This is a genomic window from Paramagnetospirillum sp. (genome assembly GCF_058402745.1).
Genome location: NZ_JBZVFI010000014.1, coordinates 56227 through 113897, shown reverse-complemented (window position 1 = coordinate 113897; position 57671 = coordinate 56227). Strand labels below are relative to the sequence as shown.

39 protein-coding genes, 2 tRNA genes and 2 pseudogenes (2 of these 43 only partly in view) are annotated in these 57671 nt (G+C 68.4%); 16 read left to right on the top strand and 27 right to left on the bottom strand.

Annotation, left to right across the window (positions count from 1 at the left end):
• The 7 genes from ACV4UZ_RS11790 to ACV4UZ_RS11760 all read right to left on the bottom strand — a co-directional run.
• Window positions 1-783: the 5' portion of an exonuclease domain-containing protein gene (locus tag ACV4UZ_RS11790; RefSeq protein ID WP_491601014.1), read on the bottom strand. It extends 78 nt beyond the left edge of the window; only the first 783 of its 861 coding nucleotides appear in the window; its start codon is at window positions 781-783; its stop codon lies beyond the left edge, outside the window.
• A 596-nt stretch (window positions 784-1379) separates the two neighbouring features.
• A tRNA-Glu gene (locus tag ACV4UZ_RS11785) sits at window positions 1380-1455 on the bottom strand.
• A 71-nt stretch (window positions 1456-1526) separates the two neighbouring features.
• Window positions 1527-3302, bottom strand: coding sequence for a single-stranded-DNA-specific exonuclease RecJ (gene recJ, locus ACV4UZ_RS11780; protein ID WP_491601013.1), 1776 nt, complete (start codon window positions 3300-3302; stop codon window positions 1527-1529).
• Window positions 3299-4291, bottom strand: a complete 993-nt coding sequence (gene glpX, locus ACV4UZ_RS11775) for a class II fructose-bisphosphatase (RefSeq protein WP_491601012.1) — start codon at window positions 4289-4291, stop codon at window positions 3299-3301. The genes recJ and glpX overlap by 4 nt, the downstream gene beginning before the upstream one ends.
• Window positions 4292-4304: 13 nt before the next feature.
• Window positions 4305-5594, bottom strand: coding sequence for a homoserine dehydrogenase (locus tag ACV4UZ_RS11770; RefSeq protein ID WP_491601011.1), 1290 nt, complete (start codon window positions 5592-5594; stop codon window positions 4305-4307).
• On the bottom strand, window positions 5591-6826 hold the full coding sequence (locus tag ACV4UZ_RS11765; protein WP_491601010.1) for an LL-diaminopimelate aminotransferase: 1236 nt from the start codon (window positions 6824-6826) through the stop codon (window positions 5591-5593). The genes ACV4UZ_RS11770 and ACV4UZ_RS11765 overlap by 4 nt, the downstream gene beginning before the upstream one ends.
• A gap of 128 nt (window positions 6827-6954) precedes the next feature.
• On the bottom strand, window positions 6955-8091 hold the full coding sequence (locus tag ACV4UZ_RS11760) for an OmpA family protein (protein ID WP_491601009.1): 1137 nt from the start codon (window positions 8089-8091) through the stop codon (window positions 6955-6957).
• Window positions 8092-8306: 215 nt separating this feature from the next.
• Between ACV4UZ_RS11760 and ACV4UZ_RS11755 the strand changes: the two genes are divergently transcribed.
• From ACV4UZ_RS11755 to ACV4UZ_RS11730, 6 genes are all read left to right on the top strand, one after another.
• Window positions 8307-10103, top strand: coding sequence for a PHA/PHB synthase family protein (locus tag ACV4UZ_RS11755; protein WP_491601008.1), 1797 nt, complete (start codon window positions 8307-8309; stop codon window positions 10101-10103).
• A gap of 193 nt (window positions 10104-10296) precedes the next feature.
• Window positions 10297-11613: an NAD(P)/FAD-dependent oxidoreductase gene (locus ACV4UZ_RS11750; RefSeq protein ID WP_491601007.1), complete on the top strand. Its 1317-nt coding sequence runs from the start codon at window positions 10297-10299 to the stop codon at window positions 11611-11613.
• Window positions 11610-12395, top strand: a complete 786-nt coding sequence (locus ACV4UZ_RS11745) for a DUF1365 domain-containing protein (RefSeq protein ID WP_491601006.1) — start codon at window positions 11610-11612, stop codon at window positions 12393-12395. Before ACV4UZ_RS11750 ends, ACV4UZ_RS11745 begins: the two co-directional genes overlap by 4 nt.
• Complete coding sequence (locus ACV4UZ_RS11740; protein ID WP_491601005.1) at window positions 12392-13612, top strand: class I SAM-dependent methyltransferase; 1221 nt, start codon at window positions 12392-12394, stop codon at window positions 13610-13612. The genes ACV4UZ_RS11745 and ACV4UZ_RS11740 overlap by 4 nt, the downstream gene beginning before the upstream one ends.
• Window positions 13609-14931 carry an MFS transporter gene (locus tag ACV4UZ_RS11735; RefSeq protein WP_491601004.1) on the top strand — a complete coding sequence of 441 codons (1323 nt, stop codon included), beginning with the start codon at window positions 13609-13611 and terminating at the stop codon, window positions 14929-14931. The genes ACV4UZ_RS11740 and ACV4UZ_RS11735 overlap by 4 nt, the downstream gene beginning before the upstream one ends.
• 47 nt (window positions 14932-14978) lie before the next feature.
• The gene (locus tag ACV4UZ_RS11730) at window positions 14979-15464 is read left to right on the top strand and encodes a DUF3833 domain-containing protein (RefSeq protein WP_491601003.1); all 486 of its coding nucleotides are present in this window, start codon (window positions 14979-14981) and stop codon (window positions 15462-15464) included.
• On the opposite strand, the gene ACV4UZ_RS11725 is transcribed toward ACV4UZ_RS11730, so the two are convergent.
• The 7 genes from ACV4UZ_RS11725 to ACV4UZ_RS11695 form a co-directional block, all read right to left on the bottom strand.
• Entirely contained in the window at window positions 15436-15855 is a 420-nt protein-coding gene (locus tag ACV4UZ_RS11725) for a nuclear transport factor 2 family protein (RefSeq protein WP_491601002.1), read from the bottom strand. The genes ACV4UZ_RS11730 and ACV4UZ_RS11725 overlap by 29 nt on opposite strands.
• On the bottom strand, window positions 15852-16583 hold the full coding sequence (locus tag ACV4UZ_RS11720) for an SDR family NAD(P)-dependent oxidoreductase (RefSeq protein WP_491601001.1): 732 nt from the start codon (window positions 16581-16583) through the stop codon (window positions 15852-15854). The genes ACV4UZ_RS11725 and ACV4UZ_RS11720 overlap by 4 nt, the downstream gene beginning before the upstream one ends.
• Window positions 16580-17194: a DUF6134 family protein gene (locus ACV4UZ_RS11715; RefSeq protein ID WP_491601000.1), complete on the bottom strand. Its 615-nt coding sequence runs from the start codon at window positions 17192-17194 to the stop codon at window positions 16580-16582. Before ACV4UZ_RS11715 ends, ACV4UZ_RS11720 begins: the two co-directional genes overlap by 4 nt.
• A gap of 40 nt (window positions 17195-17234) precedes the next feature.
• Window positions 17235-17885: a ChrR family anti-sigma-E factor gene (locus ACV4UZ_RS11710; protein WP_491600999.1), complete on the bottom strand. Its 651-nt coding sequence runs from the start codon at window positions 17883-17885 to the stop codon at window positions 17235-17237.
• Window positions 17882-18466 carry a sigma-70 family RNA polymerase sigma factor gene (locus tag ACV4UZ_RS11705; protein WP_491600998.1) on the bottom strand — a complete coding sequence of 195 codons (585 nt, stop codon included), beginning with the start codon at window positions 18464-18466 and terminating at the stop codon, window positions 17882-17884. The genes ACV4UZ_RS11710 and ACV4UZ_RS11705 overlap by 4 nt, the downstream gene beginning before the upstream one ends.
• Before the next feature lie 108 nt (window positions 18467-18574).
• A complete protein-coding gene (locus ACV4UZ_RS11700) occupies window positions 18575-18724 on the bottom strand; it encodes a hypothetical protein (protein WP_491600997.1) in 150 nt (49 codons plus the stop codon).
• Between the two features lie 178 nt (window positions 18725-18902).
• Window positions 18903-18976, bottom strand: a tRNA-Gln gene (locus tag ACV4UZ_RS11695).
• A gap of 224 nt (window positions 18977-19200) precedes the next feature.
• Between ACV4UZ_RS11695 and ACV4UZ_RS11690 the strand changes: the two genes are divergently transcribed.
• Both ACV4UZ_RS11690 and ACV4UZ_RS11685 read left to right on the top strand, forming a co-directional pair.
• Entirely contained in the window at window positions 19201-20202 is a 1002-nt protein-coding gene (locus ACV4UZ_RS11690; protein WP_491600996.1) for a Ppx/GppA phosphatase family protein, read from the top strand.
• Window positions 20202-20939 carry an RlmE family RNA methyltransferase gene (locus ACV4UZ_RS11685; protein ID WP_491600995.1) on the top strand — a complete coding sequence of 246 codons (738 nt, stop codon included), beginning with the start codon at window positions 20202-20204 and terminating at the stop codon, window positions 20937-20939. The genes ACV4UZ_RS11690 and ACV4UZ_RS11685 overlap by 1 nt, the downstream gene beginning before the upstream one ends.
• Window positions 20940-20946: 7 nt before the next feature.
• On the opposite strand, the gene ACV4UZ_RS11680 is transcribed toward ACV4UZ_RS11685, so the two are convergent.
• Window positions 20947-21396, bottom strand: a complete 450-nt coding sequence (locus tag ACV4UZ_RS11680; protein ID WP_491600994.1) for a host attachment protein — start codon at window positions 21394-21396, stop codon at window positions 20947-20949.
• Between the two features lie 192 nt (window positions 21397-21588).
• On the opposite strand from ACV4UZ_RS11680, the gene guaB reads away from it, so the two are divergent.
• Together guaB and ACV4UZ_RS11670 are read left to right on the top strand one after the other, a co-directional pair.
• The gene (gene guaB, locus ACV4UZ_RS11675) at window positions 21589-23049 is read left to right on the top strand and encodes an IMP dehydrogenase (RefSeq protein ID WP_491600993.1); all 1461 of its coding nucleotides are present in this window, start codon (window positions 21589-21591) and stop codon (window positions 23047-23049) included.
• A gap of 191 nt (window positions 23050-23240) precedes the next feature.
• Window positions 23241-24572 (top strand): RsmB/NOP family class I SAM-dependent RNA methyltransferase, encoded by a 1332-nt coding sequence (locus tag ACV4UZ_RS11670; protein ID WP_491600992.1) that lies wholly within the window; start codon window positions 23241-23243, stop codon window positions 24570-24572.
• Here ACV4UZ_RS11670 and ACV4UZ_RS11665 read toward each other — a convergent pair.
• On the bottom strand, window positions 24565-25881 hold the full coding sequence (locus ACV4UZ_RS11665) for a tetratricopeptide repeat protein (protein WP_491600991.1): 1317 nt from the start codon (window positions 25879-25881) through the stop codon (window positions 24565-24567). The genes ACV4UZ_RS11670 and ACV4UZ_RS11665 overlap by 8 nt on opposite strands.
• A 132-nt stretch (window positions 25882-26013) precedes the next feature.
• Window positions 26014-26187 (bottom strand): hypothetical protein, encoded by a 174-nt coding sequence (locus ACV4UZ_RS11660; protein WP_491600990.1) that lies wholly within the window; start codon window positions 26185-26187, stop codon window positions 26014-26016.
• A 385-nt stretch (window positions 26188-26572) separates the two neighbouring features.
• Here ACV4UZ_RS11660 and ACV4UZ_RS11655 point away from each other — a divergent pair, with 385 nt between their 5' ends.
• The 6 genes and pseudogenes from ACV4UZ_RS11655 to ACV4UZ_RS11630 all read left to right on the top strand — a co-directional run.
• The gene (locus ACV4UZ_RS11655; RefSeq protein ID WP_491600989.1) at window positions 26573-27655 is read left to right on the top strand and encodes an NAD-dependent epimerase/dehydratase family protein; all 1083 of its coding nucleotides are present in this window, start codon (window positions 26573-26575) and stop codon (window positions 27653-27655) included.
• On the top strand, window positions 27652-28869 hold the full coding sequence (locus ACV4UZ_RS11650; protein ID WP_491600988.1) for a glycosyltransferase: 1218 nt from the start codon (window positions 27652-27654) through the stop codon (window positions 28867-28869). The genes ACV4UZ_RS11655 and ACV4UZ_RS11650 overlap by 4 nt, the downstream gene beginning before the upstream one ends.
• A gap of 15 nt (window positions 28870-28884) precedes the next feature.
• On the top strand, window positions 28885-30231 hold the full coding sequence (locus ACV4UZ_RS11645; protein ID WP_491600987.1) for a B12-binding domain-containing radical SAM protein: 1347 nt from the start codon (window positions 28885-28887) through the stop codon (window positions 30229-30231).
• A gap of 226 nt (window positions 30232-30457) precedes the next feature.
• Window positions 30458-45370, top strand: coding sequence for a beta strand repeat-containing protein (locus ACV4UZ_RS11640; RefSeq protein WP_491600986.1), 14913 nt, complete (start codon window positions 30458-30460; stop codon window positions 45368-45370).
• 194 nt (window positions 45371-45564) lie between these two features.
• Complete coding sequence (locus ACV4UZ_RS11635) at window positions 45565-47586, top strand: O-linked N-acetylglucosamine transferase, SPINDLY family protein (RefSeq protein ID WP_491600985.1); 2022 nt, start codon at window positions 45565-45567, stop codon at window positions 47584-47586.
• Window positions 47586-49352, top strand: a pseudogene (locus ACV4UZ_RS11630) (O-linked N-acetylglucosamine transferase, SPINDLY family protein); the annotation flags it as partial. The gene ACV4UZ_RS11635 and the pseudogene ACV4UZ_RS11630, both read left to right, overlap by 1 nt.
• A gap of 576 nt (window positions 49353-49928) precedes the next feature.
• Here ACV4UZ_RS11630 and ACV4UZ_RS11625 read toward each other — a convergent pair.
• The 10 genes and pseudogenes from ACV4UZ_RS11625 to uvrB all read right to left on the bottom strand — a co-directional run.
• Window positions 49929-50147, bottom strand: a complete 219-nt coding sequence (locus tag ACV4UZ_RS11625) for a hypothetical protein (protein WP_491600984.1) — start codon at window positions 50145-50147, stop codon at window positions 49929-49931.
• Window positions 50148-50258: 111 nt separating this feature from the next.
• Entirely contained in the window at window positions 50259-50735 is a 477-nt protein-coding gene (locus ACV4UZ_RS11620; protein WP_491600983.1) for a molybdenum cofactor biosynthesis protein MoaE, read from the bottom strand.
• Window position 50736: 1 nt separating this feature from the next.
• Window positions 50737-50988 carry a molybdopterin converting factor subunit 1 gene (gene moaD, locus ACV4UZ_RS11615; RefSeq protein WP_491600982.1) on the bottom strand — a complete coding sequence of 84 codons (252 nt, stop codon included), beginning with the start codon at window positions 50986-50988 and terminating at the stop codon, window positions 50737-50739.
• Window positions 50985-52252 (bottom strand): annotated as a pseudogene (locus tag ACV4UZ_RS11610) (molybdopterin molybdotransferase MoeA). Before ACV4UZ_RS11610 ends, moaD begins: the two are co-directional and overlap by 4 nt.
• On the bottom strand, window positions 52249-52743 hold the full coding sequence (gene mobB, locus ACV4UZ_RS11605; protein ID WP_491600981.1) for a molybdopterin-guanine dinucleotide biosynthesis protein B: 495 nt from the start codon (window positions 52741-52743) through the stop codon (window positions 52249-52251). The pseudogene ACV4UZ_RS11610 and the gene mobB overlap by 4 nt, the downstream one beginning before the upstream one ends.
• Window positions 52740-53300, bottom strand: coding sequence for a CDP-diacylglycerol--glycerol-3-phosphate 3-phosphatidyltransferase (gene pgsA / locus ACV4UZ_RS11600; protein WP_491600980.1), 561 nt, complete (start codon window positions 53298-53300; stop codon window positions 52740-52742). The genes mobB and pgsA overlap by 4 nt, the downstream gene beginning before the upstream one ends.
• A gap of 12 nt (window positions 53301-53312) precedes the next feature.
• On the bottom strand, window positions 53313-55187 hold the full coding sequence (uvrC, locus tag ACV4UZ_RS11595; RefSeq protein ID WP_491600979.1) for an excinuclease ABC subunit UvrC: 1875 nt from the start codon (window positions 55185-55187) through the stop codon (window positions 53313-53315).
• A 416-nt stretch (window positions 55188-55603) separates the two neighbouring features.
• Window positions 55604-56383 (bottom strand): SDR family oxidoreductase, encoded by a 780-nt coding sequence (locus ACV4UZ_RS11590; RefSeq protein WP_491600978.1) that lies wholly within the window; start codon window positions 56381-56383, stop codon window positions 55604-55606.
• On the bottom strand, window positions 56383-57297 hold the full coding sequence (locus tag ACV4UZ_RS11585) for a serine/threonine-protein kinase (protein WP_491600977.1): 915 nt from the start codon (window positions 57295-57297) through the stop codon (window positions 56383-56385). Before ACV4UZ_RS11585 ends, ACV4UZ_RS11590 begins: the two co-directional genes overlap by 1 nt.
• Window positions 57298-57413: 116 nt before the next feature.
• A protein-coding gene (uvrB, locus tag ACV4UZ_RS11580; RefSeq protein WP_491600976.1) for an excinuclease ABC subunit UvrB crosses the window boundary here: on the bottom strand, window positions 57414-57671 show its end. It continues 1854 nt past the right edge of the window; 258 of the gene's 2112 nt are visible here — the last part of the coding sequence; its start codon lies off the right edge, out of view; it ends in the stop codon at window positions 57414-57416.

Below are 57671 nucleotides of genomic sequence, written 5' to 3'. Positions count from 1 at the left end.
GGCCTTGCGGTGTTTGGAGCTCATTTTGTGCCCGGCCAGCCGCGCCACATCCAAGTCACCGACCACCAGCAGGGTTGTCTTCTTTGTCACTCCCGGGGCCACCTCGCAACCAGCGGCTGCCGCAAGATCGGCTGCGTCTCGGCGTGGAATTTCCAGGGCGCCGGTGAACACCACGACTTCGCCAAAAAGCGGGCCGTCCGGATTGCCATCCCGCCGGACTCTACCCCCATCCTCGCTGACCTGATTGATCGGTTGGCGGACGCGCTGCAGCCACGCCTCAAGATCGAGGCCCGTTTCCCGCATTGCAGCGAGAAGCACTTGGCCAGAAGCCTTGGCGTCCTCGAGTGCATGGTGGTGGTGGAACCGGTAGCCGATGCGGTCGCAGACGTCCGCCAACCCATAACCGCTCTTCGCGCATTCCGACCAGGCCCGGCGGGCGACCATTGCGGAATCCAGCCAGGTGCATGCCGGCACTTCGAGCCCTTGCCGACGGGCCGCCTGATGGATAGCGCCGCGATCAAAATGTGTGTGAGTTACCACCACGCTCCCGGTCAAGAGATCGGTAACTTTCCCCGAAATCTGTCGATAGGTCGGTGCGTCGGCCACCATGGCTTCGTCAATGCCATGGATGCTCACGTTGAGCCCGGCGAAATAATCCTCTGGATTGATCAAGGTATACCATTCGGAGGCCAGCTCACCGGCCTCGAAGGTCGCGAAGCCCATGGCGCAGATCGACGCCATGTCCGCATTCGCGGTTTCCACGTCCACGGCAACGAATTTCATTCCAGCCCCCTACCTCTCAACCATAGGATTATATCGAGCTTGGATCTGGTTGGTAAACCGGGCAATCATTTCTCCGGGAATTAGTATTGCCCTGCCGGGCTGTCGTCGCAGATCGAATCCGAACGGTGCAAGAAGACGCAATGAGACATAATGCGAACATACTCCGCCGCGAAGCCATCACCGTAGTCCATCAATTCTTCACGATAGGAGTATTGGTGGCCCTGCAGGTTACAGTCCACCGCCTCCCAAACCCGCCCATCCACTTCCGGCCCAAATTGGTTCTTCCGCGTGACCGCACCATGTTGCCAACTGCTTCGGGTCCAACAACTCCCCTGTCCAGAGTCCATCCATCCCCCATCAACTTACCAAAACAACACGCCGTAACATTCTCCTTGCATGGCTATGGATACAACGACTTGCGGACCTGCTGATACGGACAGGCGTGTCAACAGGTTTGGAGAATAAACCGCTACAGAGAGAGTGTTGTGCCAGTTTCCGGCAGGGGCGTGTCAGCAGGCAGACATGCGGATTCCGCGCAGAACCTTGGGATACCCAAAGCCACGTCGGTCCTGTAGAGCCAGTTTTCTTTTAGAGAATGGCGTCCCCTACGGGATTCGAACCCGTGTCGCCGCCGTGAAAGGGCGGTGTCCTAGGCCTCTAGACGAAGGGGACGTCGAGGCGCGAGGGCGACTTGATAGCCGCCCCGGCGGGGAAAATCAAGGCCGCATTCGGTCTTTTTCGCATCAGCGTGCGATTGCGGCGTCATCGACGATCAGTTGGACCGACGAATTGCCCTGCCAGGTGTCGACGCGCAGTGTTCCGGCCAGGTGGAAAGCGGCGCCCGCCGAGGACAACAGGGCGTGGCCCATCTCCGAATCGGCGGCGCGGAAGGCGATGGCTTTCAGGCGCTTGCCGCCGGCGCCGCTCAGCATCAGCCGCACATGGCCCGAGCCCACCACGTCGGCCCTGGCGATGCGGGCGCCCGAGATGGCGAAGCGCGGTTCCGGATTGCCCGAGCCGAAGGGGCCGACACCGGCGAGAGTTTCCACCAGCTCGGTGCCCGCCGCGCCGGCGTCGAGCGCGCCGTCCAGTTCCAGCAGCGGCACCAGATCGCCTTCCAGTTGGGCCTGCAGGCGTTCCGCCAGGAAATCGGACAGGGCGTCCAGCTTGTCGCGGGCCACGGTGAAGCCGGCGGCCATGGCGTGGCCGCCGCCGGCCCGCAGGAGCCCCGCCTGGCGCGCCGCGATGATGGCCGAGCCCAGGTCGAGGCCCGCCACCGATCGGCCCGAGCCCTTGCCCTGGTCGCCTTCCAGCGCCACCACGCAGGCGACGCGGCCATAGCGTTCCTTGAGGCGGCCGGCGACGATGCCGATGACGCCGGGGTGCCAGTTCTCGCCCGCCGCCACCAGCAGGGGGCGGCCGTCGTCTGGGCGGCCTTCCACCTGCTCGATGGCCTCGTACAGCACGGCGGCCTCGATCTCCTGGCGGTCCTTGTTGTAGCCGTCCAGCCGGCGGGCGATCTCGGCGGCCTCGGCCGGGTCGTCGGTGGACATCAGCCGGGTGCCCAGCTCGGCCTCGCCCACCCTTCCGCCGGCATTGACGCGCGGCCCCAGGACGTAGCCCAGGGTGTAGGAATCGGGACGCTCCTTGACGCCTGCCACGTCGGCCAGGGCGGCGAGGCCCACATTGCCCCGCCTGGACATCACCTTCAGTCCCTGGACCACCAAAGCGCGGTTGACCCCCACCAGGGGCACCACGTCGCAGACCGTGCCCAGCGCCACCAGATCGAGATGGCGCATCAGGTCGGGGGCGGGACGCCCGGCGTACCAGCCGGCCAGCTTCAGGCCGCGGTTGAGCCCCACCGCCAGCAGGAAGGCGACGCCGACGGCGGCCATGTGGCCGTGGGGGCTGGTCTCGTCCAGGCGGTTGGGATTGATCACCGCCAGGGCGGCGGGCAGCGCCGCCTCGCCCACGTGGTGGTCGACGACGATCATGTCGAGGCCGGCCCGCGTGGCGGCCTCCAGGGCGTCGAAGGCGGTGGTGCCGCAATCCACGGTGACCACCACGCCGACGCCCTCCTCCCGGAGGCGGAGCAGCGCCGGGGCATTGGGGCCGTAGCCCTCCTTGATGCGGTCGGGGATGTAGACCCGCGCCCGCCCCCCCATGTCGGCCAGCGCATTCCGGAGCAGCGCCGAGGAGGTGGCGCCGTCCACGTCGTAATCGCCGAAGATGCCGATGGTCTCGCCGGCGGTCACCGCCCGGACCAGCCGCTCCACCGCCGGCTCCATGCCTTTCAGGTGGCCGGGATCGGGCAGGAGGTCGCGAAGCGTCGGATTGAGGAAGCGCTCGGCTTCGTCCAGCCCCACGCCGCGTGACGCCAGGACGCGTCCCACCAGATCCGGCAGGCCGAGACGCTGGGAGAGCGCCAGGGCGAGCCGCTCGTCGCCCGGCCGCGCCAGCCAGCGCCGCCCGGACAGCGAGCGCTCCACCCCCAGGAAGGCGGACTGAGCGTGGCTCATGCCGGCAGGTGGCTCCGGCTGAGGTCGTGCTGGACGCTCAGGTAGCGGATGGTGCCGGTGGCCGAGCGCATGACCAGGGAATGGCTTTCCGCCCGGTTGCCGGGAGCCAGGCGGGCGCCCTTCAGCACATGGCCGTCGGTGATGCCGGTGGCGGCGAACATCACCTCGCCCCGTACCATGTCGTCGATGTTCCACTTGCGCCTGGTGTCGGCGATGCCGACCCGGCGGGCGGCGGCGTGGTCGGCTTCCGAGCGGCACAGCAGGCGGGTCTGCATCTGGGCGCCCAGGCATTTCAGCCCGGCGGCGGCCAGAACGCCCTGGGCGGCGCCGCCCGAGCCCATGTAGACGTCGACGCCGGACCCGGGCAGGCCGGCGGCCAGCGCGCCGGACACGTCGCCGTCGTCGAACAGGGTCACCCGCACGCCGGCGGCGTAGAGCCGCTCGATCAGCTCGGCGTGGCGGGGGCGGTCCAGCACGCTGACGGTCAGCTCCGAGATGGTCAGGCCCTTGGCCTCGGCCAGCCGCGACAGGTTCTCCTCCGGCGTGGAATCCAGGTCCAGCAGGCCGGCGGGCAGGCCGGCGCCGACCACGATCTTCTCCATGTAGGAGTGCTGCGGCACCTTGAGGAAGCTGCCCTCCTCGGTCATGGCCACCACCGACAGCGCGTTGTGGGCGCCGCGCGCGCAGATGGAGCGGCCCTCCAGCGCGGTCAGCACGATGTCGACCTTGGGCCCCTTGCCGTTGCCCACCTTCTCGCCGGTGTGCAGCGGCTGGTTGGGGTCCTCGCCCTCGCCGTTGACGATGACGCCCTCCATGGCCAGGCCGTTCAGGGCATGCTGCATGGCCGAGCAGGCCGCCTGGTCGGCGGCGCGCTCGTCGCCGCGCCCGGTCTGGCGGGCGGCGGCCAGCGCGCTGGCCTCGGTGACGCGGACCACCTCCAGGGCCAGATTACGGTCGAGAACGGGCAGGGTGGCGGAATAAATGGACATGGCCCGACGCCTTCTAGAGGGACTCGATGCGGATCAGTTGCAGGTCGGTGACCGAGGCCAGCGCCCGGATGCGCCCGACGGCGCGCAGCATGGAATCCTCGTCGGTCTCGTGCACGGTCATCACCACGGGAACCACCTCGGAGGGTGCGCGGCCGCGCTGGATGATCTGTTCCATGGAAACCTTCTCCGCCTTCAGCGCGGTGGCCACGTCGGCGAACACGCCGGGCTCGTCCCTGACCATCAGGCGGATGTAATAGGCGCTGCGATGCGCTCCGGCGGGGGCGGCGGGCAGCGGCTTCAGGGCATCGACCGCAAGGCCGAAGGCGGGCATGACGCGACCGCAGGCCAGGTCCATCAGGTCGGCGACCACGGCCGACGCGGTGGGGCGCGCTCCGGCGCCGCGTCCTTCCAGCACGGTGCGGCCGACGAAATCGCCCTCGGTGACGATGGCGTTGAAGGGGCCGCTCACATGGGCCAGCGGGAAGGCGAGCGGCACCATGGCGGGATAGACGCGGGTCTCGACGCCCTGGTCCGAGAGCGAGGCGACACCCAGCAGCTTGATGCGGTAGCCCAGTTCGTCGGCGTAGCGGATGTCCAGCGCGCTGACGTTGCGGATGCCCTCGCACGACACGGCGTCGATGTTCACCGGCATGGCGAAGGCGAGGCTGGCCAGGATCGCCAGCTTGTGGGCGGTGTCGGTGCCGTCGATGTCGAAGCTGGGGTCGGCCTCGGCATAGCCCAGCGCCTGGGCCTCGGCCAGCACATCGGCGAAGTCGCGCCCCGAATCGCGCATGGTGGTGAGGATGTAGTTGCAGGTGCCGTTGAGGATGCCCATCACCTTGGTGACACGATTGCCGGCCAGTCCCTCGCGCAAGCTCTTGATGACCGGAATGCCGCCGCCGACGCTGGCCTCGAAGCCGATATTGCCGCCCTTGGCCTCGGCCAGGCGGGCCAGTTCGATTCCGTTGTGGGCGATCATGGCCTTGTTGGCGGTGACCACGCTGAGGCCCCGCTCCAGCGCCGTCTTGACCACCTCGAGCGCGATGCCCTTGGCGCCGCCGATCAGTTCCACCAGCACGTCGTAATCGCAATCCTTGGCCATCTGGCGGGCGTCGGTGAAGAACGGCACGCCGTCCAGGGGCAGCCCGGCGGGCTTCTCCAGGGCGGCGGCGCCCACCAGGGCCAGCGGGCGCCCGGCGCGGGCGGCCAGCACTTCGGCCTGGTCGTGCAGCAGCTGCACGGTGCCGCCGCCGACGGTGCCCAATCCGGCGATGGCGATCTTGAGGGGGGTGGATTTGCTCATTGTTCCGTTCCTGCTGCACGCTGTTTTTCGGATTCCTCCAGCACCTGTCCGGTGTTGCCGAGGAAGGTCTTGATGTTGCGCACCGCCTGGCGGGTGCGCTGGACGTTTTCCACCAGTCCGATGCGGACGTGGGAATCGCCGTATTCGCCGAAGCCGATGCCGGGCGCCACCGCCACCTGGGCTTCGCGCATCAGGAGCTTGGAGAATTCCAGCGATCCCAGATGGGCGAAGGGCTTGGGGATGGGCGCCCAGGCGAACATGGTGGCGGGTGGGCTGGGAATGTCCCAGCCGGCGGCGGCGAGCCCCTCGATCAGGGCGTCGCGGCGGCCCTTGTAGAGGGCGCGGATATCGTCGACGCAGTCCTGGGGACCGTTCAGCGCGGCGGTGGCCGCCACCTGGATGGGGGTGAAGGCGCCATAATCGAGGTAGCTCTTGATGCGCCCCAGGGCGGCGATCAGCGTCTTGTTGCCGGCGGCGAAGCCGATGCGCCAGCCCGGCATGTTGTAGGTCTTGCTCATGGAGGTGAACTCGACCGCGATCTCCTTGGCGCCGGGAATCTGCAGGATGGAGGGCGGCGGGGCCACGTCGAAATAGATCTCGGAATAGGCCAGGTCCGACAGGATCCAGATGCCGTGATGGCGGCAGAACTCCACCACCTGTCCGTAGAAGTCGAGATCGGCCAAGAGCGCGGTGGGGTTCGAGGGATAGTTCAGCACCAGGGCGATGGGCTTGGGCACCGAATGGCGCACGGCGCGGTCCAGCGCCTTCAGGAACTCGGCGTCGGGCGCCACCGGCACGAAGCGGCAGGAGCCGCCGGCGATGATGAAGCCGTAGGGATGGATGGGATAGCTGGGATTGGGCACCAGCACGATGTCGCCGGGGCTGGTGATGGCATTGGCCAGGTTGGCCAGCCCCTCCTTGGAGCCCAGCGTCACGATGCACTCGGCCTCGGGGTCGATGTCCACGGCGAAGCGGCGCTGGTAATAGGCCGACAGCGCCTTCCGGAGGCCCGGAATGCCTCGGCTCATGGAATAGCGGTGGGCGCGGGGATTGCGGGCGGCCTCCACCAGCTTGTCGACGATGTGGGCGGGCGTCGGCTGGTCGGGGTTGCCCATGCCGAAATCGATGATGTCCTCGCCGGCGGCCCGGGCGCGGGCCTTCATGGCGTTCACCTCGGCGAACACATAGGGCGGAAGGCGCTTGATCCGATGGAAGTCGTGCTGGCTGCTCATGGGCCGAACCTAATCTGCTGCGAGGCCCCCCTCGAAAGGGACCCTAATGCGGCAGCGGTTAAGAATCGATGGCTATTTGAACGGACCCAGGCATGTAAGCCCGGAATCCGTTCAATTCAGCCGGGCCATCAGTATTCGATGGAAACCTTGGCGCCGCTGTCGTCGAAGGCCGAGGGGGCCATGGGATCGGCGGCCACCATGATCTTGCGGGCGGGCACGCCCAGGCCGGTCAGCGACTTGGCCACCGCCTTGGCGCGGCCCAGCGCCACGGAGGCGTCGTCCTGGCCGACGAAGGACACGCCGCCCGGCGAGGAGTAGCCGACGATGCGGACCACGCCCCCGGTCTGCTTCTGGAGCGCCGCCACCTCGCGCAGCTGGGCACCGTCGGCGGCGGTGAGAGAGCCGCTGGGGCCGAACTGCAGCGAAGCCACCTCGAACTGGGCGGCGGGCCCCTTGGGGGCCACCATGCCCTTGGCGCCGCGCAGGCCCTTGGGGGGCGTCAGGTTGACGGCCCGCTCGCCCGAATCGGCGGCGAAGGACGGCGAACGGGTCATGCCCACCGGCGGCTGGGCCGGAACGGCGTAGGTATGGACCGGCTGGTTGTACGACGCCTGGGTGCGGGCGGCCGGAATGCCGGTGAAGGGGTCGCCCTTGTTGGTGGCCACGGCGGATTCGGCCAGACGCTTCTGGAAATGCTCGGCCAGCAGGCCGCGGCGGGTGGGAACGGCATCGGGAATCTCGGCGCGGGCCGGCGGGCCGGCGGGGGCGGTGCGGGGCGGGGCGCTGGGGCCTTCGTCGCGGGCGGCCTGCATGCGCCGGTCCAGCGACGGCTGGTAGGACCCCTTGCCCGACGCGTCCTGGCCGGGAGCGGAGGCCTGGGGCGCCGGAGCGGGGGCCTCGGCCACCTGGGTCTGGGCGGGCGGGGTCTTCTTGGCCAGCTGCTTGGTGGGCGCGGGCTCGCGCCGCACCGATTCGGCGTATTTGGCGTTGCCCTTGTCGCCGGCAAGGCCCTTGCCCGACGACGAGGACTTGGTCCCGGCCTCGTTGACGTTGGGGAACGAGCCTTCGGGGCGGCGGGGCGCGGCCACCACGGGGGCATCATCGCCTTCGAACACGCCGGCGACGCCCTTGTACCACTCGACGGGATTAAGGGCGTCGGGAACGTACGAGCAGCCGGCGATCAGAGCGGCGATGGCGACGCTTCGGCCAACGGCCAAGGTGCGGCGCTCATGACGACGGCGCCAAGCCTCGATGCAATCGAACATGGACGAATCAGTGCCCCCGGTATCGAGAAACTATTTTGTCTGGACCGATTTTTACGGCAAGTTCACGTTTATCAGGCCATGGTTCGAAAGTATATAGGTCTATGGAACGGTCGGAAAGGATGGGCGGTGCACCCACCGGACCGCCGGGCGACGGGACAAGGGGTCGGTCGCCGTGTATGGTTGCACTCTGGATGCACCGTAAAAAGGGGTAGCTGATGGCTGAGCAGACGGGCGCCGATTCCAAGATGATCGATCCGGCGGAACTCTCCAAGGCGATGACCAACATCGCCGAACGGTCGCAGCGCATCGTGGCCGACTTCCTCACCCGTCAGGCGGCGGATCCCACGGCGGCGACGGCCGATCCGCTGAACATCGGCAACGCCTTCATGGAAATGACCGCCAAGCTGATGAGCGATCCGGCCAAGCTGGTCGAGGCCAATCTCAACCTGTGGCAGGACTACATGTCGCTGTGGCAGAACACGGCGCGCCGCATGCTGGGCGAGGAAACCCAGCCGGTGGTGGCGCCCGATTCGGGGGACCGCCGCTTCAAGGACGAGATGTGGCAGGAGAATGAAATCTTCGACTTCATCAAGCAGTCCTACCTGCTGTCGGCCCGCTGGATGCAGGGCATGGTGAAGAACGTCGAGGGCCTGGACGACCACACCGCCAAGAAGGTGGATTTCTATACCCGCCAATTCGTGGACGCCATGGCGCCCAGCAATTTCGTGCTGACCAACCCGGAGGTGCTGCGCGCCACCGTGGAAAGCCGGGGCGAGAACCTGCTGAAGGGCCTGAACAACCTGCTGGACGATCTGGAGCGCGGCAAGGGCAACCTGGCCATCAAGATGACCGATTACGACGCCTTCAAGGTGGGCGACAACATCGCCGTCACCCCGGGCAAGGTGGTCTTCCAGACCGACCTGATGCAGCTGATCCAGTACGACCCCAGCACGGAACAGGCGTTCGAGAAGCCGCTGCTGATCCTGCCGCCGTGGATCAACAAGTTCTACATCCTGGACCTGCGCCCGAAGAACTCGCTGATCAAGTGGGCGGTGGACCAGGGCCACACCGTGTTCGTCATCTCCTGGGTCAATCCGGACGAGAAGCTGGCCCACAAGGGCTTCGGCGACTACATGCTGGAAGGCCCGCTGGCCGCCATCGACGCCATCGAGAAGATCACCGGCTCGAAGCAGGTCAACGCCGCCGGCTATTGCCTGGGCGGCACGCTGCTGGCCTGCACCCTGGCCTATCTCGCCGCCAAGGGCGAGGACCGCATCGCCTCGGCCACCTTCTTCACCACCATGACCGACTTCAAGGAGCCGGGCGAGTTGGGGGTGTTCATCGACGAGGAGCAGCTCTCGGCCCTGGAAACCCGCATGAACCAGGCGGGCTACCTGGACGGCCGCGACATGGCCACCACCTTCAACATGATGCGCGCCAACGACCTGATCTGGTCGTTCGTGGTCAACAACTACCTGCTGGGCAAGGATCCGTTCCCGTTCGACCTGCTGTACTGGAACTCGGACTCCACCCGCATGCCGGCCGCCATGCACAGCTTCTACCTGCGCAAGATGTACCAGGAGAACAGGCTGGTCGAGCCGGGCGGCATCGAGCTGAACGGGGTCAAGATCGACCTTCGCAACATCAAGACCCCCATCTACATGCTGTCCACCCGCGAGGACCACATCGCGCCGTGGCAGAGCACCTACGCCCTTACCCAGCACGTTTCCGGACCGATCAAGTTCGTGCTGTCGGCCTCGGGCCACATCGCCGGCGTGGTCAATCCGCCCGCCGCCAACAAGTACTGCTACTGGACCAACGCCAAGAAGCCCAAGAACCCCGAGGTCTGGCTGGCCGGAGCCACCCAGGTGGACGGTTCGTGGTGGACCGACTGGCAGAAGTGGGTCGAGAAGTATGCCGGCAAGCAGGTCCCCGCCCGCGTGCCCGGCTCCGGCAAGCTCAAGGCCATCGAGGCGGCCCCGGGCTCCTACGTGCGCGTCAAGGCGGTGTAAACCGCCATATCTGACCGGTCGGTATCGAAAGGCGGCTCCCGCGGGAGCCGCCTTTTTTGTTGCCCCACCCCCTTGGCGCATCCGCCGTGGGGGCGCGCCGTTCCATCAAGACTCGTCCGGCGCTCCACGGTAGTGATCCAACCCGGCGATTGCCACGTAAGAGGAAGAAGACACACACCGCAGGGGGCCTTCCATGACCGTGCAACAGACGCGAAGCGCATCGCCCAGGCTGGCGATCATCGGCTCGGGCGCCGCCGCCCTGGGGGCGGCGTGGTCGCTGTCCCGCCGTTTCGATGTCACCCTGTTCGAAAAGAACGCCCATATCGGCGGCCATGCCAACACGGTCGAGGTGGAAGGGCGGAACGGCGAGCCGGTCGCGGTGGATACCGGGTTCATCGTCTACAACGAGCGCACCTATCCCAACCTGATCCGCATGTTCGACCGTCTCGGCGTGCCCACCCGGGGAACCGACATGTCGTTCGGAGTATCGCTGGACGACGGCGCCATGGAGTATTCGGGCGAAAGCCTGTCTGGCCTGTTCGGACAGCCCGCCAATCTGGCCCGGCCCCGCTTCTTCGGCATGGTCGCCGACATTCTCCGGTTCTATCGCAACGCGCCCAAGGTGCTGGCGCAGCCCGAGCCCGGCCCCAGCCTGGGCGAGTATCTCCGGGCCAACGGCTACGGCACGGCCTTCGTCAATGACCATCTGCTGCCCATGGCGGCCGCCATTTGGTCCGCGCCGGCCGCGACCATGATGGATTTCCCCGTCATCAGTTTCGTGCGGTTCTGCTCCAATCACGGATTGCTGCAACTGGCGGACAGGCCGCAATGGCGAACCGTGGTCGGCGGCAGTCGGGAATACGTCCGCCGTCTGATGGCCGACACGCCCTGCCGTGTTCTGCTGAATTCTCCCGTTTCCTCCATCCGGCGCCTGGAGACCGGAGTCGAGGTCGTCGGTCCCGACGGCAAGGGCGAGATGTTCGACCAGGTCGTCATCGGCAGCCATGCCGACGAGGCCCTGGCCATGCTGGCCGAGCCGTCGAGAGCGGAGCGCCAGCTGCTGGGGGCCTTCGGCTACCAGAAGAACCTGGCGGTTCTGCACGGGGATGCGGCGTTGATGCCGAAACGTCGGCGGCTGTGGGCCTCCTGGAACTATCTGGGCCGCACCGGCCCGGACGGTGACCGCCGACTCTGCGTCAGCTACTGGATGAACCGCCTGCAATCGCTCGATGCCGAAGTGCCGCTGTTCGTCACCCTCAACCCCATCGCCCTCCCCCGCGAGGACACCGTCCTCGCCAGCTTCATCTATCACCACCCCATGTTCGACGGCCCGGCGATGGCGGCACAGCACCGACTGAACGAGATTCAGGGGGTCAACCGCGTCTGGTTCTGCGGCTCGTATTTCGGCTACGGCTTTCACGAGGACGCCTTCGCGTCCGGCCTGCGCGTGGCCGAGGCGCTGGAATGCCCAGCCCCCTGGCGGGACAGCATGGCAAGGGCCGCGGAATGAGTGCCGCCAGGGTCTCGTGCCTCTATCGGGGTCAGGTGATGCATCATCGCCTGGCCCCGGTGGGACATCGCTTCATCTACCAGGTGGCGTCGCTGCTGGTCGACCTGGACGAATTGGACCAGCTTCGCCTGGCCCTGCTCTCCCACAATCGGGCCAACCTTTTTTCCATCCATGACCGCGACCTCGGCGAGGGAGGCGACCCGCGCGCCTGGATCGGCGACCAGTTGCGACGCCACGGCATGGCCCTGCCGGGCGGTTCCATCCGCGTCCACCTGTTTCCCCGCGTGCTGGGAATGGGCTTCACCCCGTTGACCACCTGGTTCTGTCACGCCGCCGATGGCGGTCTGGCGGCGATTCTCTACGAGGTCCACAACACCTTCGGCGAACGGCATGGCTATCTGGTTCGCACCGACGGCGATCAACGCCGCACCCTGCGCCACGCCGCCGGCAAATGTTTTCACGTTTCGCCCTTCATCGGCCTGGAGGGTGAGTATGCCTTCGCGGTCCGGGCGCCGGGCGAGAGCTTCGCCCTCTCCATCCGTGAATGCGACCGCCAGACCGGCCAGCCCATCCTGGTCGCCAGCCATGTGGCGCGTCGGGTCGAGTTGACCGATGGAGCGCTGGCGCAAGCGGCGCTCGCCTATCCGCTGCTGCCGCTCAAGATCGTGGGCGGCATCCATTGGGAGGCGTTGCGCATCTGGCTGAAGGGCGGAGTTTTCCACCGAAAGCCGGCCCCTCCACCCGCCCTGGTTTCCCTGATCGACAATGGGGGTGTTCCATGACCGTTCAGTCGCGACTGTTGCCGACCCTGGCTTGCGCCTTCCGCCGTCCCGAGGACCTGCTGATCTCCATCTTCGGCCATCGCCTGCCCGCGGGGGAATTGACCGTGATCCTGCCGGGCGGCGCCGTCCGAGTGTTTTCGGGCGATGCGCCCGGCCCCAGGGCGGTCATGCGTATCAATCGTCTCAGAACCCTGCGGCGGCTGCTGACCGGAGGTGCGGTCGGTCTGGGCGAGGCCTACATGGACGGCGACTGGGACAGCCCGGACCTGACGGCGGTGCTCGAACTGGGCGACATCAACGACCAGGCCATGGGCAATGCCTTCGACGGCCACCCGCTGCTTCGGCTGGCCCTGACCCTTTGGCACCGGTTCCACGACAATTCCCGCACCGGCAGCAGACGCAACATCGAAGCCCACTATGATCTCGGCAACGCGTTCTATTCCCAGTGGCTGGATGCGGGGATGACCTATTCCGCCGCCCTGTTCTCGGACCGCGCCGAAAGCCTGGCCTCGGCCCAGGAACGGAAGTACCGGGCGCTGGCCGAGGATATCGGCCTCGCGCCGGGAATGAAGGTGCTGGAGATCGGCTGCGGATGGGGCGGCTTCGCCGAGTTGATGATCCGCGACTACGGAGTAAGCGTGGTGGGACTGACCCTGTCGCGGGAGCAGCATGCCTGGGCGACGCGGCGGCTGGCCGAAGCCGGCTGCGCCGGGCGGGCCGACATCCGGCTTCAGGATTACCGCGACGTGGACGGCCGGTTCGACCGCATCGTCTCGGTCGAAATGATCGAGGCGGTGGGGGAGCGGTGGTGGCCGACCTATTTCGGCGCCATCCATGACCGGCTGGCGCCGGGCGGCAAGGCGGGCCTTCAGGCCATCACCATCGCCGACGACCGCTTCGACTCCTATCGGCGCGGCTGCGACTTCATCCAGCGCCACGTCTTTCCTGGCGGCATGCTGCCCTCGCCCCGGGCGATTCAGGCCAGCGCGGACAAGGCTGGACTTGGGCTCGCCACCTCCCGCTGCTTCGGCGCGGATTACGAACGGACGCTGGAACTCTGGGAACACGATTTCCAGAAGGCCTGGCCATCCATCGCGGGGTTGGGCTTCGACACTCGTTTCAAGCGGCTGTGGGAATTCTACATGGCCTATTGCCGCGCCGGATTCCGCACCGGCGCCGTCGATGTCCGCCACCTGGTCCTGAGCCGCCCGTCATGAGGCTGAGCCCCGCCCGCCTCGCCGCCTACGGATTGCCGGCATTGCCCCTGGCGGCGCTGGGCATACCGGTTCATGTCCACCTCCCCACCTTCTACGCCGAGGATTTGGGCCTGGGCCTGGGCGCGGTGGGAGGAGCCCTGCTGGTTGCACGCATGATCGACGTGGCGGCGGACCCGGTCATCGGGCTGGCCTGCGACGGCGGCCGGGGCGGACGGCGCCGCGGCTGGCTGCTGGCCGGGCTGCCGCTGCTGGTGCTGGCGGGCTGGCGCCTGTTCCTGCCCTCCGAGGGGGTGGGGACCGGCTATCTGCTCGCCTGGTCGGGCATCTTCCATCTGGGGCTGACCATGGCCCTGGTTCCCTATCAGGCCTGGGGAGCGGAACTGTCGGCCGATTACGGAGAGCGCACGCGCATCGCCGCCTGGCGGGAGGGATTCGCCCTGGTCGGCGTATTGCTGGCGGTGGCGGGGCCCGCGATGCTGGAGATGCCCCGAGCCGATACCCTGGCCGCATTCTTCGTTCCGGCGGCGGGTATCCTCATACTGGCGGCTCTTGCCGTCGTCGCCCTGGTGCCCGAGGTTCCTGCGCCTCCGGTGCGCGGACGAAGCCCGGCCGCCTCGCTGTCGCCGCTGCTGCGCAACCGCCCTTTCCGCCACCTGATCGTGGCCCAGGCACTCAACGCCATGGCCAACGCCCTGCCCGCGACCCTGTTCCTGATGTATGTGGGCGACGGCCTCGGACGCCCCGACCTGGCCGGGCCTCTGTTGCTGCTCTATTTCGTCGCCGCCATCGCCGGGGTTCCGCTGTGGGCGCGCGTCGCCGCCCGCATGGGAAAGCATCCGGCCTGGAGGCTGTCCCTGGCCTTGACCGCTCTGGCCTTCGTTCCAGCGGCGCTGCTCGAGCCGGGACACTGGCCGCTTTTCGCCGCCATCTGCGTTCTGACCGGCCTGGGCCTCGCCGCCGACCTCGCGCTTCCGGCCGCCATCCTGGCCGACGTGATTGACGAACACGCCGCCATGGGCGGAGGCGGTCGGGCCGGCCTCTACGTGGCGCTGTGGAGTCTGACCGGCAAGCTGGCCCTGGCCCTGGCGGTGGGCATCGCCTTTCCCGTGCTCGATTTGGCCGGCTTCGCCCCGGGAACGATGAACTCGGATCGGGCGCTGCTGACGCTGGGGCTGCTTTACGCCGGCGTGCCGGTGGGGCTGAAGCTGGCCGCGGTGGCGGCCATGCGCGGCTTCACCCTCGATCGGACGCGGCAGGCGCAACTGCGCCACCAGATCGAAACCCTGTCGGAGGCTCGAGCATGTCACCGCGTTCCATGATCAGGTCCCTGTTTCCTTGCCTCTTCCTGCTGTGGGGATGTTCGAGCATGACACCCGCCGATTTCGCCGACGCCCAGCCCCGCCTGGTGCTGGAGGACTATTTTTCCGGTCGCACCCGTGCCTGGGGCCTGTTCCAGGACCGCTTCGGCACCGTCCGGCGCCAGTTCACCGTCGACATCAGCGGCGAGTGGAACGGCGAACGGCTGGTCCTGGACGAACGCTTCGTCTACAGCGATGGGGAAACCGACCGGCGAATCTGGACCATCCGCAAGCTGCCCGACGGCCGCTATGCGGGAGAGGCGGCGGACGTGGTCGGCGAGGCCCGTGGCGAGAGTGCCGGAAATGCGCTGAACTGGGCCTATGTCATGGATCTCAAGGTTGGCGACGGGACGCTGCGTGTCGCCTTCGACGACTGGATGTTCCTGCAGCCGGGCGGCGCCATGATCAACCGCGCCCGCGTCACCAAGTGGGGGTTCGATATCGGCGAGGTGACGCTGTTCTTCATCAAGCCGGAAGGGAAAGACGCGTCCTGACCAGGCGGATCGCGGCGCCCAGCACGGGCACGCGGCCATAGACCTGGGTGGAGGCGTCCCAGTGGTCCCGATGCAGAACCACCTTGCCGTCCGGGGAGAAGCGTATCTCGCTCATGCCCTCGACCTGCAGCGGCCGACCGGCGATGGTGGCCGAGAACGTCCAGCGCAGATACCCCGCGTCCCGGCCCTCGGCCAGATCCTCGACCCGGAAGAGGGGCTGGCCGACATGGCGGAACATATGGGTCAGCAAAGCCTCGAACCGCCCGATGCCGCAAAGGTCGTTGAACGGATCGATGAAGCGGAGGGCGGGATCGCACAGAGTGCGCGCCGCCCCGATGCCGTCGGGGGAAAGCGTCTCCCAGAACCGCCCCCATTTCTCCAGGCCCGTCATAATCCGGTCGCCTTGTGCATCAGGGGGAAGTAGAGCCGGTCCGGCAACAGGCGCAACAGCTTCATGACCAGGGCGAAACGCCGGGGAAAGGCGGTTTCGAACCGGCCGGACGCAAGCCCGCGCCGGATGGCCCGGGCGGCCGCCTCGGCCGTGATCAGGTCCGGCATGGGAAATGGATTCCCGCGGGTCAGGGGCGTATCCACGAAGCCGGGATTGACCAGGCTGACGGCGACGCCAGTGCCGTCAAGGTCGAGCTTGAGGGATTCCGCCAGGGCGATCAGACCGGCCTTGCTGGCACAATAGCCCGCCGCCGTGGGCAGGCCGCGATACCCCGCCACCGAGGAAACGATCACCAGATGGCCGGCATGGCGCTCCAGCATGCCCGGCAACAGCGCAGCCACGCAGTGCACCACTCCCATCAGGTTGGTCTCGACCAGATCGCGGATCACGGCGGCGTCCAGCAACCGGGCGGGAGTCGGAGCGTGGGTGCCCGCGCACAGGATGGCGGTGTCGATGGGCGGCATGGCCGCCACCGCCCGGCCTACGGCCAGGGGATCCGTGACGTCGAGGGGAATCGCGGTGATCCCGGGACGCCGCGCCGCCAGGGCGTCGAGGGGCGAGGGTCTGCGGCCGCTGGCCAGAACCCGGTGACCATCCGCGGCGAGCAAGAGGGCGAGCGCCTCCCCGATACCGCTTCCCGCTCCGGTGATCCAGGTGGTCCCGGTCATGGTCCGTTGCCCGTCATCCGGGGCGGCGGAACGTAGACGAAGTCGGCCCCCTTGTGGCGGAACCGCATCCCTGACCATCGCCCCTGGGGCGTATAGGCGATCTCCAGGTTCAGTTCCCCCTCGAGCCGCCAATGACCCGGGCCGACGGCAACACGCCGGACGTCAAGCAGGCGACCTTCCTGGGAATCCAGCAAGGGCCTCTCCTCGGCCAACGCGGGGGTCCAGTAGCTGGTGGGGATGGTGTCGCCGGGGACGAGGAACTCGCCCTTGGCGCCCTTGACCCGCAGCATGTCCCCTTCGCGGCGGATGGACACGGACAGAGCCTCGCCGTCATCGTCCGTGCGCGATTCCAGCCCGATCAGGCGGCCATCGAGCCAGACCTCCCGGCTGTCGTGGCGGTAGCGGTAGAGGGGAATGGGGCCGAATGCCACGTCCAGGGCGATGGTGACGTGAACCCGCGTCTCGGCGCCGTCGCTTTCCACCTCGACCCGGTGGGTTCCGATGGGAGTGCCTTCGCGCAGAACCGTGAACGCGGCCGACTGGCTCGCCCCGGCCGGGACCGATGCCGCGAACAGCACGAAGAGGGCTATCAGGAAGGCGGGAACGGGCATGGCAAGTTGGCCTTTTCCTTCGGGCCGCGGGGCGCGGAGGTCAGAAGTCGAGAAAGGGGTTGACCAGCAATCCGACAAGACCGGTCAGCCTCAACGGCCCATCGGTCACCGCCAGGCACAGGCAGGTCTGGCCCCCTTCCGCCACCGGGCTGTGGACGGTCCCGGCATCGGCGAAGGCGACGTCGCCCCGGCCGATGTCGTGGCCTCGATCGGTGAAGCCCCCTTGCAGGACCAGGGTCAGCTCCCGACCGCCGTGCCCATGCTCGGGGATGACGATTCCCGCACCGATGCGCATCAACCGCGCCCTCGCGCCTCGGGATTCGACCAGCAGCGTCTGCTCGATTCCGCGCCCCAACCGCTTCCATGGCAGCGCGTCGAGCCCCGCCGCCGTGTAGTGGAGCAGCGGAGCCGGAAGCCCCCCCCGTCCAGGCGCGGGGCGTTGGCCCTGGCGTGGACGGGGGACGGCGGGATCAAGGCGACCGAGGATGGCGGTCAGGGCACCGTCGGCCAGGGCGGCAGGCGGAATGTCCTCCAACAGGGCTCCACCCATGGCCTCGGTCCGCGCCACTTCGGCACGGCAGCGCGGGCACAAGGTAAGATGGCTGGCGACCAGGAGGGCGGTCGCCTCGTCCAGGGAACCGGCGCCGTAGGCAAGCAGGGTCTCGTCGGGGGGATGATGGGACGCGCTCATGGCGGCGTATCTCCCAAGGTGGCGCGTATGCGCTTCATGGCCAGCCGGAGCCGTGACTTCACCGTGCCGAGCGGGAGCTTCAGCCGGGCGGCGATCTCGGCATGGGGGGTGTCCTCGTAGAAGGACAGCCGGACCACATCCGCCTGGTCTTGGGGCAAGGCGATCAGGGCGGCCCGCATCCGGCGCTCGCCCTGCTCGGTCGCCATGGCCGCTTCCGCCGATGGCGTCGGATCCACCACGAGCTCGGGGTCGTCGGGCTCGAATTCCGGTCGCCTTTCCCTGCGCAGCAGGTCGATGCGCAGGTTGCGGGCGATGGTGAAGATCCAGGTTCCGGCCCCGGCGCGCACCGGGTCGAAACTGGCCGCCTTGCGCCACACCGCCAGCATGGTCTCCTGGGCCAGTTCCTCGGCCACCATGTCCTCGGTGCCGAGGCGCAGGAGATAGCCCTTGATCCGGGGCGCATAATGCCGGAACAGCTCGGCGAACGCCTCGCGGTCACCGGTCTCGGCCACCGCCAGCAGCAGGTCGTTCATGCCGTCGGCGCCGTGGGCGGGCGTGGCGATATCGGTCTGGTGAGACAAGCGGCCGGTTCCGTGAATCATGCGCGACGGGAAAAGGCACATGCCTCCCACATCATCGACAGGGACCGGGAAAAAAGCCAGAGCCGATACCATTGCCGGGCTCCGCGCCTAACGCATCAGGCCGATGGCGGCGTTGGTCTCGTAGGTTTCGGCCAGCTTGCGCAGGACGGCGCCCGCTCCCTTGCGGGTAATGGCGATGGCGCGCAGCACGGCGGACAGTTCGACCAGTTGAGCTTCGGTCAGTTCGGGCTTGGGCATGACGCATCTCCAAAAAAGAGTCTCCGTCATCTCTTACGAAAGCCGCCGCCCATTGGATCACTGAAGGCCGCCGAACAATACCACACCCGACGCCAGGCCGTCGCAGGCTGCTTGGCGGACAGAGGTCACGTTGATTTCAAATGAAAAAACCGGCCTGATGGGCCGGTTTCGGAGAGATTGGCTGGGGGACTAGGATTCGAACCTAGACTGGCGGAGTCAGAGTCCGCTGTCCTACCGTTAGACGATCCCCCACCAGTCGGGCTGGTGGTCCGCGTTCCCGGCGAAGGCCGGGGTGACCACGAGAGGCGCACCTTCTAACACAGGCCTTCCGCCGGATCAATGGCGAAAGAGCGATGGCCGGAATTGGCCGCAAAGGGGCGGAAATCCGGGGAAATCCGGGGCTTGGGACTGGATGCTTCCCAGCCGAGGCCGTTTGGGGGTAACATCCGCCGCCCCGAATTGCAGAGTTCTCCGTATTGGCTTACGCCTCGTCGTCTTCTTCCCGCAGCGCGCCGGTTTACGCCGCCCTCGACCTCGGCACCAACAATTGCCGGATGCTGGTGGCGCGCCCCCAGGGCCGCGCCTTCAAGGTGATCGACGCCTTTTCCCGCGTCACCCGCCTGGGCGAGGGGTTGAGCGCCAGCGGCGTGCTGTCCGAGCCGGCCATGGCCCGCACCCTGGATGCCCTGGAGGCCTGCGCCGAGAAGATGGAGAGGAACCGGGTGAGCCGTGCCCGGCTGGTGGCCACCGAGGCCTGCCGCCGCGCCCGCAACGGCGCCGAGTTCACCGCCCGCATCACCGAGCGCACCGGGCTCAAGCCCGACATCATCAGCCCCAGCGAGGAAGCCGGACTGGCGCTGGGCGGCTGCGCGTCGCTGCTCGACCCGCATGTGCCGTGGGCGCTGGTCTTCGACATCGGCGGCGGCTCCACCGAGCTGGTCTGGGTACAGAATTCACCGCTGGGCCAGCATGTGGTGGGCATCCAGTCCATTCCCACCGGCGTGGTCACCCTGGCCGAGCAATGGGCGCACGAACTGGCCTCCAATTCCGGCTATGCCCGGGTGGTCGATCGCATCGGCGCCGCCTTCCGCCCGTTCGAGGCGCTGCACACCATCGGAGCCATGCTGGCCGGCAACATGGTGCAGATGCTGGGCACGTCCGGAACCGTCACCACCCTGGGGGCCCTGCATCTGGGGCTCGAGCGCTATGACCGTTCCCAGGTGGACGGGCTGGAGCTGGGCTTCGCCGACATCGCCGCCGTGACCCGCAAGCTGGCCTCCATGACCCACGACCAGCGCGCCGCCCATCCCTGCATCGGGCCGGAGAGGGCCGATCTGGTGGTGGCGGGCTGCGCCATCCTCGAGGCGCTGTGCCGGCTGTGGCCGCTGGGCCGCCTCAAGGTCGCCGATCGCGGCGTGCGCGAGGGCGTGCTGCTGAACATGATGCGCGAAGACGGAACCCTGGGGGCGCGGAACTGATGGCGACGGGTGGAAGCAGGAAAGGCTCGGGACGCACCACCGGCTCCGGCCCCGGCGGCGGCTCGCGCAATCTCACCGTCAAGGTGAAGACCGCCAAGAAGCGCAAGCTGTCCTCCACCCTGTGGCTGCAGCGCCAGCTCAACGACCCCTATGTCCGCGAGGCCAAGCGCCTGGGCTACCGCTCGCGCGCCGCCTTCAAGCTGATCCAGCTGGACGAACGCTTCCATATCCTGAAGCCCGGCCTGCGGGTCGTCGATCTGGGCGCCGCGCCCGGCGGCTGGACCCAGGTGGCGGTGGACAAGGTCGCGGCCTTGAAGCCCAAGGGCGGCGGCAAGGTCGTCGGCATGGACATCCTGGAATGGGATCCGCTGCCCGGCGCCATCACGCTGCAGGGCGACTTCCTGGCCGATGACGCCCCCGACCGTCTGAAGGAGGCCCTGGACGGCCCCGCCGACGTGGTGCTGTCCGACATGGCGGCGCCCACCACCGGGCACCCTTCCACCGACCACCTGCGCATCATCGGCCTGGTGGAGGTGGCGCTGCATTTCGCCATGGAGGTGCTGGCGCCCGGCGGCACCTTCGTGGCCAAGGTGTTCCAGGGCGGCACCGAGAAGACCCTGCTCGACCAGTTGAAGAAGAACTTCACCACGGTGCGCCACGCCAAGCCGCCGGCCTCGCGCCAGGGTTCGGCCGAGACCTATGTGGTGGCCACGGGTTTTCGCGGTTCCGCCGGGTAACGACCCCTCAGTGCCGCAGCGCCTCGCTCAGATGGCTCTGCATCTCGCGCGGGGTGGCGTGGGTCAGGTCCTTGACCACCTCCACCACCTCCATGCGGTGCCGGATGCCGGTAAAGTGCTTGCGCAGCTCACCCATCATGGCCGGCGGGGCGACCACCACCAGACGCTCGAACTGGTGATCGAGGGCGGCCCGATCCAGCTGGGCGGCCACCCGGCCGGCGAAGCGGCCCTTCTCCTCGTCCTGCCAGTCGCCCTCGTCATAGGCGTGGCGTCCCACCCCGGCGGAATCGAAGGTCCGTCCGGGACGGTCGGCGGTCATGCTGATGTTGTGAGCCCGGGACGGCGCCGCCAGCATGTAGTTCAAGGCCGGCACGATATCCCGTCCGGGGCCGTCGCAATGAAAGAACCGGGCACGGGTTCCATCGGCGACGCAAATCCAGATGCAGGGCTTGGGCATTCGACCCTCCCTCGCCGCGTGTTGAACGATGCTTCCCACCACCGCTCATTATAACACCGCCGGACGGGCGAAGGGGAAAGGGCATGGCGGCATTCCTTCCGGCACATGGCTCCCGGCGAGGCGATGCTTGAGCCATAGCCCCGAATGTGTATGATGGCGCGCCACTAACCGGACCCCACCACCGGAGGCGGCATGATCATCAAGGAAGCCCTTACATTCGACGACGTTCTGCTGGTCCCGGCGGAATCCTCGGTGCTGCCCGCGCAGGCGGACACCCGCACCCGGCTGACCAGGTCCATCGAACTGGGCATTCCCCTGCTGTCGGCCGCCATGGACACGGTGACCGAAAGCCGCCTGGCCATCGCGCTCGCCCAGGACGGCGGCATCGGCGTCATCCACAAGAACCTGGACATGGACGCCCAGGCCGCCGAGGTGCGCAAGGTCAAGAAGTTCGAGTCCGGCATGGTGGTCAACCCGCTGACCATCCACCCCGACCAGACCCTGGCCGATGCGCTGCGCCTGATGTCCGAGGCGAAGATTTCCGGCATTCCCGTGGTGGAACGGGGCTCGGGCAAGCTGGTGGGCATTCTCACCAACCGCGACGTGCGCTTCGCCAACGACGCCGCCCAGCCGGTCTACGAGCTGATGACCAAGGACGAGCTGGTCACCGTGCGCGAAGGCGTCGACAAGGAAGAGGCCAAGCGCCTTTTACACCAGCACCGCATCGAAAAGCTGCTGGTGGTGGACGGCGACTACCGCTGCATCGGGCTGGTCACCGTCAAGGACATGGAAAAGGCCCAGGCCCACCCCACCGCCGCCAAGGACGAGAAGGGACGCCTGCGCGTCGCCGCCGCCACCGGTGTGGGCAGTGACGGCTTCGCGCGGGCCATGAAGCTGATCGAGGCCGAGGTGGACGTCATCGTGGTCGACACCGCCCACGGCCACTCGCGCGGCGTCATCGACACCATCGCCGAGATCCGCAAGGCCTCGCCCCACATCCAGCTGGTGGGCGGCAACATCGCCACCCCGGAAGCGGCTCTGGCCCTGATCAAGGCCGGCGCCGACGCGGTCAAGGTGGGCATCGGGCCGGGCACCATCTGCACCACCCGCATGGTGGCCGGCGTGGGCGTGCCCCAGCTTTCCGCCATCATGGAAGTGGCCGAGGTGGCGCATAAGCACGGCGTCTCGGTGATCGCCGACGGCGGCATCAAGTATTCCGGCGACATCGCCAAGGCCATCGCGGCGGGCGCCGATTGCGTGATGATCGGCTCGCTGTTCGCCGGCACCGAGGAAAGCCCCGGCGAGGTGTTCCTGTACCAGGGCCGCTCGTACAAGTCCTATCGCGGCATGGGCTCCATCGGCGCCATGGCGCGCGGCTCGGCCGACCGCTATTTCCAGGCCGAGGTGGGCGACAAGCTGAAGCTGGTGCCCGAAGGGGTCGAGGGCCGCGTCCCCTACAAGGGCCCGGTCAGCACCGTCATCCACCAGATGATCGGCGGCCTGCGGGCCGGCATGGGCTACACCGGCAACGCCACCATCAAGGACATGCAGACCCGCTGCACCTTCCGCCGCATCACCTCGGCGGGCCTGCGCGAAAGCCACGTCCACGACGTGGCCATCACCAAGGAAGCGCCGAACTACAAGACCGATTAACGGGCGGGCCCTTCGCCCGGAGCCAAGCGACGCTTGCAGCCTCGGGCGAATTGCCGCATCTATCGGGTCTGGTACCGGCGAGCCGCTTCGGCTCGCCGTATTGCCCCTCGCCGGGCGCGCCCCTCCGGGCGCTTGGCCGCCGCCGCAATGGCGGCCGATACCGGCGATTATCAGGATGATGATTCGCCGGTATGACACCCGCCGCACGCCTTCAGGCCGCCATCGAGGTGCTTTCCGAAATCGAGAAGTCGGCCAAGCCGGCCGATTCGGTGGCATCGTTCTACTTCAAGCAGCGCCGCTACATCGGTGCCAAGGACCGCCGCGCCGTGGCCGAGACGGTGTGGCGGGTGCTGCGCCGCCGGGCCCGCCTGGACTGGTGGCTGGAGCATCTGGACCATCCCGAGCGCCCCGATGCCGAGGGCAAGGGCGGGGCGCGGGCCCGCGTATTGGCCGACATGGTGTTCGAGGGCATCCGGCCCGAGCCCGACCTGTTCCGGGGCCCCCATTCCGCCTATCCGCCCGAGCCGCCCGAGCGCCGGGTGCTGGACATGCTGGCCGGGCAGAAGAGCCTGTTCCACCGCGACATGCCGCCCCATGTGAAGGGCGAGTACCCCCAATGGATGACGCCGCGCCTCGCCGCCCTGTTCGGCGAGCGCCTGGATGCCGAGATGGGCGCCATGCGCGACGAGGCGCCGCTGGACCTGCGCGTCAACACCCTGAAGGCGACCCGCGACGAAGCCATCCGCGCCCTGGCCAAGGAAGGCATCAAGTCCGAACCCACCACGCTTTCGCCCATCGGCCTGCGCCTTTACGCCCGCGTGCCCCTGGTCCAGGTCCAGGCCTGGCGCAACGGGTTGATCGAGGTGCAGGACGAGGGTTCGCAGCTGGTGGCCCTGCTCACCGATCCCAAGCCGGGGCAGGCGGTGGTGGATTACTGCGCCGGCGCCGGCGGCAAGACCCTGGCCCTGGCCGCCGCCATGCAGAACAAGGGCCGTCTGGTGGCCTGCGACGTGGCCGAGTGGCGGGTCGACCGCGCCCAGGACCGCCTGCGCCGGGCCGGCGTCCACAACGTCACCCGCCGGGTGATCGAGGGCGAGTCCGACAAGTGGATCAAGCGCTCGGCCGGGTCCTTCGACCGGGTGCTGGTGGACGCGCCCTGCACCGGCACCGGCACCTGGCGCCGCAATCCCGACGCCAAGTGGCAGTTCGCCGAGAAGGACCTGCTGGAACTGGTGGCCCGCCAGGGCGCCATCCTGGAAAGCGCGGCGCGGCTGACCAAGCCGGGCGGGCGGCTGGTCTACGCCACCTGCTCCATCATGCGCGAGGAGAACGAGGAGCGGGTCGAGGCCTTCCTGGCCGCCCATCCCGATTACCGCCCGGTCCCGGTGCCGGAGATCTGGCCGGAAATCTTGGGTGAGCTGGCGGGCACGCCCTGCCCGGTATCCGGTCCCTGGCTGCGGCTGTCGCCGCTGGCCCACGGCACCGACGGCTTCTTCGCCGCCGTGCTGGAAAAGTTCAGCTGAAACGCCGGTCCAGGGCGGCCCGGACCCGGGCGACCACCCCCGGCCAGTCGCCCTGGGTCTCCTGTCGGAACAGCCGGACGCAATCGTACCACTCGCTGGTCTCGCCCCGGTCGGTCCAGCGCCAGCAGCACACCTTGTCCAGCAGGATCCAGGTGGGAATGCCCTGGGACGCCGTCAGATGGGCGATGGAGGTATCCACCGTCACCATCAGGTCGAGATGGGCGGCCAACCCCGCCGCCCGTGCCAGGTTGCCGCCGGCCATGGTGTCGCGTAAGCCCGGATGGCCGGGATGCTCGCCGTATTGCAGATTGATCCATTCCACCCGCCGATCGTCCAGCAGGGGCGCCAGGGCGGCGAAGGGAATGGAATGGGAGACGCCGCCCCAGGCCAGCCCCACCCGGGGACGGCCACCGGACGGGCCAAGGATCGCGGCGGCGCTCTCCACCAGCGCCTCCGGCGACCGGTAATAGGGCGGCGAGGCGATGGACACCGCCTCGCCCAGCCGGTTGAGCAGCCAGGGCGCCGACATCAGCGGCGTGCAGGCCACCGAGGTGATCCCCGGCGGCTTGACGATGACACTGGCCGGCTGCCCACGCAGAATCACCTGGTCGGCCAGCCCCTCCACCAGCGGGGCCAGCGGCTCCTGCACGCGGAGCACCACCCGGCCGCCGAAGCGCGCTTTCACCGCCGGCAGAAAGCGCAGAAACTGCAGGGTGTCGCCGAATCCCTGCTCGTCGTAGACCAGCAGAAGGCCGGTGGGATCGGGCGCGCCGGTCCAGTCGGGCTGGAAGCGTTCGGCTCCCTCGGCCACCCAGCGGTTCTCGTAAAGCTCGAAACCGCCCATCCAGTCGCCGCTCCGCAGCACCAGATTGCCGAGATAATAGCGCAGGCTGGGATCGCCCACCGGCCCCAGGGCCACCATGCGCCGCACGGTGTCGTGATCGCCCAGCCGCAGCGCGGCGGCCGCCACCCGCCGGACCACGTCGGTCATCTCCGGCCGGGCGGCCAGGGCGTCGCGGCACAGCGCGATGGCCCGCGCCCCCTGCCCCGCCGCGGTCAGGTGCTGCAGCAGCGTCGCCCAGATCCATTGGTCGCCGGGCGCCTCGCGCCCCAGGGCCAGCAGCGCCTCCACCGCCTCTTCGGCCCGGCCCTGGCCGAAGCGCAGCAGGCAGGCCAGGCGGCGCAGGTTGGGCTCGTCGGGCCGTGCCGCGATCTGCGGCTCGAGCAGGGCGGCGGCGTCGGCCACCCGTCCCTCGTTGAGGGCCTGATGGCCTTGCTGCAGGACGGCGAGGAAGTCCTGGTCGCTCATGGGTCTCCGTCCCAAGCCACGGATAGGGGGAGTCTAACCCGGAGAGCCGGCGGCGGCCAAAGAAAAGGCCGGCTCCCGTCGAGGGAACCGGCCGAGGATCGTCCTGGGGAGGATGGACGCGAAAGGAAGAGGTCAGCGGCGGTGGGCCAGATCGGCGATCTCGCGGTGGTCGAGCATGGCCAGTTCGCGCTCGAGCCGGCGGGCGGCGGCGAAGGCGCGCAACCCGGCGACGATGCGGCGGACCATGTCGGCCGGACGGAAATCCAGATCGAGGGAAGCGGTGTGGGTGAGCTGGTGGAGGGTCATGGCGGCAACCTCGATATCGGGTGTTTCTGTCTTGCCCCCACCATACGGCGACCACCGAACGGCGAGAATCGACCAATTCGCATGCGCCGATGCAAAAACCGCATAACGGTACCGAATTGCCGAAATAATCACATTTAAATTGGCATTATTCCAACCTGCCCGTAATTCGTCCATTTAATGAAGTTTTATGGAATCCCGGGCGATAAAGAGGAGTTTCAACGATGGCCGGCAGAATTACCGGCCGGTTTTCAGAGCCCTCCAGCATGAACCGGACAAGAATCGTCGTTACGGGTGGAGCAGGGTTCGGCCACGACCGACTCCTTGACGGAACCAGGACCTCGACTCCGCGTGCAGAGGGAGGAGCCGTCAGCACGGGGGAGAGGTCATGAGCGTCGTCATCGTTACCGGTTCGGGAGGTCTGATCGGCGCCGAGGCCGCCCGTTTCTTCGGTTCCAAGGGCATGACCGTCATTGGCGTCGACAACGACATGCGCCGCTACTTCTTCGGCGAGACCGCCAGCACCGCCTGGGCCCGTGGCGAATTGCAGCGGAACGTCAAGGGCTATGTGGACTGCGAGGCCGACATCCGCGACGCGGCGGCCATCGACGCCATCTTCGCCCGCTACGGCGCGGCCGTCCAGGCGGTGATCCACACCGCCGCCCAACCGTCCCACGACTGGGCGGCCAAGGAGCCGCAAGTGGACTTCACCGTCAACGCCAACGGCACCCTGGTGCTGCTGGAGGCGGTGCGCAAGCATTGTCCCGATGCCTGCTTCATCCATTGCTCCACCAACAAGGTCTACGGCGACACCCCCAACGCCCTGCCGCTGGTGGAACGGGAAACCCGCTGGGAACTGGACCCGGCCCACCCCTGGGCCGAGCACGGCATCGACGAGAGCATGTCCATCGATGCCAGCACCCATTCGCTGTTCGGGGTGTCCAAGGTGGCCGGCGACCTGCTGGTCCAGGAATACGGCCGCTATTTCGGCATGAAGACCGCCTGTTTCCGCGGCGGCTGCCTGACCGGACCGGGCCATTCGGGCGCCCAGCTGCACGGCTTCCTGTCCTATCTGGTCAAGTGCGCCGTCACCGGCGATCCCTATACGGTGTTCGGCTACAAGGGCAAGCAGGTCCGGGACAACATCCATTCCGCCGATCTGGTCAACGCCTTCTGGCACGTGTTCCAGGCGCCGAAATCGGGCGCCGTCTACAACATGGGCGGGGCGCGCCACTCCAATTGCTCCATGCTCGAAGCCATCTCCATGTGCGAGGAGCTGACCGGGCGGCCCATGAACTGGTCCTATTCCGAGGCCAACCGCATCGGCGACCACATCTGGTGGATCAGCAGCGTGGAGCGCTTCAAGGCCGACTACCCCGGCTGGGCCTTCACCTACGACGTCCGCCGCATCCTGGCGGAGATTCACGACGCCATGGCCGAGCGCACCCGCCGGACTCAGAGGACCGCATGATGTTCGCCTACGTCGATACCGGATTGTGGAACAATCTGGGCCACCATGCCAATTCGGCGCGCCACATCGTGTCCGAGACCCGGTCGCGCGGCATTCCCTGCGCCGTCCTCGGCCATGTCAGCCTCGAGGACGGGCTGCGCGACGAACTGTTCGCCACCCCCTGGTTCCGTTGCCACACCTATGGCAGCTACGACCAGGACCCGGTCTGCGGCTGGCTCAGCAATTTCGAGATCGTCGCCCGCACCCTGGCCGAGGATCTGACCCGTATCCAGGGCGTGTCCAGCTCGGACCTCATCTACGTCAACTCCATCCAGCCGCCCCAGTTCATGGGCGTGGTGCGCTGGGCCCAATCCCTGCCCGAGGACCAGCGCCCGACGGTGATCATGGAATTCGGCACCGATCCCGGCCTGCAGGCCTACGACACCCCCGAGGGGCTGCGCTTCGCGCCCATGGACACCCGGGTGGATTCGCGGGCGGTGCTGCTGCGCTACACCGCCCGCCACCTGACCCCCGCCGACCGGAAATGGCTGAAGCTGGCCACCTTCGACGCGCAAAGCTCGTCCATCTTCCAGATGCTGCTGGACTTTCCCGTAGGCACCCTGCCCCTGCCGCAGCAGGCGGTCACCCCCTGCCGCGACCGCACGGGACGGCGGCCGGTCACCGTCAGCGTCCTCGGCCATCAGCGGGGCGAGAAGGGCTACGACAAGGTCCCCGGCGTGGTGGCGGGCCTGCTGGCCGGGCGCGACGACATCCGGGTCCTGGTCCACAACGGCTGGCCCGAGGGCATGGTCACCCAGCAGCAGGAGCTGCGCGCCATGGCCGCCGCCGATTCCCGCCTGGTCCTCGACGAGCGCACCGCCGACGCCGTTCTGTGGTCCTCCCTGCTCGACCAGTCGGACCTGATCGTCTGCCCCTACAACCGCAACCGCTTCATCTCGTCCTATTCCGCCGTGGCCAGCGAGGCCATGGCCAACGCCATTCCGGTGGTGGTGCCCGAGGGCACCACCATGCATGCGGTGATCCGTGAATTCGGCGAGCCCGGCACAATATTCAGGGAAGAGACCGTCGAGGCGATCCTGGCGGCGACCAACGCCGCCCTCGACGATTACGACCGCCTGGCCGGGCTGGCCCGGCAGGCATCCATCCGGTGGGGGGAAACGCGCGGCGCCAAATGCCTCGTGGACACCTTGCTGTCCTGGCAAGCGGCCTCTTGAAGAAGGACTAGGCCAATGAAGGTTCTGTTCAGCAATCCCCCGTGGTGGCAAGGCCAGGCGCTGTACCCCCTGCCCGATGGCCGTCAGGCGCTGGTTCACCGTGCCGGCGTGCGGGCCGGCTCGCGCTGGCCGTTCACCTTCTTCCTGGGCCACGGCCCGGATGAATGGCAGTTCGGGTCGTATCTGCCCTACCCCTATTTCATGGGGCATGCCGCCACCTGGGCCAACCGGGAACTGGGCGGCAACGTCACCTTCCGCGATTCCATCGCGCTTCGGGAATCCTACGACAAATACTACGAGTTCCTGGATGCCGAGCGCTTCTCCCACATCGTCATCGAATCCGCCTCGCCCAGCTGGGAGCACGACAAGGGCGTGATCTCCGAGATCGCGCGGCGCCTGCCCCACACCCGCTTCATCATCACCGGCCCCATCACCAGCCACGGCGAGGCCCTGCTGGACGAGGCGCCCAACATCCAGGCCGCCGTGCGCGGCGAATACGAGAAGGGCGTCATCAAGGCGCTGAACGGCGCCAACGGCGTGGTGGATTTCGACCTGCTGAGCGTGGCCGAGATGAATTCCGCCCCCTTCCCCTATTTCGACGACGTCATCGCGCACCGCTACTGCGACACCAACCCGCGCGGCCAGCAATTCCCCCAGGCCCAGGTGCTGTCCAGCCGCGGCTGCCCCTACAAGTGCATCTTCTGCGTCTGGCCGGCCACCATGACCTCCAACGATCCGGACGGCGGCGGCAAGCGCATCGTCCGCCAGTATTCGGCCGATTACATGGAGGCCTTCCTCACCGAACTGGTGCAAAAATACGGTTTCCGCTCCATTTACTTCGACGACGACACCTTCAACCTGGGCGACCGCCACGTGGAGAAGATGTGCCAGGTGATGCGCAAGGTCGGCGTGCCGTGGTCGGCCATGTGCCGCGCCGACACCTCCAGCTTCCATCTGTGGCAGGAAATGAAGGACAGCGGCTGCTTCGGGGTCAAGATCGGCTTCGAGAGCGGCAACCAGGAGGTGGTCGACAACATCGTCAACAAGCGCCTGAACCTGGAGGAAGCCCGCAAGACCGCCTTCGAGATCAAGCGGGTGGGCATGACGCTGCACGGCACCTTCACCTTCGGCCTGCCGGGCGAAACGCCCGAGCAGATGCAGGACACCGAGACCTACATGGCCTCGCTGCCGCTGGATTCGTGCCAGAAGTCGGGCTGCGCCGAGATCGAGGGGGCGCCGCTGCACACCTTGGGGCGCACCTCCAACCTGAAAGCCTATCCCGGCGCCAAGCTGGACGAAAACTACAGCCGCGAGACCGACGGCCAGATGAAAATCGAAAAAATGCGAGCCCTACAGGCTTGACCCGACATACCCAATTCCCAGGCTCGGCGGCGGCAGGACAAAAGTATTAGTGCCTGCGCCGCCAGCGGCGGAAACCGGGAGATTCCAATGGGATTGCGCGGTCCGGGCGCCGATAAATTCATTGCTTACGGGCCTGCGTTTTGGTAGTTAATTAACCTGAGTGCCAATATATTTTTCGCGAGCGGGCGTCCGAAGCGGCGCGTGAATCTCCAGAAAGGGGGTAGCCGTGGTTTCTTCAGTCACATTCCTGTCGGCGGCGCAAATCTCGCAGCTGTCGACGACCAGCGTCGCAAACTGGGTGACCACGGACATCGCAGCCCTGGTCTCGACCCAGCTTCAGGCGCTTACGGTCACCCAGATCCAGGCTCTGGAAACCACCGACATCGCGGCACTGACGACGACGCAGCTCAGCGTGCTGAGCTCGACCCAGATCGCCGCCTTCGAGAACACGCAGATCGTCTTCGACGCGGCCCAGCTCGGCGTTCTCAACGCCTCGCAGCTCGGCGCCTTCTCGACCTCGGACGTCGCGGCACTCAGTTCCACGGCGGTCAGCGGCCTGACCACCACCCAGCTGGCCTCGCTCTCGACCACCCTGCTCTCCTCGCTCGAGACCACGGATCTGGCGGTCCTCACCACCACCCAGATTTCCGGCCTCAAGACCTCCCATGTGGGGGCGCTCTCCACCACCAGCCTCAACGCGCTCACCACCACCAGCCTTGCCTCGTTGAGCGCGGCCCAGGTGGCCGGCCTTTCCGCCACCCAGGTCGGCGGCCTGTCCACCACCCAGACGGCGGCGCTGTCCACCACCGAGCTGAACGCCCTGTCCACCACCCAGCTCGGCGGCCTGTCCACCACCCAGCTGGCCAACCTGACCACCACGCAGCTGGGCGGCATCTCGGCCACCCAGATCGCCAATCTCACCACCACCTCGCTCAATGCGCTGACCACCACCGGACTGGCCAGCCTGACCACCACCCAGGCCCGGAGTCTGACCGCCACCCAGCTGGGCGGCCTGACCACCACCAACCTGAACGCCCTTGAAACCACCGACATCGCCTCGCTGTCCACCACCTCGCTGGGCGGCCTGACCACCACCCAGTCGGCGGCGCTGACCACCACCTCGCTGTCGGCCCTGACCAGCACCGAAGTCGGCGCGCTGACCGTCACGCTGCTCAACGCGCTGTCCACCACCAACGCCGCCGCGCTGACCTCGACCCAGATCACCGGCCTGAACTCGGCCTTGCTGGCCGGTTTCTCCACCACCAATCTCGGCGCCCTGGCCACCACCACGCTGGCGGCGCTGACCACCCAGCAGCTGCGCGGCCTGACCACCACCCAATCGACGTCGCTGACCTCGACCCAGGTCAGCAATCTGACCTCCACCCAGGTGGGGGTCCTGGCGGCCTCGGTGTTCAACGCCCTGACCACCACGGCGCTCAACACGCTGTCCACCACCCAGCTGGGAAGCATCTCCACCACCCAGCTTTCGGGCCTGACCACCTCCACCCTGAACGCGCTGCAGACCACCAGCATCGCCGGCCTGACCCTTACCCAGGTGCGGAATCTGTCCGCCACCCAGGTGGCCGGCCTGACCACCACCCAGGTCAACGCCTTCGAGACCACCGACGTCGCCGGGCTGACCACCACCCAGGTGTCGACGCTGACCACCACCCAGCTGGCGGCGCTGACCTCGACCCTGGCCTCTGCGCTGACCGCCACCGAAATCCGCGCCCTGTCCGCCACCCAGCTTTCCGCCCTGGCCACCACCGCCCTGGCCGAACTGTCCACCACCCAGGTGGCGGCCATTGGAACGGCCCAGGTCACCAGCCTGTCGACCACGGCGCTGAACGCGCTGTCGACCTCGGCCATCGCCGGCCTGAGCGTCCTCCAGGCCCGGAGTCTGACCGCCACCCAGGTTGCCGGCCTGACCACCACCGCCCTGGACGCCCTTGAATCCACCGATCTGGCCGCCCTGTCGGTCACCGCGCTCAACGGCCTGACCACCACCAACGTCGCCCGCCTGAGCACCACCCAGTCCAACGCCCTGTCGGCGGCCCAGGTGGCCGGCCTGACCACCACCAAGATCAATGCCCTGGCCACCACCAACGTGGCCGACCTGTCCGCCACCCAGGTCCGGGCCCTGACCGCCACCCAGATCGGCGGCCTGTCCACCACCAATCTGAACGCGCTGGAAACCACCGACCTGGCCATTCTGAACGCCAGCCAGATCGCGGCGCTGACCACCACCCAGATCGGGGCGCTCACCACCACCAGCGCCACCGCGCTGACCGTCACCGAACTGCGGAATCTGACCGCCACCCAGCTGAATGCGCTGTCCACCACCAACGCGGCCGAGCTGACCACCACCCAGGTGGGTGGGCTGACCACCGGCCAGGTGTCCGGCCTCAACACCACCAACCTCAACGCGCTGTCCACCACCTCCCTGGCCGGCCTGACCGCCACCCAGGTCAAGGCGCTGACCACCACCCAGATCGCCGCGCTCACCACCACCCAGCTCGGCGCGCTGGAAACCACCGATCTGGCGGCGCTGACCGCGACCCAGATCAACGCGCTGACCACCACCAACCTGGCGCAGCTCTCCACCACCCAGGTGGGGGCCTTCACCGCCACCCAGGTGGGCGGCCTGTCCACCACCCAGCTCAACGCGCTGGAAACCACCGACCTGGCGGCGCTGTCCACCACCCAGCTGCGACAGCTGACCGCCACCCAGATCGGCGGCCTGACCACCACCCAGGTCAACGCGCTGGAGACCACCGATTTCGCGGCGCTGACCGCCACCCAGGTCGGCGGCCTGACCACCACCCAGGTGGCGGCGCTCTCCACCACCCAGGTTGGCGCCCTGACCGCCTCCGAGACCAAGGCGCTGACCGCCACCCAGATCAACGCGCTGACCACCACCGGCGTGGCCGAACTGACCACCACCCAGGTGTCGCTGCTGACCACCACCCAGGTGGCCGGCCTGTCCACCACGGTGCTGAACGCCCTGGCCACCACCACCGTGGGGGCGCTGAACGCCACCCAGGCCCGGAGTCTGACCACCACCCAGGTGGCGGCGCTCACCACCACCCAGGCGGCTTCGCTGTCCACCACCGAACTGGGGGCGCTCACCGCCACCGTGTTCAACGCGCTCACCACCACCAACGTTGCGGCGCTGTCCACCACCCAGCAGACCGCCCTGTCGGCCACCCAGTTCCGGGGCCTGACCACCACCGCGCTGAACTCGCTGGAAACCACCGACGTCGCCGCCCTGTCCGTCACCCAGGTGCGCTCGCTGACCACCACCCAGATCAGCGGCCTGTCCACCACCCAGCTGAACGCGCTGGAGACCACCGACCTGGCGGCGCTCAACGCCTCCCAGGTGGCCAGCCTGACCACCACCCAGATCGCGGCGCTGACCACCACCCAGGTGGGCGCGCTCACCGCCACCGAGACCAAGGCGCTCAGCACCACCCAGCTCAACGCCCTGACCACCACCAGCGCGGCCGAGTTGACCACCACCCAGGTGGGTGCCTTGACCACCGCCCAGGTGGCGGGTCTGTCCACCACCAACCTGAACGTGCTGTCGACCACCGCCCTGGCGGGTCTCAACATCACCCAGGCCCGGAGTCTGACCACCACCCAGGTGGGCGCGCTGTCCACCACCGCGCTCGGCGCCCTGGAAACCACCGATCTGGCGGCGGTGACCGCCACGACCATCAACGCGCTGTCGACCACCAACGTGGCGGCGCTGTCCACCACCCAGGTCTCGGCCCTGTCCAAGACCCAGGTTTCCGGCCTGTCCACCACCGCCCTGAACGCGCTGGAAACCACCGACATCGCGGCGCTGTCCACCACCCAGCTGACCGGCCTGACCGCCACCCAGGCCGGCGGCCTGTCCACCACCCAGATCAACGCGCTGGAAACCACCGACGTGGCGGCGCTGTCCGCCACCCAGCTCAGCGGCCTGTCCACCACCCAGGTGGCCGGGCTGACCACCACCCAGGTGGGCAGCCTGAGCGCCACCGGGACCAAGGCGCTCTCCACCACCCAGCTCAACGCGCTGACCACCACCAGCGCGGCCACCCTGACCACCACCCAGATTTCCGGGCTGAGCACCGCCCAGGTGGCCGGCCTGTCCACCACCGCGCTGAACGCGCTGTCCACCACCACCATCGCCGGCCTGAACGCCACCCAGGCCCGGAGTCTGACCACCACCCAGGTGGGCGCCCTGACCACCACCCAGGCCGGCAGCCTCTCCACCACCGAACTGGGCGCGCTGTCCGCGACCGTGTTCAACGCGCTGTCCACCACCAACGTGGCGGAACTGTCCACCACCCAGCAGGGTGTCCTGTCGGCGACGGTGTTCAGCGGCCTCGGCACCACCGCGCTGAACGCGCTGGACACCACCGGCGTGGCGGCGCTGACCACCACCCAGATCAAGAACCTGACCGCCACCCAGATCGGCGGCCTGACCACCACCACGCTGAACGCGCTGGAAACCACCGACATCGCGGCGCTGACCGCCACCCAGGTGTCGGGCCTGACCACCACCCAGGTGGCGGCGCTCTCCACCACCAACGCGGCGGCGCTGACCGCCACGGAAGTCCGGGCGCTCTCCACCACCCAGCTGAACGCGCTGACCACCACCGGCGCCGGCGTGCTGACCAGCACCCAGGTGTCCAGCCTGACCACCACCCAGCTGTCGGCGCTGTCCACCTCCAACCTGAACGCCCTGACCACCACCGGTCTGGCGACCCTCAACGCCACCCAGGCCCGGAGTCTGTCCACCACCCAGGCGGCGGCCCTGACCTCGACCGCGGCGGCGGCCCTGTCGAGCACCAGCCTGGCGGCGGTGACCGCCACGGTGCTGAACGCGCTCACCACCACCAACGTGGCGGCGCTGACCACCACCCAGGTCTCGGCCCTGACCATTACCCAGGCGGCCGGCCTGTCCACCACCCAGCTGAACGCGCTGGAGACCACCGACGTCGCCGCCCTGACCACCGCCCAGGTGCGCAGCCTGACCTCGGCCCAGGTCGCCGCGCTGACCACCACCCAGGTCAACGCGCTGGAGACCACCGACATTGCGGCGCTGACCACCACCCAGGCGGCGGCGCTCACCACCACCCAGCTGGGCGCGCTCAGCTCCACCTCGGCGGCGCAGATCACCACCGCCGACCTGCGCGCGCTGACCGCCACCCAGTTGAACGCCCTGACCACCACCAGCGCCGCCTCGCTCAGCAGCACCCAGGTCTCGGCGCTGACCTCCACCCAGGTGGCCGGCCTGTCCACCACCAACCTCAACGCGCTGACCACCACCGCCATCGCCAACCTCAACGCCACCCAGGCCCGGAGTCTGACCAGCACCCAGACCGCCGCCCTGACCACCACCCAGTTGGGGGCGCTGGAGACCACCGATCTGGCGGCGGTCACCACCACGGCGCTGAACGCGCTCACCACCACCAACGTGGCGGCGCTGACCACCACCCAGGTCTCGGCGCTGACCACCGCCCAGGTGGGCGGCCTGTCCACCACCCAGCTGAACGCCCTGGAAACCACCGACGTGGCGACCCTGTCGACCGCGCAGGTGCGGTCGCTTTCCGCCACTCAGGTGGGCGGGCTGACCACCACCCAGGTGAACGCGCTGGAAACCACCGATCTGGCCGCGCTGACCACCACCCAGATCGGCGGACTGAACACCACCCAGACCGGAGCGCTGGCCACCACGGCCGTGTCCGTGCTGACCGCCACCGAGGTTGGCGCGCTGTCCACCACCAACCTCAACGCGCTGTCCACCACCAACGTGGCGGTGCTGTCCACCACCCAGGTCTCCAGCCTGACCAGCGGCCAGGTGGGCGGCCTGTCCACCACCAATCTGAACAACCTGACCACCACCACGCTGGCCAGCCTGACGGCGACCCAGCTGCGGGGCCTGACCACCACCCAGACCGGCGGCCTGACCACCACGGCGGCGGCGGCTCTCAACTCGGCCGTGATCAGCACCCTGACCGCCACCCAGATCAACGCCCTGTCCACCACCAGCCTGGCCGGCCTGACCAGCACCCAGGTGGCCAGCTTCAGCACCACCCAGGTGAGCGGCCTCAACACCACGACGCTGAACGCCCTGGAAACCACCGACGTGGCGGCCCTGACCACCACCCAGGTGCGCTCGCTGACCACCGCCCAGATCGCCGGTCTGTCCACCACCAACCTGAACGCGCTGGAAACCACCGATCTGGCCGCGCTGACCACCACCCAGGTCTCGGCGCTGACCACCACCCAGACCGCGGCGCTCGCCACCACCGGCCTGGGCAGCCTGACCGCCGCCCAGGCGGCGGCGCTGTCCACCACCCAGATCAACGCGCTCACCACCACCGGCGTCGCGACGCTCACCACCACCCAGCTGGCCAGCGTCACCTCCGGCACCGTGGCGGGCCTGTCCACCACCAACCTGAACGCGCTCTCCACCACGGCCCTGGCGGGCCTGAACGCCACCCAGGCCAGCGGGCTGACCACCACCCAGGCCGCCGGCCTGACCACCACGGCGCTGGGCGCCATCGAGACCACCGATCTGCGCGCCATCTCGGCGACCACGCTGAACGCGCTGACCACCACCGGCGTGGCGGCCCTGTCCACCACCCAGGTCGATGCCCTGACCACCACCCAGGTCAGCAGCCTGTCGACCACCCAGCTGAACGCGCTGGAGACCACCGACGTGGCGGCGCTCTCCACCACCCAGGTGCGCTCGCTCACCGCCACCCAGATCTCGGCCCTGACCACCACCCAGGTGAACGCGCTCGAGACCACCGACATCGCGGCGCTGACCACCACCCAGGCGACCAGCCTGACCTCCACCCAGACCGGGGCGCTCTCCACCACCGCGCTGTCCGGCCTGACCGCCACCGAACTGAGCGTCCTGAACACCACCCAGATCAACGCTCTCACCACCACCAACGCGGCGGCGCTGACCACCACCCAGGTCGACGGCCTGAGCGCCACCCAGGTGAGCGGTCTGTCCACCACCGTGCTCAATGCCCTGGCCACCACCACCCTGGCCAGCCTGACCGCCACCCAGGCGGCGGGCCTGACCACCACCCAGGCGGCCGGCCTGACCACCACCTCCATCAGCGAACTGACCACCACCGAACTGCGCGCCGTCAGCGCCACCGTGCTGAACGCGCTGACCACCACCGGCGTGGCCGCGCTGACCACCGCCCAGACCAGCGCCCTGACCACCACCCAGGTGGCCGGCCTGTCGACGACCCAGCTCAATGCGCTGGAAACCACCGACGTGGCGGCTCTGACCACCACCCAGGTCCGGAGTCTGACCGCGACCCAGGTCGGCGCCCTGACCACCACCCAGGTCAACGCCCTCGAGACCACCGACATCGCCGCCCTGACCAATACCCAGGTCGGCGCCCTGACCACCACCCAGGTGGGCGCCCTCAACACCACGGCGCTGTCCGGCCTGACGGCCACCGCCGTCGGGGTGCTGACCACCACCCAGATCAACGCGCTCTCGACCACCAACACCGCGGCGCTGACCACCACCCAGATCGACGGCCTGACCGCCGCCCAGGTCGGTGGCCTGTCCACCACCAACCTGAACGCGCTGTCCACCACCGGCATCGCGAGCCTGACCGCCACCCAGGCGGCGGGGATCACCACCACCCAGTCGGCGGCGCTCAGCACCACCCAGCTCGGCGCCATCGAGACCACCGATCTGCGCGCCATTACCGCCACCGTGCTGAACGCGCTGTCGACCACCAACGTGGCGGCGCTGTCCACCACCCAGGTCGACGCGCTGACCACCACCCAGGTGGCCGGCCTCAGCACCACCCAGTTGAACGCTCTCGAGACCACCGACGTGGCGGCGCTGTCCACCACCCAGGTGCGGAGCCTGACCACCGCCCAGGTGGGGGCCCTGACCACCTCCCAGGTCAACGCGCTCGAGACCACCGACATCGCCGCCCTGACCAACACCCAGATCGGGGCGCTCACCACCACCCAGACCGGCGCGCTGTCCACCACCGCCCTGTCCGGCATCACCGCCACCGAAGTCGGCGCGCTGACCACCACCCAGATCAACGCGCTCTCCACCACCAACGCGGCGGCGCTGACCACCACCCAGCTGACCGGCCTGACCGCCACCCAGTTCGGCGGCCTGACCACCACCACCATCAACGCGCTGTCCACCACCGGCGTGGCCAGCCTGAACGCCACCCAGGTGGCCGGCATCACCACCACCCAGGCGGCGGCGCTGTCCACCACCCAGCTGGGCGCCATCGAGACCACGGAACTGCGCGCCCTCTCCGCCACCGTGCTGAACGCGCTGACCACCACCAACGTGGCCGCCCTGTCCACCACCCAGGTCGACGCGCTGACCACCACCCAGGTGAGCGGCCTCGCCACCACCCAGCTGAATGCCCTGGAAACCACCGACGTGGCGGCGCTCTCCACCACCCAGGTCCGGAGTCTGACCACCGCCCAGGTGGCCGCGCTGAACACCACCCAGGTCAACGCCCTCGAAACCACCGATATCGCGTCGCTGACCACCACCCAGGTGGCCGCCCTGACCACCACGCAGACCGGGGCCCTGACCACCACCGCCCTGTCCGGCGTCACCTCGACCGAAGTGGCGGCCCTGTCCACCACCCAGTTGAACGCGCTCTCCACCACCAACGCGGCGGCGCTCACCACCACCCAGATCGCGGGTCTGACCGCGACCCAGGTCGGCGGCCTGTCCACCACCAACCTGAACGCGCTGTCCACCACCGGCGTCGCCAGCCTGAACGCCACCCAGGCGGCCGGCATCACCACCACCCAGGCGGCGGCGCTGTCCACCACCCAGCTGGGCGCCATCGAGACCACCGATCTGCGCGCCATTACCGCCACCGTGCTGAACGCGCTGTCGACCACCAACGTGGCGGCGCTGTCCACCACCCAGGTCGATGCGCTGACCACCACCCAGGTGAGCGGCCTCGCCACCACCCAGCTGAATGCCCTGGAAACCACCGACGTGGCGGCCCTGTCCACCACCCAGGCCCGGAGTCTGACCACCACCCAGGTGGCGGCCCTGAACACCACCCAGGTCAACGCGCTGCAGACCACCGACATCGCGTCGCTGACCACCACCCAGATCGGGGCGCTCACCACCACCCAGGCGGCGGGCATCACCACCACCAACCTGGCCAGCCTGACCGCCACCGAGATCGGCGCGCTGTCCACCGCCAACCTGAACGCGCTGACCACCACCGGCGCGGCGGCGCTGCTCACCACCCAGGTGGCCGGCCTGACCACCACCCAGGTGGCGGCGCTCTCCACCACCAACCTGAACGCGCTGACCACCACCAACCTGGCGAGCCTGAACGCCACGCAGGTCGGCGCCCTGACCACCACCCAGGCGGCGGCCCTGTCCACCACCGCGGTGGCGTCGCTGACCACCACCGAGGTCACGGCGCTCTCCACCACCAACCTCAATGCCCTGACCACCACCCAGGTGGCGTCGCTGACCACCACCCAGGCGGCGAGCCTGACGGTCACCCAGGTGGCCGGCCTCAGCTCCACCCAGCTGAACGCCCTGGAAACCACCGACGTGGCGGCGCTCTCCACCACCCAGGTGCGTTCGCTGACCACCACCCAGATCAGCGGCCTGACCACCACCCAGATCAACGCGCTCGAGACCACCGACGTGGCGGCGCTGACCACCACCCAGCTGGACGGCCTGACCACCACCCAGGTGGCCGGCATCACCACCACCCAGCTGGCGGCCGTGACCACCACCCAGGTGGCCTCGCTGACCGCCACCCAGGTGGATGCGCTGACCACCACCGGCATCGCGGCGCTGTCCACCGCCCAGGTGTCGAGCCTGACCACCACCCAGGTGAGCGGCCTGGCCACCACCACGCTGAACGCCCTGGAGACCACCGACGTGGCGGCGCTGACCACCACCCAGGTGCGCTCGCTGACCACCGCCCAGGTCGGCGCGCTGTCCACCACCCAGATCAACGCGCTGGAGACCACCGACATCGCCGCCCTGACCACCACCCAGGTCACCGGCATCACCAGCACCCAGACCGGGGCGCTGACCACCACCGCCCTGTCCGGCATCACCGCCACCGAGGTCGGCGCGCTGTCCACCACCCAGATCAACGCGCTGTCCACCACCAACGCGGCGGCGCTGACCACCACCCAGCTTGACGGCCTGACCTCCACCAACGTGGCCGGCCTCAGCACCACCGTGCTCAACGCCCTGTCCACCACCGGGCTGTCCAGCCTGACCGCCACCCAGGCGGCGGCGCTGACCACCACCCAGGCCGCCGGCATCACCACCACCCAGCTCGGCGCCCTGACCACCACCCAGGTGACGGCCATCTCGGCCACCACCCTGAACGCGCTGACCACCACCGGCGTGGCGGCCCTGTCCACCACCCAGGTGGCCAGCCTGACCACCACCCAGGCCGCAACTCTCAGCACCACCCAGCTGAACGCTCTCGAGACCACCGACGTGGCGGCCCTGTCCACCACCCAGGTGCGCTCGCTGACCACCACCCAGGTGGCGGGCCTGACCACCACCCAGGTCAACGCCCTGGAGACCACCGACATCGCCGCCCTGACCACCACCCAGGTCACCGGCATCACCACCACCCAGATCGGGGCGCTCAACACCACCGCCCTGTCCGGCATCACCGCCACCGAGGTCGGCGCGTTGTCCACCACCCAGGTGAACGCGCTCTCCACCACCAACGCGGCGGCGCTGACCACCACCCAGCTGGGCGGACTGACCACCACCCAGGTGGCCGGCCTCAGCACCACCAACCTGAACGCCCTGTCCACCACCGGTGTCGCCGGCCTGTCCGCCGCCCAGGTGGGCGCGCTGACCACCACCCAGGTGGCAGCCATCTCCACCACCCAGCTGGGTGCCATCGAGACCACCGACATCGCGGCGCTCTCCGCCACCCAGGTGGATGCGCTGACCACCACCGGCATCGCGGCGCTGTCCACCGCCCAGGTGTCCAGCCTGACCACCACCCAGGTGAGCGGCCTGGCCACCACCACGCTGAACGCCCTGGAAACCACCGACGTGGCGGCGCTGACCACCACCCAGGTGCGCTCGCTGACCACCGCCCAGGTCGGCGCGCTGTCCACCACCCAGATCAACGCGCTGGAGACCACCGACATCGCCGCCCTGACCACCACCCAGGTCACCGGCATCACCAGCACCCAGACCGGGGCGCTGACCACCACCGCCCTGTCCGGCATCACCGCCACCGAGGTCGGCGCGCTGTCCACCACCCAGATCAACGCGCTGTCCACCACCAACGCGGCGGCGCTGACCACCACCCAGCTTGACGGCCTGACCTCCACCAACGTGGCCGGCCTCAGCACCACCGTGCTCAACGCCCTGTCCACCACCGGGCTGTCCAGCCTGACCGCCACCCAGGCGGCGGCGCTGACCACCACCCAGGCCGCCGGCATCACCACCACCCAGCTCGGCGCCCTGACCACCACCCAGGTGACGGCCATCTCGGCCACCACCCTGAACGCGCTGACCACCACCGGCGTGGCGGCCCTGTCCACCACCCAGGTGGCCAGCCTGACCACCACCCAGGCCGCAACTCTCAGCACCACCCAGCTGAACGCTCTCGAGACCACCGACGTGGCGGCCCTGTCCACCACCCAGGTGCGCTCGCTGACCACCACCCAGGTGGCGGGCCTGACCACCACCCAGGTCAACGCCCTGGAGACCACCGACATCGCCGCCCTGACCACCACCCAGGTCACCGGCATCACCACCACCCAGATCGGGGCGCTCAACACCACCGCCCTGTCCGGCATCACCGCCACCGAGGTCGGCGCGTTGTCCACCACCCAGGTGAACGCGCTCTCCACCACCAACGCGGCGGCGCTGACCACCACCCAGCTGGGCGGACTGACCACCACCCAGGTGGCCGGCCTCAGCACCACCAACCTGAACGCCCTGTCCACCACCGGCGTCGCCGGCCTGTCCGCCGCCCAGGTGGGCGCGCTGACCACCACCCAGGTGGCGGCCATCTCCACCACCCAGCTGGGTGCCATCGAGACCACCGACATCGCGGCGCTCTCCGCCACCCAGGTGGACTCGCTGACCACCACCGGCATCGCGGCGCTTTCGACCGACCAGGTGTCCAGCCTGACCACCACCCAGGTGAGCGGCCTCGACACCACCACGCTGAACGCCCTGCAGACCACCGACGTGGCGGCGCTGACCACCACCCAGGTGCGCTCGCTGACCACCACCCAGATCGGCGCGCTGTCCACCACCCAGCTCAACGCGCTGGAGACCACCGACATCGCCGCCCTGACCACCACCCAGGTCACCGGCATCACCAGCACCCAGATCGGGGCGCTGTCCACCACCACCTTGTCCGGCATCACCGCCACCGAGGTCGGCGCGCTGTCCACCACCCAGCTGAACGCGCTCAGCACCACCAACGCGGCGGCGCTGACCACCACCCAGCTGGGCGGACTGACCACCACGCTGGTGGCGAACCTCAGCACCACCAACCTCAATGCCCTGTCCACCACCGGCGTGGCCGGCCTGAGCTCGACCCAGGCGGCGGCGCTGACCACCACCCAGCTGGCCGGCATCTCCACCACCCAGCTCGGCGCCGTGGAAAGCACCGACCTGGCCGCGCTGACCGCCACCCAGGTCAACGCCCTGACCACCACCGGCGTGGCGGCCCTGTCCACCACCCAGGTGTCCAGCCTGACCACCACCCAGGTGGCCGGCCTCAGCACCACCCAGCTGAACGCTCTCGAGACCACCGACGTGGCGGCCCTGACCACCACCCAGGTGCGCTCGCTGACCGCCGCCCAGGTCGGTGCGCTGAACACCACCCAGGTGAATGCTCTCGAAACCACCGACATCGCGGCCCTGACCACCACCCAGGTGGGTGCGCTGACCACCACCCAGCTGGGGGCCATCACCACCACCGCCCTGTCGGGGGTCACCACCACCGAGATCGCGGCCCTGAGCACCACCCAGGTGAACGCGCTCAGCACCACCAACACGGCGGCCCTGACCACCACCCAGCTGGGCGGCCTGACCACCACCCAGGTGGCCGGCCTGGCCACCACCAGCCTCAACGCCCTGTCCACCACCGGCGTGGCGGGTCTGACCTCGACCCAGGCGGCGGCGCTGACCACCACCCAGCTGGCGGCCATCACCACCACCCAGCTCGGCTTCATCGAGACCACCGACCTGGCGGCACTCTCCGCCACCCAGGTCAACGCGCTGACCACCACCGGCGTGGCGGCCCTGTCCACCACCCAGGTGGCCAGCCTGACCACCACCCAGGTGAGCGGCCTCGGCACCACCACGCTGAACGCGCTGGAAACCACCGACCTGGCGGCCCTGACCACCGCCCAGGTGCAGTCGCTGACCACTGCCCAGGTCGCCGGCCTGACCACCACCCAGATCAACGCCCTGGAAACCACCGACGTGGCGGCCCTGACCTCGACCCAGGTCGGCGGCATCTCCACCACGCAGCTGGCCGGCATCTCCACCACCCAGTTGGGCGTCATCGAGACCACCGACATCGCGGCGCTCTCGGCCACCCAGCTCAACGCCCTGACCACCACCGGCGTGGCGGCCCTGTCCACCACCCAGCTGGGGGCGCTGTCCACCACCCAGGTGGCCGGACTGTCCACCACCGCCCTGAACGCCCTGTCCACCACCAGCGTGGCGGCCCTGTCCACCACCCAGGCGGCGGCGCTGACCTCCACCCAGACGGCGGGCCTGTCCACCACCAATCTGGCGGCCATTGAAACCACCGATCTGGCGGCGATCTCCGCCACCGCGGTGAATGCCCTGACCACCACCGGCATCGCGGCGCTGTCCACCGACCAGGTGTCCAGCCTGACCACCACCCAGATCGGCGGTCTTGGCACCACGGCGCTGAACGCCCTGCAAACCACCGACGTGGCGGTGCTGACCACCACCCAGGTTGCCAGCCTCTCCACCACCCAGGTGGCCGGCCTCAGCACCACCACGCTGAACGCCCTGTCGACCACCGACGTGGCGGCGCTGTCCACCGCCCAGGTTGCCAGCCTGACCACCACCCAGGCGGCCGGCCTCAGCACCACCCAGCTCGGCTTCATCGAGACCACCGATCTGGCGGTGCTCTCCGCCACCACGCTGAACGCGCTGACCACCACCGGAGTGGCGGCCCTGTCCACCACCCAGGTTGCCAGCCTGACCACCACCCAGGTGTCCGGCCTCAGCACCACCCAGCTGAACGCCCTGGAAACCACCGATCTGGCGGCGCTGACGGTCACCCAGGTGCAGAGCCTGACCACCGCCCAGGTGGCCGGCCTGTCCACCACCCAGCTGAACGCGCTGGAGACCACCGACCTGGCGGCGCTCACCGCCACCCAGATCGCGGGTCTGACCACCACCCAGGCGGCGGCCATCACCACCACCAACCTGGCGGTGCTGACCACCACCCAGATCGGCGCCCTGGAGACCACCGACCTCAACGCCCTGACCACCACCCAGGTGGCGGCCCTGTCCACCACCCAGGTGCAGAGCCTGTCCACCACCCAGGTGGCCGGCCTCAGCACCACCCAGCTGAACGCTCTCGAGACCACCGACGTGGCGGCGCTCACCACCACCCAGGTGGCCAGCATCACCGACACCCAGGCGGCTGCCCTGACCGCGGCCAAGCTGGGGGCGCTGACCGCCACCGGAATCGGAGCCCTGTCCACCACGGCGGTCAACGCGCTGACCACCACCAACGTGGCCGGCCTGACCACCGCCCAGATCGGCGGTCTGACCACCACCCAGCTGGCGGGTCTCACCACCACGGTCTTCTCGGCCATCGAGAGCACCGACATCGCGGTGCTGACCACCACCCAGATCAGCGGCCTGACCTCCACCTCCATCGAGGCCCTGACCACCACCCAGGCCCACAGCCTGACCACGACGCAGATCGCCTCGCTCTCCACCACCCAGGTTACCGGGCTGGAGACCACGGACATCTACGCCCTGACCTCGGTCCAGGCAGCGGCCTTCACCGGTTCGCAGGTAGGCAGCTTCAACTCCGATCAGTTGAACGCCTACAGCTGGGCCAACAGCGGGTCCAACACCAACACCTAAGGCGAAATGAGCCGTCCCATGGGGGACGGCTCATCCCTCCTTTCCGGATAGGTCCACACGTGGCGGTGACGGCTGGCGTCGATCCCGTCTCCAAGGCATCAATCCGTTAACCATTGAGCGGTCATTATGAAGGCGCCCCGTGCGGAGCGGCTGTTCCGGGCGGGGGGCTGCCTCAACCGGATTCGGGACGCTCGATGACACAGGATGTCTTTCTGTCCGCGGTGAAGGCCCTGACCGAAGGGCGGCTCACCCTGCAGGACGTATTCGGAACCGCCGAAGCCCTGCACCGGGGGGGAAGCCCCGATCTGGCCCTGCAGATCTACCATCTGTGGATCGGCCTCAATCCGGATCACCACCTGCTTTATGCCGCCTACTTCAACCAGGCGGTCACCTTCTCGGCGGTCGGCCGGCCCGACCAGGCCAAGGCCTCGCTGGAGAAATCCATCGAACTCAACCCCGACTTCTACCCCGCCTACATCAACCTGGGGGGCGTCACCGAGGCGCTGGGCCAGCCCGACGCGGCGGTGGAAACCTGGAACCGCCTGGTCAGCCGCCTGGGCTCCATCACCGGCCACGGCATCCGCATGAAGGCCACCGCCCTGAAGCAGATCGCCCGGGTGCTGCAGGACCGCCAACAGGCGGTCGCCGCCGAGGAGGTGCTGCGCCAGAGCCTGGAACTGGACAATACCCAGCGCGAAAACGCCGAGCACATGCTGGCCGGCCGCATGGTCCAATGCCGCTGGCCGGTGGTGGTGCCCTTCGAGGGCATGGACCACCTGACCCAGATGCGCAATTTCAGCCCGCTGTCGCTGGCCGCCTATACCGACGATCCGCTGCTGCACTTGGCGTCGGCCTGGGAGCATTGCAACAAGATGTTCGGGCGGCGCATTCCCCGCCTGCCCGAGATCCGGCCGGAAGAGCGGACCGACCGCACCCGCCTCAGGATCGGCTATGTATCGTCCGACCTGAAGGCCCATGCGGTGGGCTACCTGATCGCCGAAATCTTCGCCCTGCACGACCGCTCCAGGGTGGAGATCTTCGCCTATTATTGCGGTCCCGCCGGTGAGGACCCGCTGAAGGCCCGCATCCGGGGCGATTTCGACCACTGGATCGACATCACCGGCATGAACGACGAGACCGCCGCCAACCGCATCCGGGACGACGGCATCGACATCCTGGTGGACTTGAACGGCCACACCAAGGGGGCGCGCACCCGGGTCTTCGCCATGCGGCCCGCCCCGGTGAACGTCAACTGGCTGGGCTATCCCGGCACCATGGGCACCGCCTATCACCACTACATCATCGCCGACGAGTGGATCATTCCGCCGGGCCGCGACATGTACTGTTCGGAAAAGGTGATGCGCCTGCCCTGCTACCAGGCCAACGACCGCCAGCGCGCCGTGGCGGCCGAGCCGCCGTCGCGCACCCAGGTCGGGCTGCCCGAGGACGGCGCGGTGTTCTGCTGCTTCAACAGCCAGCAGAAGATCACCCGGCTGATGTTCGAGCGCTGGATGCGCATTCTGAACGCGGTGCCCGGCAGCGTGCTGTGGCTGCTGGAGGCCAGCGAGGACGTCCACAACCGCCTGTGGGAGCACGCCGAGAGCTGCGGCATCGCCCGCGAGCGGGTGATCTTCGGCGGCCGGCTGCCCAGCCCCGACCATCTGGCCCGGATGACCCTGGCCGACCTGTTCCTCGACACCTTCCCCTACGGCGCCCACACCACCGCGTCGGACGCCCTGTGGATGAGCGTGCCCATCCTGACCCTGTCGGGCCGCAGTTTCGCGTCGCGGGTGGGGGGATCGCTGCTGCGCTCGGCGGGACTGCCCGAGCTGGTGTGCTCGACCCCCGACGAATACGTCGAGACGGCCATCGCGCTGGGCAACGACCGCTCGAAGCTGCAGGCCTATCGCGAACAGCTGCGCGCCGCCAAGCCCAACGCGGTGATGTTCGACACCAACCTGCTGGTCAGCCGGCTGGAGGGCCTCTACGCCGAGATGTGGGACGACTTCATGTCCGGACGCCTGCCGCGCCCGGACCTGCGCAATCTCGACACCTATCTCGACGTCGGCACCGAACACCCGGCGGAAGCCGTCGATTTCGCCTCGGAAGACGAGTACTTCGCCCGCTGGCGCAAGGGCCTCGCCGAGCGCGACCATCTTTATCCCATCCCGGCGGACAGCCGCATGTGGCCCGCCCCTGACACGGAGAACGGTTGATGAGCAACGCCCTGGCCGAGGTGATGAACCAGATCGCGTCCGGCAAGATCGAGGCCACCCGCGTCATCGCCGCCGCCGACAGCCTGGCCCTGCAGGGTGCCGACACCGATGCGGTCGGCCTTTACCGCACCTGGCTGCAGTACAATTCCGAGAACCCGCTGGCCTATGCCATCCAGTACAATCTCGGTGTCCTGCTGGGCAAATTCGGCGACCAAGACGGCGCCGTCCTGGCCTTCCAGGCGGCCATCGCCCAACGGCCCGACTTCTTTCCCGCCCACATCAACCTGGGCAGCACCTTCGAGCGCATGGGCCGCACCCCCGATGCCGTGACCCAGTGGCTGGGCCTGGTCAACCAGCTGCCCGGCATCACCGGCGACACGGTCAACTACAAGGTCTCGGCCTTGAAGCAGATCGGCCGGGTGCTGGAGCACACCTCGCTGGAGGAATCGGGCGAGGACGCGCTGCGCCAGTGCATCGAGCTGGTCCAGCCCGCCGACGCCATGCAGCACTGGATCGCCATCCGCCAGAAGCTCTGCAAGTGGCCGGTCCTGTCCGGCATTGCCGGCCCCAGCCGGCGCCAGCTGTTCGCCGCCATGTCGCCCCACTGCCTGGTCTTCCATACCGACGACCCGCTGCTGCACCTGGCGCGCGGCTGGAAGTACTACAAGGCCAAGATCGGACGGCCCAAGGTGTTCTTCGACCGTGAGAGCCACCGCGCCGCCCTGGCCAAGCGCCCCAAGCGCCGCATCCGCATCGCCTACCTGTCATCCTATTTCCGCGAGCACGCCCACGGCTACCTGACGGCGGAAATGTACAAGCTGCACGACCGCTCGCGCTTCGAGGTCTTCGCCTATTCCTGCTCGCGCCGCACCGGCGACCGCATCCAGACCCAGCTGATGAAGGACGTCGATCACTGGGTCGACATCCTGGAAATGTCCGACGAGGACGTGGCCCGGCGCATCCATGCCGACGGCATCGACATCCTGATCGACTTCAACGGCTATACCGGCGAGGCCCGCCCGGCCATCATGGCCATGCGCCCCGCCCCGGTCGCCGTCAACTGGCTGGGATATCCCGGCTCCATGGGCACGCCCTACCACGATTACGTCATCGCCGACGACTTCACCATTCCGCCCGATCACGAGCTCTATTACTCGGAGAAGGTGGTGCGGCTGCCCTGCTATCAGCCCAACGACCGCAACCGGCTGGTGGCCGACATCAAGTGGACGCGCGAGGCGGCGGGCCTGCCGGCCAACGCCACGGTGTTCTGCGGCTTCAACGGGCTGCAGAAGTTCACCGCCCCCATGTGGGGCCGCTTCATGGACATCCTCTCCCGGGTGCCCAATGGCGTTCTGTGGCTGCTGGACGGCGGCGAGCGCATCAACGAGCGCCTGCGCCAGGAGGCCATCAAGCACGGCGTCACTCCCGACCGCATCATCTTCGCTCCCAAGATCATCAATTCCGAGCACCTGTCGCGCTATCCCCTGGCCGACCTGTTCCTCGACACCTCGCCCTGCGGCGCCCACACCACCGCCTCCGACGCGCTGTGGATGGGGGTTCCGGTGCTGACCGTGGCGGGCCGCGGCTTCGCGTCGCGGGTCTGCGGCAGCCTGGCGACGGCCGCCGGGCTGGGCGAGCTGGTCTGCTCCACCTTCGAGGAATACGTGGACAAGGCGGTGGACCTCGGCAACGACAGGCGCCTGCTGGCCGGCTACCGGGACCGGCTGGCGGCCAACCGCGCCACCTGCGACCTGTTCAACACCGACAAGCTGGTCACCCATCTGGATGCCCTGCTGGAAGGGATGTGGAACGACTTCCTGGCCGACCGGGTACCAGTACCCGACCTGACCAACATGGACATCTACGACGAGATCGGCACCGATCTGGACGATGACGCCCTGGAAATGCTGGCCCGGCCCGATTACCTGGACCTCTACCGCGCCCAGTTGGACGAATTCCACCGCCACTGCCCGGTTCCCCCGGACACGCGACTGAGAACGGGGAACGCCGCGAAGGCCAAACCGGCCACCGCCCCCAAGGCCAAGGGCAAGAAGGTCCGGTAACGGCCCGTCCGCCTGAGGCTGAATCCGGTCGCTTCCGCCGTCACCCCCGGACTTGATCCGGGGGGCAGGATTGCCGGGCCAGGCCCGGCAATGACGGGCAGGGGAATGCTTTCACCTGAGTCCGACAGATCATGCCGGCCGTCATTTGACCTGACGTGTCATCCTGACGACCGCAGGGAGGACGGATCTTTCAGCCGCAAGCGACTGCCGCCATGGCGTGAATGATCCCTCGCCAAAGCTCGGGATGACAGGAAGGGTCGGTTCTTTCGGCGGATGGTATCAGACGGAAAGGTCCAGCATGGCGCCGCGTCGGGGGGTGGCGGCGCCTTCGCTCTTGCCCGCCTCGTCGGTCCTCGCCCTGTCGCGGGGACGGTCCGTCTCTTCCGTCTTTTCCGACGTCTCGGCACCCGAGGGACGCGCCAGCTGGGTGACGCGGGAATAGCTGCGGGCGCCGTGAATGTAAGGCCAGGAAACGGATTGGCGGATCAAGTCGGACATGGCGGGACGAACCTGGAAAACTCAGGTCGCCATTCTACCACAAGGCAAGAGGTTAACAAAAGGTAAAAGCAAGCCCGCCGGCGACGTTCTCGCCCCTTTTACCCCGTTGAATCAGGGCTTTACCCGATCCCAACGCGATGCCGCCGCGTCGTCGGACTCCTTAGCCTCCACCCAGGCATCCCCTTCCGGGGTGTGCTCCACCTTCCAGAACGGCGCCCTGGTCTTCAGCCAGTCGATGAGGAAGCGGCAGGCTTCGAAGGCCGCGTCGCGATGGGCGGACGACGCCGCCACCAGCACGATGCGCTCGCCCGGCTCCAGCCTGCCGTAACGGTGGATCACCAGTACGTCGTCCAGGGGCCAGCGGCCGCGCGCTTCGGTCTCGATGGCCTCCAACTGGCGTTCGGTCATGCCGGGATAGTGTTCCAGGGTCATGGCGTTGACCGCCGCGCCACTGGCGGGATCATGGCCCATGTAGTCGCGCACCAGCCCGACGAACAGGCAGATGCCGCCCACATTGGTCTTGCCCGAGGAGAAGCGGGCCAGCTCGGCGCCGGGGTCGAAATCCTCGCTCTGGACGCGGATGGCCATGTCAGCCTCCGGTGACCGGCGGGAAGAACGCCACCTCGTCGCCGGTCTTCACCGGGGTGTCGAGATTGCCGTAATCCTGGTTCACGGCGACGCGCACCACGCCCATGGACTCGAAGGCGGCGGCGTGGCCGGGCGAGCGGGCCTTCAGGAACTCCACCAGCTGCCCGACGGTCGCCACGCCGTCCGGCGGGGCGACATCTTCTTCGCCGATGCCGGTCTTGGCCTTGAGCCAGGCGAAATACAGCACCTTCATCGCATCATGTCCGCGTAAGAGAGGAATTCCACCATCTCGCCCGGGGCGATGTCGCCCCGATCCTCGGGGATATCCACCAGTCCGTCCGACCAGGTCATGGAGGTCAGCACGCCCGAGCCGTCCGAGGGGAACTTGGCCGCCACCAGCCGCCCGTCCATGTGGGCCAGGCGGGCGCGCAGGTATTCGCGCCGCCCCGGCTTGTGCCGGAAGGCGAAGCCGGCTTCCACCGGATAGCGGGGCAGGGCGGTATGGGTGCCCCCCATCAGGCGCAGCACCATGGGCCGGGCGATGGCCATGAAGGTGACCATCACCGCCACCGGATTGCCGGGCAGTCCGACGAAGGGGGTTCCCGCCACCTCTCCCAGCGCCACCGGGCGGCCGGGCTTGATGGCCAGTCGCCAGAAATCCAGCGAGCCCAGTTCCAGCACGGCGGGCTTCACATGGTCCTCGTCGCCCACCGACACGCCGCCGGAGGTGAGGATCAGGTCATGGGAGCGGGCGGCTTCGGCCAGGGCGTCGCGGATGGTCTCGAACCGGTCGGGCAGGATGCCCAGATCGGTGACCTCGGCCCCCAGGGCGCGCAGCAGGCCCGAGGCGGTGAAGCGGTTGGTATCATAGATGCAGCCCGGCGGCAGGTCGCTGCCGGGATCGCGAATCTCGTCGCCGGTGGAGAACACCGCGGCCCGCAGGGGCCGGTAGACGCGCAGCGACGAGCGCCCGGTGGCGGCGGCCACCCCCAGTTCCTGCGGCCGAAGGCGGGTGCCGGCATGCAGCACCACCGCGCCCTTGGAAATGTCCTCGCCGGCGGACCGGGCGTTGTCGCCCTCGGCCAGCCGGATGGGCAGCACCACGGACTCGCCCTGGTCCTTGCAGTCCTCCTGCCCCGCCGCGTGAGCCACGCGGCAATCCTCCTGCATGGCGACGGTGTCGGCGCCCTGGGGCATGGGCGCGCCGGTGAAGATGCGCACCGCTCCCCCCTAGGCAGCGGTCCGTCCAGGGGATGGCCGGCGGCGACCCGCCCCACCACCGGCAGGGTCCCGTCGGCGGGCAGATCGGCGCGGCGAAAGGCCCAGCCGTCCACCGCCGAATTGTCGTGGGGCGGCACGTTGACCGCCGAGACCAGATCCTCGGCCAGGATGCGGCCCAGGCCGTGATGCAGGCCCAGCTCCTCGGTCCCGACGGCGGGCTGCAGGCGGGCTTCCAGCCGGGCCAGGGCGTCGGCCACGGTCATCATGTCCCCGCCGGCGGCGAAACGGCCGGTCACAGCCCCACCCTCGCGCGGATCATGGCGCCGATGGCGCCGGTGTCGTCGATATTCAGCTGAGGCAGCGGGCAACCCGCCACCTCCCGGTCGCTGACCAGGGCGCACATGCGGTCGTCCTCGGGCCAGAAAGGCGGCTTGCCGCCCTCTTCCCGCCAGACCTCCAGGCGCGGATGGGGCCATTGGCGAAAGCCTTCCACCAGCACCAGATCCACCGGACTCATGCGGGCCAGCAGCTGGTCCATGGAATAGTCCGGCTCGTCGCGGTACTCATGCATCAGCGCCCAGCGGCGGGCCGAGGCGATCATCACCTCGCTGGCCCCGGCCTCCCGATGCTCGTACGAATCCTTGCCCTTCCTGTCCACGTCGAACGCCTCGTGCGCCTGCTTGACGGTGGAGATGGTGATGCCCTCGGCCCGGAACCAGGGAACCAGGCGGATGATCAGCGAGGTCTTGCCCATGCCGGAACGCCCCGCGATGCCGAACACCTTCATTCCGCCGTTTCCCCCATGTGGCGCATCCCCGAGCGCAGGTAATCCCACCCGGTGAGGATGGTCAGGATGGCGGCGACCCACAGGCCGACCTCGCCCAGCTGGCGGGTGGGCATGAAGGCGGCGGCGTCGCCCACCAGCAGCACCGGAATGGCGGTCATCTGGATGCCGGTCTTCCACTTGGCAAGGCGCGACACCGGCATGCTGACCCGCACCTCGGCCAGGAACTCGCGCAGGCCCGACACCAGGATCTCGCGCAGCACGATGATCAGGGCGGGCAGGAACGACACGGTGCTGAGGCGGCCGAAGGCGGCCAGCATGAACAGCACCGAAGCGACCAGCAGCTTGTCGGCGATGGGATCGAGGAAACGGCCGAACTTGGACACCTGGTTCCACGACCGCGCCAGATAGCCGTCGAACCAGTCGGTGACGGCGGCGGCCACGAACAGGGCGCAGCCGGCCCAGCGGGCGGCGTCGCCCTCCACATAGAACAGGCCGACCACCAGCGGAATCACGACGATCCGCGACAGGGTCAGCAGGTTGGGCAGGCTGGTCAGCATGGCGGGCGAATACTAACCCTCGGGATGGAAGTAGTCATGAATCTTTTTGGCCATGGCGTGGCTGATTCCCTCGACGCTTTCCAGGTCGGGCAGCCCGGCCTCGGCCACGGCGCGGGCCGAGCCGAAATGGTGCAGCAGCGCCTTCTTGCGCTTCGGTCCGACACCGGGCAGGGCATCCAGCGTCGACTGCACCAGCCCCTTGGAGCGCCTGGCCCGATGGGTGCCGATGGCGAACCGGTGGGCCTCGTCGCGCAGGCGCTGCAGGAAGTAGAGCACCGGATGGCGCGGCTCCAGGCTGATGGGCTCCTTGCCCGGCAGGAAGAAGCGCTCGCGCCCGGCATTGCGGTCGGGCCCCTTGGCGATGCCCACCAGCATGACGTCGTCGATGCCCAACTCCTCCAGCACCCCCAGCGCCGCGTTGAGCTGGCCCCTTCCCCCGTCGATCAGGGCCAGATCGGGCCACAGCCCCCGGTCGCGGTCGGGGTCTTCCTTCTGGGCGCGGGCGAAGCGCCTTGTCAGCACTTCGCGCATCATGGCGAAATCGTCGCCGGGGGTGAGATCGGCGGAGCGGATGTTGAACTTGCGATAGGCCGACTTCATCAGCCCGTCGGGACCGGCGACGATCATGCCGCCCACCGCGTCCGAGCCCTGGATGTGGGAATTGTCGTAGACCTCGATGCGCTCGGGCGGCGCCTCCAGCCCGAAAACCTCGGCCACGCCCTCCAGAAGCTTGCGCTGGGCCCCGCTTTCCGCCATGCGCCGCCCCAGGGCGTCGCGGGCGTTGTCATAGGCATGTTCCACCAGCCGCCTGCGGTCGCCGCGCTTCGGGGTGGACAGGACCACCTTGCGCCCCGCCTTCTCGGACAGGGCCTGGGCGACGATGGCCGCCTCGGCGGGTTCCTGGGACAGCAGAATCTCCCTGGGCGGCACCTTGTCGGCATAGAACTGGCCCAGGAAGGCGGCCATGATTCCGGGCGCCTCCTCCCCCTGGGCGTGGACGGGGAAATAGGCGCGGTTGCCGTAATTGCAGCCCGAGCGGAAGAAGAACACCTGAATGCACACCCCGTCGCCGGCCTGATGCAGAGCCACCACATCGGCTTCCTCCACGTCGGCGGGGTTGATGTCCTGATGCGCCTGGATGCGGGCCAGCGCCCGGATGCGGTCGCGGAACACCGCCGCCGTCTCGTATTCCATGGCTTCGGCCGCCGCCTCCATGCGGGCGGTGAGATCCTGCTGGATGCGTCTGGACTGCCCCGACAGGAAGGCCCGGGCCTCCTCCACCAGGGCCAGGTAATCGGCGCGGGAAATGCGCTCGACGCAGGGCGCGCTGCAGCGCTTGATCTGGAACAGCAGGCAGGGTCGGGTGCGCGACGCGAACACCGAATCCGAGCACGAGCGCAAAAGGAAGGCGCGCTGCAGCGCCGCCAGGGTCTGGTTGACCGCCCCGGCCGAGGCGAAGGGGCCGAAATACTCGCCCTTGCGGTTCCTGGCTCCGCGATGCTTCAGAACCTGCGGCCAGTCGTGGTCGCCGGTGACCAGGATGTGGGGAAAGCTCTTGTCGTCCTTGAGCAGGATGTTGTAGCGCGGCCCCAGGGTCTTGATCAGATTGCTTTCCAGCAGCAGCGCCTCGACCTCGGTGCGCGTGGTCACCACCTCCATGGACGCCGTCTCGGCGATCATCCGCTGGATGCGCAACGGCATGCGCTCGGGCCTGGTATAGGCCACCACCCGCTTCTTCAGGCTCTTGGCCTTGCCCACGTAAAGGACGTCGCCCCTGCCGTTGAGCATGCGGTACACCCCGGGGGTTCCCGGCAGGGTGGCCACCACCTGGGCGATCACCGCCACGCCCGAGGCCAGGGGCGCGACAGGGCTGTCGGCTTCGGTCACGGCATCACGTCCATGGGTCGAGGGGTGGAAAGCCGCCGCCCCGGTTCACAGGGGAGGGACGATTTTCCTTGCATTGCGGGATATCCACGAAAACTGTGGATAAGTCTGTTGGCAAGTTCGTCAGGCACGGTCCGCCCCCTTGAGTCTCCTGGGGTGCGAGCACTTTGCCCAAATTGTAAGCACGGTGATGATTTTCATATTTTTCAATGGGTTACTCAAGTCAAGTGTAAACAATCAGCAAATATCGGCATTTTTGCCTGGACAGAGAGGGGCCTCCCTGGCAGCCCCGCCGGCACGTTAACGCCTGTGAACAACTTAACACTTCCCGTCATGGGGGCAGAGTCCCAGGCAACGCCTGGACCGTTGCGGAAGCGGTTCAAAAGACTCAGGCACCGCACCGCAGCAATTCGTCCGGACTATTCTTCCGGAGTATCCCCATTGGTTGCCCAACCCAGATGCTGCCCACCATCGAGGGCGATCATCTGGCCGGTGATGGAGGGGGTGGCCAGCAGGAAGCGCAGGGTCCGGCAGACCTCCTCCGGCGAGGTTCCCCGTTCCAGGGGCAGACCCGCCACCTGGGCGGCGAACTGGGCGTCGGTCTGCCGGGCGCTGGGCAGTGCCGGGCCGGGGCCGATGCCCACCACCCGGATGGCGGGCGCCAGGGCCAGGGCCAGGGTCCGGGTCGCCGCCCACAGGGCCGCCTTGGACAGGGTGTAACTGGTGAAATGGGGCGACAGGTTCCACACCCGCTGGTCCAGCAGGTTGACCACCAGCCCCTCGGCGCCTTGGGGCAGGCGCCGGGCGAAGTCCTGGGTCAGCACGAAGGGGGCCCGCAGGTTGACCTCCATGTGCAGGTCCCAGCTGGCCCGGTCCGCCCCCAGGGCGTCATCCTTCTCGAACACCGAGGCGTTGTTGACCAGGAGGCCCAGCGGCCCCAGCGCCGCCTCGGCCCGGCCCACCAGGGCCGCCGCCTGCTCCTCGCGTCCCAGGTCGGCGGCCAGGACCGCCGCCCGTCCGCCCAGGGCGGCGATCTCCGCCGCCACGCCGTCGGCATCCGCCGTGGAATGGTGGCAATGGACCGCCACGGCGAAGCCCTGGCGGGCGAGGTCGAGGGCGATGGCGCGGCCGATCCGCCGGCCGGCGCCGGTGACCAGGGCGACACGGGGAAGGCGGGGCGGCAGGTCGTGGCCGGCCATCAGGACTCGGCGGCGACGGCCGTAGCGACGCGCTGCTTGGCCCCCACAACCCGGACCACCGGCTTGGCGACGGTGGCCTTGGACGGCGGCGGGACACGGTCGAGCCCGGCCAGCACCTCGCCGGCATGCAGCGGGCGGCGGGCGGGATCGGAATCGGTGCAGGCGGCGACCAGACTGATCAGCTCGGGCGGGAAGCCGCTTCCAAGCACGGCCGGGCCGGCGGCGAGATCGGGCAGGCCGCCCACCAGCAGGCGATAGGCCAGCACGCCCAGGGAATAGACGTCGGCGCGGGGACCGACGGCGGTGGCGTTCTCCCGCTGCTCGGGCGCGGTGTAGGCCATGTCGCCCATCCAGAAATCGGGCAGCGGCAGGTTCTTTTCCGCCAGCTTGATCAGGGCGAAATCGCACAGCTTCACCGCCCCGTTCTGGGTGGCGGTCAGCAGGATGTTGGACGGCTTCAGGGCCCGGTGCACCAGGCCGCGCTTGTGCAGCGCCAGCACCGCCGAGGTCAGCTGCTTCATCACCAGCATGGCCCGCTGGCCGCTCATGCGCCGTGGCCGGTCCCGCTCGGCCGCGGCGGCCGCGTCCTCCGCCGTGGCGAATTCCTTGCCGATCTCATAGGGCAGATGGGCCGCCATGTAGGGCATGACGAAATAGGGTCGCCCGTCGGCCAGATGCTCCAGGGTCTTGACGCCCACGATATAGGGGTGGTCGAAGGAGGCCAGGGTGCGGGCCTCGGTCAGGAAGCGGGTCAGTTGCTGGGCGGGGCTGAGAAGCCCGGTGTCGCCCGGCTTGGGATCGAACAGCTTGACCGCGACGGGGACCTGCAGGTCCGGGTCGTGGCACAGCAGAATCCGCGCGGCGCCGGTGGTGACCACCGCCGTATGAATGACGTATTTTCCGATCCGCTCCATGAGCTTCGCTAGGCTCCTTCCCTGCCGGCGCAATGGCCGGCCCCATCCTTCGCATTACTCTAACAGAGTAGAATGCCTTCGTCCCCCTGGTCGATTGGGTGGCGGGCCGGACGAGATCAGCGCCGCCGCCCCCTTCCTTTCGGCTTGCCGGAAGGCTTCGGCCGGCTTTTGCCGCCCAGATCGACCTCGATTCCCAGATCCAGGGCCTCGAGCCGGCGCAACTCATCCCGAAGGCGCGCCGCCTCCTCGAATTCCAGGTCGGCGGCGGCGGCCTTCATGCGTTTTTCCAGATCGGCCTTCACGGCGGCGAGGTTGTGCCCGACCCCGTGCTTGATGCCGGCATCGCCGGTGCCGACCGTGACGTAATCGGCCTC

Bases quoted from the DNA above. Each gene is read 5' to 3' on its own strand.
- recJ (WP_491601013.1), bottom strand. From the start codon at position 3,302: ATGAGCCACGCTCAGTCCGCCTTCCTGGGGGTGGAGCGCTCGCTGTCC.
- glpX (WP_491601012.1), bottom strand. From the start codon at position 4,291: ATGTCCATTTATTCCGCCACCCTGCCCGTTCTCGACCGTAATCTGGCC.
- ACV4UZ_RS11770 (WP_491601011.1), bottom strand. From the start codon at position 5,594: ATGAGCAAATCCACCCCCCTCAAGATCGCCATCGCCGGATTGGGCACC.
- ACV4UZ_RS11765 (WP_491601010.1), bottom strand. From the start codon at position 6,826: ATGAGCAGCCAGCACGACTTCCATCGGATCAAGCGCCTTCCGCCCTAT.
- ACV4UZ_RS11760 (WP_491601009.1), bottom strand. From the start codon at position 8,091: ATGTTCGATTGCATCGAGGCTTGGCGCCGTCGTCATGAGCGCCGCACC.
- ACV4UZ_RS11755 (WP_491601008.1), top strand. From the start codon at position 8,307: ATGGCTGAGCAGACGGGCGCCGATTCCAAGATGATCGATCCGGCGGAA.
- ACV4UZ_RS11750 (WP_491601007.1), top strand. From the start codon at position 10,297: ATGACCGTGCAACAGACGCGAAGCGCATCGCCCAGGCTGGCGATCATC.
- ACV4UZ_RS11745 (WP_491601006.1), top strand. From the start codon at position 11,610: ATGAGTGCCGCCAGGGTCTCGTGCCTCTATCGGGGTCAGGTGATGCAT.
- ACV4UZ_RS11740 (WP_491601005.1), top strand. From the start codon at position 12,392: ATGACCGTTCAGTCGCGACTGTTGCCGACCCTGGCTTGCGCCTTCCGC.
- ACV4UZ_RS11735 (WP_491601004.1), top strand. From the start codon at position 13,609: ATGAGGCTGAGCCCCGCCCGCCTCGCCGCCTACGGATTGCCGGCATTG.
- ACV4UZ_RS11730 (WP_491601003.1), top strand. From the start codon at position 14,979: ATGACACCCGCCGATTTCGCCGACGCCCAGCCCCGCCTGGTGCTGGAG.
- ACV4UZ_RS11725 (WP_491601002.1), bottom strand. From the start codon at position 15,855: ATGACGGGCCTGGAGAAATGGGGGCGGTTCTGGGAGACGCTTTCCCCC.
- ACV4UZ_RS11720 (WP_491601001.1), bottom strand. From the start codon at position 16,583: ATGACCGGGACCACCTGGATCACCGGAGCGGGAAGCGGTATCGGGGAG.
- ACV4UZ_RS11715 (WP_491601000.1), bottom strand. From the start codon at position 17,194: ATGCCCGTTCCCGCCTTCCTGATAGCCCTCTTCGTGCTGTTCGCGGCA.
- ACV4UZ_RS11710 (WP_491600999.1), bottom strand. From the start codon at position 17,885: ATGAGCGCGTCCCATCATCCCCCCGACGAGACCCTGCTTGCCTACGGC.
- ACV4UZ_RS11700 (WP_491600997.1), bottom strand. From the start codon at position 18,724: ATGCCCAAGCCCGAACTGACCGAAGCTCAACTGGTCGAACTGTCCGCC.
- ACV4UZ_RS11685 (WP_491600995.1), top strand. From the start codon at position 20,202: ATGGCGACGGGTGGAAGCAGGAAAGGCTCGGGACGCACCACCGGCTCC.
- ACV4UZ_RS11680 (WP_491600994.1), bottom strand. From the start codon at position 21,396: ATGCCCAAGCCCTGCATCTGGATTTGCGTCGCCGATGGAACCCGTGCC.
- guaB (WP_491600993.1), top strand. From the start codon at position 21,589: ATGATCATCAAGGAAGCCCTTACATTCGACGACGTTCTGCTGGTCCCG.
- ACV4UZ_RS11670 (WP_491600992.1), top strand. From the start codon at position 23,241: ATGACACCCGCCGCACGCCTTCAGGCCGCCATCGAGGTGCTTTCCGAA.
- ACV4UZ_RS11665 (WP_491600991.1), bottom strand. From the start codon at position 25,881: ATGAGCGACCAGGACTTCCTCGCCGTCCTGCAGCAAGGCCATCAGGCC.
- ACV4UZ_RS11660 (WP_491600990.1), bottom strand. From the start codon at position 26,187: ATGACCCTCCACCAGCTCACCCACACCGCTTCCCTCGATCTGGATTTC.
- ACV4UZ_RS11655 (WP_491600989.1), top strand. From the start codon at position 26,573: ATGAGCGTCGTCATCGTTACCGGTTCGGGAGGTCTGATCGGCGCCGAG.
- ACV4UZ_RS11650 (WP_491600988.1), top strand. From the start codon at position 27,652: ATGATGTTCGCCTACGTCGATACCGGATTGTGGAACAATCTGGGCCAC.
- ACV4UZ_RS11645 (WP_491600987.1), top strand. From the start codon at position 28,885: ATGAAGGTTCTGTTCAGCAATCCCCCGTGGTGGCAAGGCCAGGCGCTG.
- ACV4UZ_RS11635 (WP_491600985.1), top strand. From the start codon at position 45,565: ATGACACAGGATGTCTTTCTGTCCGCGGTGAAGGCCCTGACCGAAGGG.
- ACV4UZ_RS11625 (WP_491600984.1), bottom strand. From the start codon at position 50,147: ATGTCCGACTTGATCCGCCAATCCGTTTCCTGGCCTTACATTCACGGC.
- ACV4UZ_RS11620 (WP_491600983.1), bottom strand. From the start codon at position 50,735: ATGGCCATCCGCGTCCAGAGCGAGGATTTCGACCCCGGCGCCGAGCTG.
- moaD (WP_491600982.1), bottom strand. From the start codon at position 50,988: ATGAAGGTGCTGTATTTCGCCTGGCTCAAGGCCAAGACCGGCATCGGC.
- mobB (WP_491600981.1), bottom strand. From the start codon at position 52,743: ATGAAGGTGTTCGGCATCGCGGGGCGTTCCGGCATGGGCAAGACCTCG.
- pgsA (WP_491600980.1), bottom strand. From the start codon at position 53,300: ATGCTGACCAGCCTGCCCAACCTGCTGACCCTGTCGCGGATCGTCGTG.
- ACV4UZ_RS11590 (WP_491600978.1), bottom strand. From the start codon at position 56,383: ATGGCCGGCCACGACCTGCCGCCCCGCCTTCCCCGTGTCGCCCTGGTC.
- ACV4UZ_RS11585 (WP_491600977.1), bottom strand. From the start codon at position 57,297: ATGGAGCGGATCGGAAAATACGTCATTCATACGGCGGTGGTCACCACC.